Genomic DNA, 57,671 nt, shown 5'->3' with positions numbered 1-57,671 from the left:
CGAGCTTCGAAGACCTCGTGCAATACAACGACGGCTTCCGCACCAATCTCATCGGCACACCGCAGCAGATTGCCGAGCGCATCGTCGAACTGAAATCGGTCGGCGTGGATCTTGTGCTGACCGGCTTTCTCCATTTCATCGAAGAGGTGGAGTATTTCGGCAAGCGGGTCCTGCCGTTGGTGCGTGAACTCGAACTCAAACAGCAGGCCAAGGCCGCCTGATCATGACGAACGCACAGCCGTCGACGCTGCCGGACTGGCTGCGCCATCAGGCGCAGCAACGGCCGCAGGCCATCGCATTGCGGCACAAGCGGCTGGGCGCATGGCACGCGTCGTCGTGGCAAGGCGTCGCCACGGCGGTCGAGCAGCTAGCCGCCGGCCTCGCGCAACATGGCTTTGCAGCGGGTGACGCATTGCTGCTCGTCAGTCATCCGCGCGAGGAGGCGCTGCTGCTGTCGCTAGCCGCACAGTGGAACGGTGGCGTTGCGATACCGCTCGACCCGCATCTCGCCGACGACGCATTGCGCTCGGTGCTTACGCATATCGCCCCGCGTTTCGTGTTCGCCGAAGACGACAGCCAGATCGATCGCCTGCTGGCATATGAAGGATTGCGCGTGATCGATGCCAACCCACGCAATCTGGCGTCGCATCCGCATGCCGCCGTGACTGACTATCGCGCGTTGTCGATCCACAACGCGGGCAGCTTTGCTTCCGCTGCTCGTCCCCACGACGACGCATTCGCCTTCGTGCGCCTCGATGCCGATGGCCAACTCGTCGAACAACGTTTCCCGCATGCGACGCTGGTACGTGAAGCACAGCAACTCGTCGCCACCGAAAAACTGACCGCAGACGACGAAGCGTTTGCGGCACGCGCATTCGCCGCCGCATCCCAGGCGCGTTACCTGATTGCACCGTGGGTGCTGAGCGGCTTTCGCCTGAATTTTCCGGAGTCGCTCGCGACGCGCGACAACGATCGCCGCGAACTCGCGCCCACGCTCGTAGCAGGCACACGCGAAACCTACGCGCGGGTGGCACAGCTCGTCGACGACCGTTTGCCCGGTGCACGCTCATGGCGGCGCCGTCTGATCAACCGTGCGCAGCGCAAACAGGGCGGCCCGCTTGCTCGTGCGCTGACCTGGTGGCTCATCACCCGTCCGTTACGCGAAGTGATCGGTTTTTCGCGCACGCATGCCGCGCTCGTCATCGGGCCGCCGCTCGACGAAAAAACCGCTGCGCTATTCGAAGCAATACGCGTCGATGTGCGCGCCTGGCCCGATACCGGTGACTGGCGGCGTGTCGAACCTAAACGTCAGGCCGTGGCGCAGCAGCGCTACGCAACAGACGGCGCGTCAAAACAACCGGCCTATTGACGCATGACTCAACGTCCAATGACTTCATCCTCAAACGCTTTGCTCTCGCTCGACCATATCTCGCTGTCGTTCAAAGGCGTGAAAGCGGTCACCGATATCAGCTTCGCCGTGCACACGGGTGAGATCTGCGCACTGATCGGCCCGAACGGCGCGGGAAAAAGCTCGCTACTCAACGTGATCAACGGCGTCTATCAACCGCAGCAAGGCAGCGTGAATTTCGACGGCCGCATCTATCGGCGCATGAATCCGTATCACGCGGCGCACAGCGGCATTGCCCGCACGTTTCAGAACATCGCGCTGTTTCGGCGCATGAGCGTGCTGGACAACGTGCTTACCGGCCGCAATCTGCATCGGCGCAGCACATGGTTTGAGCAGACTTTGAGCATTGGCCGCGCGCGCCGCGATGAAACGGTGCAACGCCGCTATGCCGAAGTCGTGATCGAAGCACTCGATTTGCAGCGCTACCGGCATACCACCGTCGGCACCCTGCCGTACGGCGTGCAGAAGCGCGTCGAACTCGCCCGCGCGCTCGCCGCCGAGCCGCGCCTCTTACTGCTCGACGAACCGATGGCCGGCATGAATGCAGACGAAAAACGTGCAATGGCCGGTTATGTGCTCGACGCCAACACACAGTTCGGCGTGACTGTCGTGCTGATCGAGCACGACATCGGCGTGGTGATGGACCTGTCGGATCACGTGGTGGTGCTCGACTACGGCAAGAAGATCGCCGACGGCGCTCCCGCCGACGTGCGCAGCAACCCGGACGTACTGGCCGCTTATCTCGGCACCCGTCACTGAGAGATCGAACAACATGGGATTTTTCCTCGAAGTACTCGTCGGCGGACTGCTGGCGGGCGTGATGTACTCGATGGTCGCGATCGGCTTCGTGCTGATCTACAAAGCGTCCGGCGTGTTCAATTTCGCACAGGGTTCGATGGTGCTGTTCGGCGCGCTCACGTATGTGAGCCTCGTCGAGCGGCATGTGCACCCCGTGCTCGCATTTGCCATCACGCTAGCGGCGCTGGTGCTGATTGCGTTGTTGATCGGCCGGCTCGTATTGAGGCCGCTGGTGAATCGCCCGCCCATCGTTCTGTTCATGGCGACGCTCGGCTTGAGCTTCATTCTTGAAGGCGCGGCGCAATTATTCTGGGGCGCCCAGGTGCACGGCCTGGATCTCGGCATCGACGACAAACCGCTGAACGTGGCCGGCGTCATGATCAGCCAGTTCGACGTCTTTGCCGCGGCGACCGCCGGCGTGCTGGTGATCGGCCTGTCGCTGCTGACCCAGCGCACGCGGCTCGGGCTGTCGCTGCGCGCAGTCGCGGACGATCCGCTCGCCGCGCTCGCCATCGGCATACGGCTGCCGCGCGTGTGGGCGATCGTATGGGCTCTCGCCGGCTTTGTCAGCCTCGTGGCGGGGCTCCTGTGGGGCGCTCGGCTCGGTGTGCAGTTCTCGCTCTCGCTGGTGGTGCTGAAGGCGCTGCCGGTGCTGATCATCGGCGGGTTTTCGTCGATCGGCGGGGCGATTGTCGGCGGCCTGCTGATTGGCGCGTCGGAGAAGCTTGCCGAAGTTTATGTCGGCAGCCTGTTAGGTGGCGGGATCGAAAACTGGTTTCCCTATCTGCTCGCGATGCTATTCCTGCTCGCGCGGCCTGTGGGTCTGTTCGGCGAACCCGCCGTTGAACGCGTGTGAGGCTCGCTATGTCATCTCCTCACACCACGCTGAATACGCCACGGCGGTTCAAACCGTACACGCTGCAACTGCCGGGGCTCAGGTTATGGCTCGCGGCGATTCTCGCTCTGATTGCGTTCATCGCCGTGCCGCTCCTCGGCAACGACTACTGGCTCAATGCCATTCTGATTCCGTTCCTCGTGTTGTCGCTCGCGGGACTCGGGCTGAACCTCGTTACGGGCTACGCGGGCCAGTTCTCGCTCGGCTCCGCGGCGTTCATGTCGGTCGGCGCCTATGCCACCTATAACCTCATGGTACGAGTGCCGGGCTTGCCGCTGGTCGTCGATCTATTGCTCGGGGGATTGATCACTGCCGCGGTAGGCGCCGTGTTCGGTTTGCCGAGTCTGCGCATCAAAGGCTTCTACCTGATCGTCTCGACGCTGGCTGCGCAGTTCTTTGTCGAATGGATCTTTACGCGAGTCAGCTGGTTTTCCAACGAAGACACCTCGGGCGTACTCAGCGCGCCACGCCTCACGGTATTCGGCTGGAAAATCGACACGCCGGCCGCACGCTATCTGCTCGTACTCGGTGTCACCACCGTCCTGTTCATTCTCGCGACTCGCCTCGTACGCAGCGAACTCGGCCGACGCTGGATGGCCGTGCGCGACATGGACACGGCCGCGCGCGTGATCGGCATCCCGACCGGCCGCACCAAGTTGCTCGCATTCGCGCTCAGTTCATTCGTGATCGGGATTGCCGGCGCGCTGTGGGCATTTGCCTATCTGGGCACCGTCGAGCCGCACGGCTTCGATCTCAATCTGTCGTTTCAGGTGCTGTTCATCATCATCATTGGTGGCATGGGGAGCATCGGCGGGAATTTTCTCGGCGCGGCCTTCATCGTGCTGCTGCCCATTCTTCTCTCGAATGCCGCAGGCGCGCTAGCCAGCGTCGGCATTGAAGCCGGCCAGTTGCAGAACCTGCAGAAGATTCTCTTCGGCACATTGATCATTGTTTTTCTCATCAAGGAACCGGACGGACTCGCAAGACTGGTTCAGACCGCGCGGAATCGTCTGCGTGACTGGCCGCTGCGCCCATGACTTCGTTTTCACGCATCGCTCTTTAATCCATCGTTTATCTATTCAAGGTCCATCCAGTATGAAATTCATCGACTCCTTCAAAAGGCGCGGGACGGTCTCACGCGTCGCCGCTGCCGCGAGCCTGATGCTTGCCCTCAGCGCCGCATTTGCGCCCACCGCGCAGGCCGCGGGCGAAGAATACTTCCCGCTGCAAAGCTACCGCGTCGGGCCGTATGCGGCGGGTGGCAGTGGTTTCTTCGGCGGCTTTATCGACTATATGAACCTCATCAATAAGCGCGATGGCGGCGTCAATGGGGTCAAGCTGACATGGAGCGAATGCGAAACCGAATACGTCGTGGAAAAAGGCGTGGAATGCTACGAGCGGCTCAAGAGCGGCCTGAACGGCGCGCCGGCTGCAGCGACCAATCCGCTCTCGGTCGGGATCGCCTATGCGACGCTCGATCGTTCGACCGTCGACAAAATCCCGCTGGTCACGATCAATCACGGCCGCACGGATTCCACGGACGGCGCGGTGTTTCCGTACGTGTTTCCGCTTCAACTCAACCCGTATAGCGAAGTCTCGGCGATCGTCAATTACATCGGCCAGCAGTCAGGCGGGTTGAATCAGCTAAAAGGCAAGAAGATCGTGGTGCTTTACCATGGTTCTCCTTATGGCCGCGAGACGATTCCCGTGCTCGATGCGCTCTCCAAGAAGTACGGCTTTGAACTCACGCAGATCGAAGTCCCGCACCCGGGTAACGAGCAGGGCTCGCAGTGGCTCACTATCCACCGGATCAATCCGGATTGGGTGATTCTGCGTGGCTGGGGCGTGATGAATCCGGTTGCGTTGAAGTCGGCGCAGAAGGTCGGCTTCCCGGCGAATCACATCATCGGCAACATCTGGAGTAATTCGGAGGAAGATGCGCGTCCGGCAGGCGACGCCGCGAAGGGTTTCATTTCGATCACCACGCATCCGTCCGGAACCGACTTTCCGGTACTTCAGGCGATCAATCAATATGTGATCAAACCCGGCAACGGCAATCTGAAGGACCCGGCGCGCTTCGGTACGGTGTATTACAACCTGGGCGTCGTCAACGGCATTCTCAACGTCGAAGCGTTGCGCGTGGCTCAGGCCAAGTTCGGCGACAAACCGCTTACGGGCGAACAGGTGCGCTGGGGGTTCGAGCATTTGAATCTCGACGACGCGCGCCTTAAACAACTCGGCGCGTATGGTCTGGTTCAACCGCTGAAACTCTCGTGCTCCGATCACGAAGGCGGCGGCGCCGTCCGCTTCCAGCAATGGGACGGCCAGCAATGGAAGGTGATTAGCGGCTGGGTTCAGGCGGATCGCGCACTGTTACGCCCGATCATCGAGAAATCGGCGAACGCGTATGCCAAGGAAAAAGGCATTACGCCGCGCGATTGCAGCAAGGACCTCTGAGCATGAGCGCCGCCCCGATCCTGCAGGTCGATGACATCGCCGTGACCTATAGCCAGCTCATTCCGGCATTGCGCGGCGTTTCGCTGACGGTGCCGTCCGGCGCCATCGTCGCTCTGCTGGGCGGCAATGGCGCGGGCAAAACCACCACGCTGAAGGCGATCTCGAACCTGATTCGCGCGGAACGGGGCGAACTTACGTCGGGCCGCATCGCATATCGCGGCGACGCGATTACCGATGTGGACCCGTGGACGCTCGCCGAGCGCGGCCTCGTTCAGGTGCTGGAGGGACGGCGCTGCTTTGCGCATTTGTCCGTCGAACAGAATCTTCGGCTCGGCGCGTTTGTGCGGCGGCCTGCGCGCGCTGATCTCGAGGCGGATCTCGAACGTATCTACGGCACCTTCCCGCGGCTCAAGGAGCGTCGTAAGGCGCTCGCAGGTTATACGTCCGGTGGCGAACAGCAGATGGTCGCGATCGGCCGCGCGTTGATGGCGCGGCCCTCGCTGGTCTTGCTCGACGAACCGTCGATGGGGCTCGCCCCGCAAGTCGTGGAAGAGATCTTCGAGACGGTGGCGGCACTCAATCGCGACGACGGCGTCAGCTTTCTGCTAGCGGAGCAGAATGCAGCGATCGCGCTGCAGTATGCGCAGTCCGGCTATGTGCTCGAAGGCGGCCGCGTGGTGGCGCATGGGAAGGCAGAGGCGCTGCTGGAACTGGATACGTTGCGCGACGCCTATCTTGGGCGTGGCCAATCCGCCACGGGCAGTACGCGCAGAGGGTCACGTCACCCTGCCCCGTAACTAGTCGGCCAACGCTGCGGAAATCGGTAGCATGCCGGTCGACAAGATCTCTCAAGCCTTATCCGCGGAATGCGCAGCAAGCCTTTTTTCGAGGTGCGGGATATCTTCACTCCGGACCGGTTTGCCCAGAAGAAAACCCTGAGCATGCGTGCATCCGCAGACACGCACGAAATTCAACTGCTCCTGCGTCTCAATGCCTTCCGCCGTGGTGGGCATGCCGATTTCCCGTGCCAAAGCCACAATCCCGCGAACCACGGCCGCGGATTCGCGCCGATGCACAGACTCTTTGACGAACGAACTGTCGATCTTGAGCTTGTCGAATGAGAAGCGCACAAGCGTCGACATGGTCGAGAATCCGGTGCCGAAATCGTCGAGCGCGAGGCCGATTCCCAATGCACGAAGCTTCTCGACGTTGTGCCGGGTGACGATATCGTCGCTCAACAACACCGTTTCGGTGACTTCGATATTCAGGCGCGCAGGCGGCAATCCCGTCGTGGCGAGGATCGCAGCAACCGTCGACGCGAACGATTCTTCCCGCAACTGCACCGGCGAAACATTCACGGCGACACTCACCGCATCACGCCACGTGACAGCTTCCGTGCAGGATTGCAGCAGCGCCCACTCGCCGAGTGCGAGGATAAGACCCGTACGTTCGGCCGTGGGAATGAATGATGACGGGGAAAGCTCACCGCGCGTCGGGTGCGTCCAGCGAAGCAGTGCCTCGCGGCCGGAAATCGTATCGTCGGCGAGATCGACGATCGGCTGGTACTCCATGCGCAGATCGCTGTAAGACTGCATTGCGCCTTCCAGATCGCTTCGCAGAAGGCTCAAACTTTCGTCGGATGCGTGCCTGACGGCATCGAAGATAGAGAAGGCACTTTTGCCACTGCGTTTGACGGCGTACAACGCGCGGTCGGCGCAGATCAGCAATTGCGGTCCTGTCTTTGCGTGCTCCGGATAGAGCGAGACGCCCACGCTCGCACCGATATGCACCAACGCTTCGCTGAGTGTGAAAGGACGCGCCAGCGTTTTGACGATACGGTCTGCCAGCAAATGGACGTCGCGGGTCAACGCCGTGCCGTCGGTAATGGCAACAAACTCGTCGCCGGCGAGGCGTCCAACCAGATCGCCGGCCGGCAGTACTTCACGCAATCGAATCGCGGCTTCCTGAAGGATCTGATCGCCGGCGGCGTGACCCAGGCTGTCATTGATCGCCTTGAAGCCGTCAAGGTCGATCAGTAGAACCGCGAATCGATGATTCAGCCGTAACGAGCCTGCCGCAGTGCGTTCCAGCAGAAGCTCGGTAATGCGAGCGCGGTTAGGCAGACCGGTGAGACTGTCCTGGTGAGCCAGCCGATGACTGCTTTCGCGCGCCAGCAGTAACGCAACGGTGTCGCGATTGCTGCGTAATGCCACGGTAAAGAAACCCGCCGCGCAAAACGGCGCCTGAAACAGCAGCACGAGCTTGCCGGAGCCAGGAGAAAGCGCCGCTCCCCAGCCCAACAGCCCGAGAATGAACGAAATCTGGAGAAGCACCAGGCGGGGTGTGCCTGCGTTGCGCCCGGCTAATCCGCCGATTACACCCACCGCGCAAACGTTGCCGAGCAGAAAAAGTGTCTGATTTCCGCTGGTATTGCACAAAAAGGTGCCAAAGCCGAACAGGACCGCCCAGAGAAGACTGGCAAAGAGAAAGGCTGAGGTAGGGGTTGGCAGGTTGCGGGCACTGCGCTCACAGCACAGCCAGATCAACGCGAGACGCGTCATCAGCAACGCGACTACCGCGCCGCCCCACCACGCGTACAGGGCTCTTGGATAAAGGTAGTAAGCGGTTGCGCAGACACTGATTTCGCAGATCGACGCAAAGACAATCGACGCGGTTCGCGTGAACAGGTTGGCAAGCAATATTTGCCGATTGTCGGCGCTCAGGTTCTGAGCGGAGGACACCACCCATTTGAAAAATGGAGACCTTGGTTCGCTGAAAGCCATGACCTGCGCATTTTTAATGGTTAATGGGTCGAATCGGACACGCCTCGCAATTATTACGTAAACACCCGGTGTCCGTTACAACGCAATTGCGCTGGCTTATTAGACACCCTAATTAGACAACCTTATTTGACAACCTTATTTGACAACACTACGCCTGCGCAACAGGCAATGCGGCGCCGCGTCTCGTCCGAAGACGTGAGTATCCTTGAGGATTGCTTCACGCTCCGGCGAAAGATGCAGTCATTCAGGCTATTTCCACAGGCACCCGTTTTGCCAGGGCGCACATCAGCTCGTACCCGATCGTCCCGGAAGCGTGCGCGACGTCATCGATCTTGACCTGTTCGCCCCACAGTTCGACCTTTGAGCCGATCTGCGCATGCGGGCACGGTGTCAGATCGACAGTGAGCATGTCCATCGAAACACGGCCCACCACTTGCGTCATGACGCCGTCGATAGCGATTGGCGTACCCGTCGATGCGTGCCTGGGGTATCCGTCCGCGTATCCGCATGCGACCACGCCAATGCGCATCTCGCGGTTTGCGGCGAAGGCACGGCCGTACCCAACCGTTTCCTCCGCCGACAAAGACTGCACACCGATCACTTCGCTCCTGAGCGTCATCGAAGCGCGCAAGCCCACGTCGTTTATGTGACGCGACTGACCGGTGGGCGAACCGCCGTACAACACGACACCTGGCCGCACCCAGTCACGATGCGCCTGGGGATGCCACAGAACGGCCGCTGAATTCGCGAGGCTTCGTTGACCCGGTATGTCTTGAGTCACCGCATCGAAGCGATCCATCTGCCATGCCACGTCACCATCATCAGCATTCGCGAAATGGCTCATCAACGTGATGTCCGCTATAGCCGGAATCGATCTGGCCTGCTCCCAAGCGGTACGGTATGCGTCGGGCCGGAATCCGAGGCGGTTCATCCCGGAGTTCATCTTCAGATGCACGTTGACGCGCTCATGCGACGGCGACAGGCGCAACAGATCGAGTTGCTCACGGCAATGCACGGCCATGGAAAGATCGAACTGCTGGGCGATTTGCACATCACCTGGCTTGAACACGCCTTCGAGAAGAAGGATCGGCTTGGTCCAACCCAACTCACGCACACGGACTGCTTCGTCGAGATCGAGCAGCGCAATACCGTCGGCATTCGCGAGTGCGGGGAAGACGCGATCGATTCCGTGTCCGTATGCGTTGGCTTTGACCACGGCCCAAGCACGCGATCGAGATGCCCGCTGCTTGACGATGGAGAGGTTGTGGCTGACTGCGGCGGGGTGAATCTGTGCAACGATCGGACGTGGCATAGGAGGCGTTGAGGGCTAGTTTGGAAAGGGGATGGATGCCCGTTGGTAAAGACCGGCGTTATGGTCTATGGACAGCTTTTTCCACTATCGTATCTAGCTCAAGCCAGTTTTTGTTACTGTATTGTTTGCATTTTTGGGTTTATCTACGCGACGGTCTTGTCGCCCGTAAAGTCCATCCCGTCGTACCTCCAAAGGCCGAGTACGAATTGCCCCCCTTGGCTTGAGTCTCGGCGCAGCATTTTGCGGCGTTTGGGTCTGGACAGCGGAGAACCTCAAGGACGTAGAGAAGGCTCGTTCTACGTTCGATGAGAAAGCCCTGCGCGGCGATTAGGCATTCACTGTGCAATGCACGTTCTCTCGGAGAACTGATAGACGCTTACCAGGTTACCACGTCGATTACGGCCGAGGCAGAGCGCGAATATGCCGGTGCCGTCTTCGAGCATGGCTTGTCCGTGCCGCAGTTGGCACTACAATCCGAAACGGCACTGAACTGGATCACCGCGGCGATGTCCACGGATGCCTTTGCGTTTCGCGTGCCGCGATCGGTCGCTCCAGATCATTCACGGCAACGTGACGAGTTGCCCAAATTCGCCGTTCTGAAAAGCTCTGATGCGATCTTCAAGTTGCTCATTGGAATTCATGACGAACGGCCCGTGTTTGGCAATCGGTTCATTCAAGGCTGGGCCGGAAAGCATGACAAAGTGGCTGCCTTCGTCAGAGACGAGCCGAATGGCGACGCCGCCCTCCGTAGCGCCCTCATCCAAAGCAACACCGACTGCCTCGCCGGCCTGCAGATGTCGCACCTCGCCTCCGACCTCGATCCGCAGCGTTCCCGAGACGGCGTAAATCAACCCGCTCCAGCCGCGCAATAGCTCATGGATGAATGCAGATGAACGTGAAAGGAAGGCATCGAGCAGCGTGAATGGTTCAGGTAGCTGTGCAGAGTGAGCGGCGCCCACACCATTGCTGCTGCCCGACACCACACGCACGCGAACACCGGGAGCTTTGAACTCCGGGATATCATGCGGCTCCGCATGAACGGCATAGGGCGCGTTGAATTTCTTGCTGGCCGGCAGATTCACGAAGATCTGCAGCGCGTGAACATGCTGCTCCTCGCCTTCAGGCTGTTCGGTATGCACTGCTCCGCGGCCGGCGGCAAACCAGCGCAATGCGCCCGGATTGATGGGGCCATGATTGCCCAGCGAATCGTAATTGACATGCGCCCCTATCGCGTCCTCGAACACGTAGGTCACCGCCGAAATTCCAGCATGCGGATGCGCAGAAAAGGTCAGACCAGTCATATGAAAATGATCGAGCATGACGACGGGATCGATCAATCCGTCGAACGATCGCTCATCGAAGCGCTTTGCCCAAAAAGCTTCGCCGATGGTCACGTCGTGACCGGCAACGACATGCGACACGCGCACAAACTTGTCCATGGTGATATTCCGTCTTACCGTGGCATTCAGCCCCGAAGCTATCCAGGCCTGCATGTCTGGATAGCTTCGTGATTGTTCGGACGAGGACGCAGTTAGCCCTCGCCGGATCCGGATGGTGCCTCACTTGCGCGAAGCGTTCTTGAGCTGCCACACCAGGTTGGCAAACGGCATGTCGAGATCGGCATACACCTGCTGAGCCTTCGGATCATCATTGCCGTGCAGCATTTCCACACCAGCCGTGGCGTAGTCGGTCACCGGAATACCGGCACCTGCCAGGCGCTGCAGCCCCACCGTGCGCTTGGCATCGCTAAACGTACCCGATGCGTCGAGCACCACGCGGGGGTCGTAGCCCGCAGCCTTGAGCGACAGAGCCGGGAACGTGGCACACACTTCCAGCGAAACACCGGCGATCAGAATCTGTTTGCGGCCGGTCTTCTCGATGGCGGCGCGCACATTCGGATCGTCCCAGGCGTTGATCGAGGTCCGGCTGATCACCGGGACACCCGGAAGCGCGGCAGTCAGTTCAGGGATCGTGGGACCCCACATGCCGTCGGGCATCGTCGCGGTGACAATGACCGGGATGCCGAGCGTCTTCGCGGCTTTGGCGAGCGCCACGACGTTATGCTTGAGCTCACCAGTATCGATGTCACGCACGCCGGTGAACAGGCCAACCTGGTGGTCAACCAGCACGAGCACCGTGTTGTCCCGCGACAGCAACGAGTACGGTGCGCCCGACGGAGCGACTGCGTTCGTCGCGGGCGCTGCGCTGGCCGTCTGGATCGTGGCGGCAGAGGTGGCGACGATCGCCAGGGGAAGAACGACAGCTTTCAGGAGATTAAGGATTTTCATGGTCTTGATTAACGTTGGCATTTTGGATGCGGCAACGACGTAGAACCGTCCTGCCGGACCGTCCGGTGCACATCTGCGCCGGGTTGAGATGAATCATATTTGCGCAACGACAATCGATAAATATGGTATTTCTCAACCTGTCGTTTCCCAGAGGAAACGATCTATAGACCAACCCAACGAAAACCGGACGTCGGATGAACCCCGTCTCTTCTGACCTGAACGACCTCTATCTCTTTGCTCAGGTGATCGAGCACCACGGTTTTACCGCGGCAGGAGAGGCGCTTGGCGTAAGCAAATCCCATATCTCCCGCCGGATCACCGATCTGGAAGCCAAGCTCGGCGTCCGGCTGCTTCACCGAACCTCACGCCGGCTTAGCCTGACCGACGCCGGCGAAGAGCTGTACGCGCATTGCCGGGCCATGATTGCTGAAGCGCAGGCCGGCGAGGAAGCGGTTCGACGGCGGACCGCCGAGCCCTCTGGCCTGGTGCGGGCCAGCATGTCCGTCGCGATTACAGACATCGTGCTGGCCAGGTTGCTGCCCCGCTTCATGTTGCGCTACCCGAAGGTCCGGCTGGCAATCGAAGCCAGTAATCGACAGGTCGACCTTCTCGAAGAACATGTCGACGTGGTGATACGCGGCCTCGGTTTTGACGTGGAGCTTTCCAGCCTGGTCCAGGCGCCGCTGGGCACGGTGCGCTGGGGGTTGGTGGCGAGCCCCGTGTATCTGGCGGAGACCGGGACGATTGGTAAGCCGGATGCGCTGCCTCGCGACGATCTGTTGATCTACGAGTCGATCAGCAGGCCAGTGAGCGTATTGCGCCTGATCGACGCGAACGGCGACGCTTCCACACAGACGATTCAGCCCCGCCTGCAGAGCGACAATATCGCGGCGCTGAAGGAAGCCGCGCTGGCAGGAATGGGCATCGCAAGCCTGCCTCTCTATGCCTGCACGCGCGAAATCGAAAGGGGGACTTTGAGCCTGGTACTGCCGGAATTTCGCTCGCGGGAGGGGCGATTGGCCGTGCTGTTTCCGACGCGCCGCGGAATGATGCCTGCGGTACGCGCCTTCGTCGATTTCCTGAAGAACGAATTGCCGCCTCTCCTGGGTTAGTGCCGACGTGGTTCCTTCACTGTATAAAGCGATTTTGCATTCTTCATCACCCAGTCTTATGCAACCGCCGCGGCCAACGTGCCAATACCGCCAAAAAGCATAAAGCCCGGCTTCCGTTGTTTTTTCAAAATAAATGACTTAGACTATGCCGAAATAAGTCATAAATAACATTATATTGCTCGCGCCAAAACCTCAATACATCAACACACCAGCACGCCGCCCTTCAGGCATTAACAGATTACTAACTCAGAAAAATCGATATCTTTAATAAGTGTGAAATTAACATTTCGGGCGATTATTGCATGAGGACACTCGCGGCTGTCTCCCCGGCAGTCGCCACGAGGCTGGCCGGCAGCACCCTCTTCGCAAGCATTTCGGAAGCAAAGATTAAATAAAAAGTAATACATTCGTAATTTAATCGCGCATCGCAGGAGATCGATGCGACGCCGCGGCGTAAATCGGTTTCAAAACGAAGGACAGCGCCGTTCGCGTTGAGCAGGCTCAGATATATCCGTTGGAATAAACCCTGGTCCGTCGCCGGAATGAAAGCTCATTCATCCGTTGCGGACTCACGTTGTTGATATTCATTCGCGCAGCGTCAATGGCGGGTTAAACCGAACCCGCCGATTCGTTGCGCGCACGGCGACCGGCGTCAAAAGCGCCTCAGGGTCGCCACGCGTCGTATCGACTATCGTCCGACACGACCTCTCCCGCCGGCCACCCCTCCGGCCCGCATCACCGCCTCAATTGCCCCGCGCGGCCAGCCTCACGGCGATGGCCGGGCAAGTGCGCGCTTTCCGGCGGGGCTTCGACAGTCGAATGAGTCTTTTGGACACTCTGCGAAAGTTACTATGGAAAATTTGATCAGAAAGCTCGACTTGATTTCCCTACGCTTGTTCGTCGCTGTCTGCCAGGAAAAAAATATCGCGCGTGCCGCCGAGCGCGAATTCATCACGCCGTCCGCAGTCAGCCGGCGAGTTGCCGAAATCGAAGCGCTGGTCGGCTTGCCGCTCATCCAGCGCCACGCGCGCGGTATCAGCGTGACACCGGCGGGCGACGCCGTGCGCCGCAGTGCGCTCGCGATTGCCAGTAACATCGAAGTACTGAGCGCGGAGTTGTCGCAGTTCTATTCGGGCGCCAAGGGCAAGGTGCGGGTGGTCGCCAATCTTTCTTCCATTGTCCAGTTCCTGCCGGAGGACATCGCTGCATTCGGGCGCCTGTTTCCCGATGTCGATATCGAACTCGAAGAACAGAGCAGCGCGGAAGCCGTCCGCGCGATGGCCGAGCGCGCGGCCGACTTCGGCATCTGCAACGCGGTCTGCGGCATCGAGCAGTTCGAAAGTCTGCCCTACCGCACCGACCGGCTGTTCGTCATGCTGCCGAAGCACCATCGCCTCGCCGAAGCCAGTCACTTGCGCCTCGCGGAACTGCTCGCGGAAAATTTCGTCGGTTTGCAACGCGAAAGCGCGCTGATGCAATTACTGGAACGGGAAAGCGCCGCGCTCGGCGGCGCGCTGAACACGAGAATCCGCGTGCATAGTCTGGATGCCCAGTGCCGCATGGTTCACGTCGGCCTCGGCATCACCATCGTGCCTCAACACGTCGGCGAGCTTTACGTCGATACGCTCGACGTCGTGCTGCGCCCGCTCGTCGAACCCTGGGCGTCGCGCCAGCTCTTTCTGATTTCCTACGGACGAGAACAATTGAGCGCCACGGCGGCCACGCTCGCAAACTTTCTGATTCAACGCGAGCGGCCGGATTGAGCCCGCACCGCCATTAGACGGCTCATACACGGCAATAGCCGGACCCCGCCAGCGTTTCGCTCTCGAATCGAGAGGCTTGCCATGCTCAGACGTCACTTCGATCGGGCAAGCGTTCTCGTATATTGTCTGCGCCAGGCAGGCATGCGAAAGACCCGTCTCGACAGCACGACTCAATGCGTGGCGACACCCGCCTGCGCAAGCCCACCCGCACATCTCCGCGACCGTGGGCGAGCCCTCCTTTCAATTCGACAAGGCTAAATTACATGAGCATGAAAATCGCCGTTTTACCGGGCGACGGTATTGGTCCCGAAATCGTCAAGCAAGCCGTCAAGGTGCTCGAGGCGCTGGACCAACCCTTCACGCTGGAAGAAGCACCCGTAGGCGGTGCCGGCTACGCGGCGCATGGCCATCCGTTGCCCGAACGGACACTCGCACTGGCCCGCTCGGCCGACGCCATCCTGCTCGGCGCCGTGGGCGACTGGCAATATGACAAGCTCGAACGCCCGCTGCGCCCCGAGCAGGCGATCCTCGGTCTGCGCAAACACCTGGCGCTGTTCGCCAACCTGCGTCCGGCCAGGTTGTACCCGGAACTGGCCGGCGCGTCGTCGCTCAAACCGGAAATCGTTTCGGGGCTGGACATTCTGCTCATCCGCGACCTGACCGGCGACGTGTATTTCGGTCAGCCACGCGGGGTGCGCGTGGCGCCAGATGGTCCTTTCGAGGGCAGCCGCGAGGGCTTCGACACGATGCGCTACAGCGAGCCGGAAATCGCGCGCGTCGCGCACGTCGCTTTCCAGGCGGCGCGCAGACGCAGCAAGCGTCTGTGCAATGTGGACAAGTCCAACGTGCTCGAAACGTCGCAATTCTGGCGCGACATCGTGATCAAGACGAGCGCGGCGTATCCGGACGTCGAGCTGTCGCACACGTATGTCGACAACGCGGCGATGCAACTGGTGAGGGCGCCGAAATCGTTCGACGTGATCGTCACCGGCAATCTGTTCGGCGACATCCTGTCGGACGAGGCGGCGATGCTGACGGGTTCGATCGGCATGTTGCCGTCGGCGTCGCTGGATGCGAACGGCAAGGGCTTGTACGAGCCGTCGCATGGTTCCGCGCCTGACATCGCGGGCCAAGACATTGCGAATCCGCTGGCGACCATCCTGTCGGCGGCGATGATGCTGCGCTATTCATTGAACCTGCCGGCCGGCGCCGATCGCATCGAGGCAGCGGTGGAGCGTGTCCTGGCGCAGGGCCTGCGCACCGCGGACATCTGGGAAGCCGGCACTCGCAAGGTCGGCACGAACGAAATGGGCGATGCGGTCGTCGCCGCGCTCGCCGCCTAAGCCGTCACAATCGTCAACCCTTCGAAGCGCCGAATCCGGCGCTCGTACCCATGCGAGAGTGCGAGCGCCGGATAGAGAACATCAGCGCGCGGTGCGCTGCGCGATCTGTTGAGCCGACGGAACCTGAATGTTGCGTGCGAGGCGCAGTCCACCGAGCAGCCGGATGAACCAGAAGCCGGGGTCGATCCGATACCAGGCCAAACCGAACGAGGCGGAGCGCGGAAACGCGTGGTGATTGTGATGCCATGACTCGCCGAAGATGAACGGCGCGAGCCACGCCAGGTTTCGACTGCCGTCCGATGTCTCAAAGCGGCGCTTGCCGAGCAGATGGCAGAACGAGTTTAGTGACCACATGCCGTGAGCCAGCACGAACATGCGGACCATGCCGCCCCACAAAAATCCCGTGAGCAAGCCCCACCACGAGTGCTCGTACAGGGCGCAGCCGAGTGCCGGAATCACGAGTCCGAGCACAACCCATTTCCGGTAGTGACGGTTCACGAACACCATGCGGTCGTCACGCATGAGGTCCGGTGCGTACTGGCTCACATTGGGAAAAGGATGCGCGATCATCCATGTCAGATGCGCATGGAGCAGCCCCTTCAACTTGCCGCGCAACCCGGGTCCCGCGAGGTTCGGCGAATGCAGGTCGCCCTCGCGGTCGGAGCACTCGTGATGTCGTCGATGAATCGCGATCCACGCGAATACGCTCCCCTGCCCCGCCATCGATCCGCAGATAGCGATCAGGCTGCGCACGATCGGCCCCGTCTCGTAGGACTTATGAGCGAACAGCCGGTGAAAGCCCGCCGACACGCACAAGCCGGTGACGGCCCACATCACGAACAGCGCAACGATTTCCGGCGCGCCGATCGGACGGAAAAACAGCAGCAGCAACGCGCAGAGCGTACCGAGAGCGGGCCCCACGCCGAACAGCAGGAAATGCCGCCGCTGCAATTTATGCAGGTGCGGGCTGTCGATCACCCGCCGTGTTCCCGCTTCCGCTGGCGACTCGCCGAGGACGACGGAATCGTTATCCGCTTCTAGATTGACCGACATGACTATCCTTATGACGGGTGACGCGACGCCACCACGCAATTAATCAAAAGAGCGCTTCCGACGACGCCGTTACCAGATCGAGATGTTCTCGGCAGCGAGCGCGGCCTGAACGGCAGGGCGCCGTTCCATTCGTTTGGCGTGCTCGCACCAATGGCCGAACTGGCTCATGTCCAGCTTCAGCTGATTGCCCCACTTGAAGAAAATCAGCAAGGTCGGATCGACGATCGAATAGCAGTCGCCCAATGCCCATTCCTGCCCCGCGAGCCGGTCGTTGATCTCCGCGTAGGCGATCAGCAGGTTTTCCGTGCCCTTTTCCTTCACGCCCGGTCTCGCGTGCTCCTCGTTTGTAAAGCGTTCGGGACGCACGTGCTGCCCCACCGGGCCGGCCAGAATGGTGCTCAACCAATTGGTCCATTCGATGGCCCGCGACACGCCCATCGCGGAGTCCGGCACCAGCCTGCACTCGGGGTTCGTGAGCGCGAGGTAATACAGAATGGCGGCCGATTCCGTGAGAATTTCCGAGCCGGTGTCCAGGACCGGAATCTTGCCTTTCGGATTGATGCGCTTGAATTCGGGCGATTGGGTCGCGCCGTCCTTGACCGACACGGTGATGGCCTCGAACGGCTTGCCGATCTCGGTCAGAATCACATGCGACGCGAACGACATGTGGCCGGGGCAGTAATAGAGTTTGGGATGTTTCATCGCAGGTACGGTCTTGCTGGACGAGCCGTGATGACGGCTCGTCGAAGATTCATCGGCACGCCCCGAACGGTGTCGCGATTGGCGACGTCGTTCGGGGCGCGGTTTTCCACGCTCGCCGTGGCGCCCGTCAATCGACGCGACTGTCCGGACGCGGCAGACCGATCGTGTCCCGCAAGGTGCCGCCTTCGTAACGTGTGCGGAACAGTCCGCGCCTTTGCAGTTCCGGCACGACCATGCTGGTGAAGTCGTCGTAGCCGTCCGGGGCCGAATGAAACACCATCATGAAACCGTCGCAGGCTTCCGTTAGCAGCCATTCCTCCATCTGATCCGCGACTTCCGACGGCGTGCCGATCATTTCCCCGATGCCCGATCCGGCCGCCCGTTTGGCCAGCTCGCGCACGGTCAAGCCTTCGCGTTGCGCAAGCGCGATCCACTCTCTCTGATGACCTTTGCTTTGCTCGGTTTCCGGAATGTCCGGAAGCGGCTTGTCGAGATCGAAGCCGCTGACGTCCACGCCGAGCTTGAGCGAAAGATTGGGGAGATTGCTATCGACGTGCACGAGGTCGTCCATGACCTGCTTCTTGCGATAAGCCTCTTCACGCGTCGCCGCAACGTACACCTGATTGGCCGGCAAGATCTTCAGATGATCGGGATTTCGCCCCGCCGCGATGGCGCGCGTCTTGACGTCCTTGTAGAAGCTGCGCGCGGTCTCGATCGTCCTGGCATTGCCGAACACCAGGTCGGCCGACTCGGCCGCCATCTGACGTGCGGCATCCGACGCACCCGCCAAGGCGATGACCGGCCAGCCTTGTACCGGTCGCGCAATGTTCAACGGCCCCTTCACGGAAAAATACTTGCCTTTGTGATTCAGCGGTTTGATCTTCTCCGGATCGAAGAAGATGCCGCTTTCCTTGTCCATCAGCAGCGCGTCGTCGGCCCAGCCGTCCCACAGGCCGGTCACCACCTTGAAGAATTCGCCGGCCCGCTCATAGCGCTCCGCATGCAGCCGCGCGGATTCAAGTCCGAAGTTGTAGGCCGCTTCGGTATTGACGGTCGTCACGATGTTCCATCCGGCGCGCCCGCTGCTCAAATGATCCAGCGAAGCAAACCGGCGCGCGGTGAGATAAGGCTCTTCGTAACTCGTCGTGCCGGTCGCGATCAGGCCGATGTTCGTCGTGCACGCGGCAAGCGCCGACAGCAAGGTCAGCGGTTCGAACGAGGTGATCGTACCGCTGCGCTTCAACGCGTTCGTCGGCATGTTCATCACCGCGAGATGGTCCGCCAGAAACACCGCGTCGAAACAGGCGTCTTCCAGTTTCCGGACCAGATCCTTGATGATCGGAAAATCGAAATTCGCCTGCGGTGCCGCGTTCGGGTGCCGCCACCATGCGGTATGCAAGCTGATTGGGCGCATGAATGCACCGAGACAGAGTTTCTTGTTCACGAAGATATCCTTCTATTCTGAATAACCGATCACGGGCCTCGCCATCGCGCCACGGCATCGACATGCCGACTGCGGGGACGAGGAGCCGGAATCAGGCAAAAGGGAAACTACGAGATCAGCCCGCCATCCACGACCAGCACCTGGCCGGTGATGTACGACGCGTCGTCGGAGGCCAGAAAGGCGACGGTTCTGGCGACCTCGTCGGGCGTTCCTAAACGGCGCATCGGAATGCTGTCCGCGGCGGCGTCGAGCCGCCGCTCGCCCAGCGATTGCGTCATGTCCGTCACGATGTAGCCGGGCGCCACGGCGTTGACGCGAACGCCTCGCGACGCGCACTCGGCAGCCAGCGCGCGAGTCAAGCCGATCAGACCCGCCTTGCTGGCGCAGTAGTTCGTTTGTCCCGGCACGCCGATCATCCCCGCGACGGAAGCGATATTGACGATCGCGCCGCGCCGCTGTTCGAGGAAATGCGGTATGACGGACTTGCAGCTATAGAACGAACTGTCGAGGTTGGCGCCCAGCACGTAACGCCAATCGTCGGCGCTCAATGCGGTGACACCGCGGTCCTTTTTCACGCCGGCGTTATTGACCAGTACATCCAGCCCGCCGAAATGCGCGAGACACTGAGCCACTGCCGCGCTGATCGCATCGCTGTCCCGCGCATCCGCCTTGATTGCCAGGACCTTCGTTTCGTCGAACTCGAGCACCAGCTCCGCTGCCGCTTGCGCATTGCTCAGGTATGTGAAACAGACGCGATAACCGCGACGCACCAATTCGCGGACCACCGCCGCGCCGATTCCCCGCGAGCCGCCGGTGACGAAAGCGACGGGCCGTTCGACGGTGCGCGCGCCGTCGCTTTCTTGATGGATTTCGTTTTGCGTATTCAAAGCTCGAGCATCCCAGGATGAGTGTCACGCGCCACGCACGATAAGCGGCGCGTGCTGCATTCAGGCAGTTAGAGGCAACGGCGTCCGCGCTTGCCCGGCGTAATCTTCAGATTCAGAAACGGCGCTCTGGTGTGCATGGCCGTGCAAAACCTTGCCGGGATTCAAAATGTTCCTGGGGTCCAGCGTGCGCTTGATGGCCCGCATCATCTCGACGGCCCCGAGGCCCGCTTCCTGCACCAGAAAGTCCATCTTGTGCATGCCGATCCCGTGTTCGCCCGTGCAGGTGCCGTCGAGGCGTATCGCTCGCGCGACCAGCTTTCTGTTCAACGATTCCGCCGTGGCGCGCTCTTCGGACGACTCCGGATCGATCAGGTAACCGAAGTGGAAGTTGCCGTCGCCCACGTGCCCGACCAGGAAGTACGGCAAACCCGTGGCATTCGCTTCTTCGACGGATTCCAGCAGGCACTGCGCCAAACGGCTGATGGGCACACAGGCGTCGGTACTGACCGCCCGGCAACCCGGCTTCGTCTGAATCGCCGCGAAATACACGTGATGACGCGCGCTCCAGAGACGCGACCGATCCTCGGTACTGGTCGCCCATTCGAACGAACCGCCGCCGAATTCGTCGGCAATCGAGCGGACGGTTTCGGCCTGCTCCGTCACGCCATGCGTCGTGCCGTGAAACTCCATGAGCAGCATCGGCTCTTCAGGCAAACGCAGTCCGCTGTAGGCGTTGACCATGCGGACACTGTTGGCGTCGATCAGCTCCATCCGCGCGATCGGGATGCCCGCCTGAACGATCTGGATCGCCGTGCGCACCGCGTGTTCGATCGACGGAAACGAACACACCGCCGCGCACTCGGCTTCCGGCAACGGGTGGACGCGCAGCGTGATTTCCGTCATGACGCCGAGCGTGCCTTCGCTGCCGACCATGAGTCGCGTCAGGTCGTAACCGGCACTGCTTTTCTTGGCGCGCGTGCCGGTACGAATGATTTCGCCCGACGCCGTCACCACTTGCAGCGCCAGCACGTTCTCGCGCATCGTCCCGTAACGCACCGCATTCGTGCCGCTGGCGCGCGTCGCGCACATGCCGCCGATCGATGCATCGGCGCCGGGGTCGACCGGGAAGAACAATCCGGTGCCTTTGAGCGCCTGATTGAGTTGCTTGCGCGTGACGCCCGGCTGCACGGTCACCGTCAGATCGTCGGTGTCGATGGCGAGCACCTGGTTCATGCCGCTGACGTCGAGACTAACGCCGCCCTGCACTGCGAGCAGATGGCCTTCGACCGACGAGCCCGCGCCGAACGGAATCACCGGCACCTCGAAACGCGACGCCAGCGCGAGGACGTCGGCCACATCGCGCGTGTTCAGCGCGAACACGACCGCGTCGGGCGCCGTTACGTCGACAAACGGCGACTCGTCGCGGCCGTGTTGTTCGCGAACGGCCATCGCGGTCGACACCTGCGTGCCGAATCGCGCGACCAGTTCTTCCAGCATCTGCGCCGGCAGAGGGCGCTTGCGCGTCCGTGCTTCGTGCGAACCGAATTCACCCAATGATTCGGAATCTTGATTATTATTCATTCGTTGACACCTTCCTTGTCTATCGAGGTTGGCGGCAATGCTGCCGCTGCGCGCCCAGCCCGGCGATCTCCGTCTCCACGATGTCGCCCGGCCGAAGATAGGGCTTTTCGGGCCGGCTGATCGCCATGCCGCCCGGGCTGCCCGTCAAGATCACGTCGCCGGGTTCCAGCACCATGAAGCGGCTCAGGTAATGCACCAGCTCCGCGACGTCGAACACCATATCGCCCGTGTTGTCGTCCTGCATGAGCTGCCCGTTGACACGACAGGTCAGTTGCAGCTCGTTCGGATCGCGGATTTCGTCCGCCGTGACCAGATACGGACCGAGCGGCGCGAACGACGGGAACGACTTGCCCTTGAACCATTGCCCGCCGCGCTCCAACAGCCAGCTGCGCTCCGAGATGTCGTTTGCCGTGCAATATCCGGCGATGTACTGGTTCGCCTCGGCCGGCGACGCCAGATACTGCACCCGTCGGCCGATCACGACGCCCAGTTCGACTTCCCAATCGGTCTTGAGCGCGCCCGGCGGAATCAACAGATCGTCGTACGGGCCGGCGAGCGCATTGCAAGCCTTCGTCGAGACGATCGGTTCCTCCGGCACCGCCATGCCGACTTCGGCAGCATGGCGGCGGTAGTTCAGACCAATGGAAATGATCTGTTGCGGACGCACCGGCGGCCCGATGCGCCGACCGCTCAGATCGACGGCGGGCAGCAGGTGAGCTTCCTGCTCGACCTTGCGCGTCAGGATCCCGATTGCCTCAGGATCGAGGTTGTCCCCGGCCCAGTCGTCCACCCAACCCGACACATCGCGAACCACGCCGTCCGGGCCGACCGCGCATGGCAGCTCGCTCCCCGGCTGCCCCACTCGAAGCAAACGCATAGTCGGCCCCTATACCTTGATCGCCCGGCGATCTTCGAAGAAGCGCTCCAGAAAGGCCTCTTCCCGTGCATCGATACGACGGAGATGACGCCCCTCGTAGCTATAAGGCGCCATCGTCGTCGATGCGACCGCGTAGACGGTTTCGTCGTCCTTGATCTCGTAGTCGATCGTCACCGAGGCCGCGCGAATCTCCGACACCCACATATGAATATCGACCGGCGAATGCTGGTGCACCAACGGGCTCCTGTAGGAAATCGCATGACTCACGACAACCGAGCCGCCGCTAAAAAAAGCATCGCCGTTCTGCGCCCCCAGCCTCCAGATCAGATCCACGCGCGCCTCTTCGAGCAGCCGAAGAAACGACACGTTGTTGACCACGCCGTAGACATCCATATCGGACCAACGAATAGGACATGGGTAAACATGCACCGCCATCACTCACTCTCCAGTCTCGGTTCGAATGGCCATCCGCTTTACTGCGCCCCGGCGTTGACCTGGCGGCAGAACTCGGTGGCGTAGTCGTCGTACGCGATCGGCGCGCGCAACAGTTCCGGCGTCAGCGCGAAACCCTCGAGCAGCATCGGCACGTGGTCGCGCAGCGCGACGCAGAGCGCATCCAGCACCGCCGGCAACGCCAGAACCTGCTCGCTGCTGATGACGCCATGCGCCAGATACCAGCCCGTGTTGCGTTGCAGTTCGCTCAGCCCGAACAGCGCACCGAGCAGGTTCAGCGCAGCGCCGACCTCCGCGTTCTCCGCCTCGGCGGCAGCCTTGTGCAGGCACTGCAAAGCGTTGCGGATGCCGTGCAGCCGCGCCATCTCGATGCCGCTGTTGATGACGTCGTTCCACGCACCGAAATAGCCCTTGTCCTCGGACGCTTCCTTCTGTTCGCGTGCCGCCGTCCACAGCTTGTGCTCTCGGAAAAGGAGCAACTCAACCAGCCGCGCGCAATCGGTCAGATCGCTGCCGGCATGCTGATGCGGCGCCGGGACACGCTCGCTCCACGGCTGGGCCAGCATCTGGGCGGCCGTCGCGGCGAGCAGCACCTGGTTGTCGCCCTCGGCGGTGACGACGCCGGGCAGCAGCGTGCCAAAGTCGATGATGCGATTGATGCTGAAAATGCCCTGGGCGCCGCAACGCTCGCGGCACAGGTTGACGACCCCGTCCATCTCCCAGGTCGCGACCGCCTTCACGATGTTGATGAGGTTGAGCACCTTCGCCGACGGACGCTCGATCTGCCCCACGTATTCGCGCTTCACGTAGTTGGCAAAGAGCGTCAACGCGTAGGCCTTGGCCAGCGCGGTAAACGTCGACAGTTGATGGCTGCGGAATTCGATGATCGCCACGTCGTCGTTGCCGGGCGCGTTGGTCAGACGCTGCTGCGCGTAGCGCAACGCGATATAGACGCTTGCGCGGCCCAACGCGGTCGCCGCACTGGATACGCACAGACGCCCCGGAATGATGCGCGACAGCGCGCGGTGAAAACGGGTACGCGGATTCGCGATCACAGGTTTGAACTTGCCTTCCGCGGTGATCTCGGCGACGTCGCCCAGCAGGATGTTGCGCGCGGGAATGCGCACGTGGTCGAACCAGGTCAGTCCGTTATCGAGCCCCTGGACCGGCTTTTCCGGGCAAGACACCGCGCGGATCCCTTCGCACAGGCCTTGTTCCGTTGAGAGACGGACGAGGAAGGGGAACACGCCGTAGTCGGCGCCGTCCACCTTGAGCCGCGCCATCACGACAGCGATCTTCGGAATGTCGCCGAAACCGCTATACGACATGAACTTTTGCGCGAGCGGATCCGGCGTGTTCAACACGAACGTCTGCGAAGCGTGGTCGTAGACCGCCTCGGTGCGAAGCGCGGCCAGGTTGTTGCCGTAGCCGAGTTCCGTTGCCATATACGGGCTGAACGACGCCAGCGAATTCATCTCGTCCACGTAATCGGCGATATCGTCGCGATCCTGGCCGTGGTCGTAGACCGTCCCCACGCTCAGGTTGTAATGCACCATCACCAGGGAAAAGCACGACACGTCCAGCAGCCCGCACCACTCGGCCAACGCATAGAGACGCAACGGGTTGCGCAGAATGTCGAGCGGCTTTTCGAGCTTGCGATGCAGCGCCCGGCTGCGCTCGTAGGACAGACGGCCGGCCTGGCTCAGCGTCAGATTGGAGCGATGCGCAAAGATCGGATCGAACAGGAGCTCCCGGACGTCCTGGTGCACGCTCTCGTAATTTCCATCGAAGACGATTCCGAGCAGTTCTTCACGCGTGGTTAGAGAAGCCTGATCCACTCTCAAGGCTGATACCGTTGACATAAGGTCCCCTGGCTGTGTTCGTAATGAGTGCGCGTTACGCACCGAAAATAAGCGACGCGTTCTGTCCGCCGAAGCCGAACGAATTGGAAAGGGCAACTCGCCTGTCCAGCTTTCGTGGCGCTCCATGGATGAGATCCAGATCGATCTTCGGATCGGGCGTCTTGAGATTGGCCGTAGGTGGCGCGCTGCCTTGTTCCGCCGCGAGCGCCGCATAGGCCGCCTCGATGGCCCCGGCCGCACCGAGCAGGTGGCCGGTCACACCCTTCGTCGAACTGACCGGCACACGCGCACCGAACAGTTCGCGAATCGCCGTCGATTCCACGACGTCGTTGCCTTGCGTCGAGGTGCCGTGGGCATTGACGTAACCGATGGCGGACGGCTCGAGCCCCGCATCGCGCAACGCGGCTTTCATGGCCAGCGTCGCGCCGAGACCCTCGGGGTGTGGCGAGGTCAGATGGTGGGCGTCCGCCGACGCGCCGTAGCCCAGCACCCGGCTACGAACACGCGCGCCACGACTGCGGGCGTGCTCTTCCGATTCCAGCACGACAATGCCGGCCCCCTCGCCGATCACGAAGCCGTCGCGGGTGGCGTCGAACGGGCGCGACGCGATACGTGCGTCCGTGTTGCGCGACAGTGCCCGCATGCGCGCAAAAGCCGACACATAAAAACGCGTGATCGGCGCTTCCGTGCCTCCCGCAATCACGACATCCGCCGCGCCGCTGCGCAGCAACTCCTTGCCCAGGCCGATCGCCGATGCGCCGGACGCGCACGCGGAACAAGGCGCGAAGCACGGTCCCCGTGCGCCGATCGCAATCGCGACCTGACCGGCGGCCATGTTGAGCAGACCCATCGGCAACGTGAGCGCCGACACGTCGTCCGCGCCTTCGCTCAGCAGCATCGCGTGCTGCTCTTCGAGGGTCATCGTTCCGCCCGCGCCCGAACCGATGATGACGGCGACGCGGCTGCTGTCTCTCCATTGCTTCGGTTCGAGGCCGGCGTCGCGCAACGCTTCGCGCGTCGCCAGCAACGCGAACTGCGCGAAGCGGTCCCATTGCCACGGGTTGGGCACACCCAGATCCGCGGCCGGGAACTCGGGAACGCGACAGGAAATCTCGACGGGCAGGTCTTTGAGTGCGGCGTCGACGGTCGCCGTCGACTCGCCGGACAGCACGCGCCGCCAGTTATCGGCGACGCCCACGCCGGCGGGTGTCACAAGACCGATGCCGGTAACGGCAGCCGGAAACGGAGCCATCACGCGCCGCCGTTGGCCACGGCCAGGATGTCCGAAATCTTTTCGATTTCATAGACCTTGGCGTCGCTGATCTTCAGACCCAGTTTGCGCTCCAGCAGAACGACCAGATCGACGGTGGAGAGCGAATCGAAGCCGAGTGCTTCCAGCGTCGCATCGGGAACGATGTGCGCCTGTTCGATCTTGAATCGTTCGGAGATGACCTTTCCCAGCGAATCGATGGACACGTTCATGACTTATTCTCCTAATCAGGATTGTTCGGTTAGTGAGGTTTGTGAGGCTTGTGCTTCAGATACTTCGGATTCCGACCATTCGATACCACGCACTTCGAGCTTCGGCCATGTCATCACGGTCGAGCCCCACGACAGGCCGGCGCCGAATGCGCTGATCAGAATGCGGTCTTTCGCGGCGAGCTTGCCGCCGGCAGCCAACTCCGTGAGCAGGAGTGGAATCGACGCCGTCACCGTGTTGCCAACTTTGCCGATATTGACGGCGATCCTGTCGCTCGGAAAACCCAGCTCGTAGCCGATCGTGTTGAGAATCCGCACGTTGGCCTGGTGTCCGACGAACCACGCGACGTCGTCGTATCCCAAGCCCGCTTTCCCGAGTACACAGCGAGCCGATTCCGTCATGCGGGCGACCGCGTGACCGTAGACCTTCGTCCCGTCCATTTTCAAATACCAGTCTTCGATCGCGAGCTCGCCGTGGCCGAGACCATTCGACGATCGCTGACGGGAGCCGCCCGCATCGATCGACAGCAGATCCGGTAGTTCGCCGTCGCTTCCCAGGTCGAACGGACCGAACGCGCCGTCCTCGTCGGCGTGGCCGCTGCGCAAGACCACCGCGCCGGCGCCGTCGCCGAAGATCGGCCGGGTATTCCGGTCATTGGGATTGACCATGGTCGAGAATGCTTCGGCGCCGATAAACAGCACGTGGCGCGCAATGCCTGAAGCAATCAGACCGGACGCCGTGGCGAGGCCGTAAACGAAACCGCTGCACGCTGAATTGATGTCATAGGCCGCCACCTTGCCCAAGCCCAGGCGCGTTGCCACCTCTGGCGCCACCGCCGGGCAGATCCGGTCGGGCGACGCCGTTGCCACGACAACCGCGTCGATCGGCGGATTGCCGGCCGACGCCAGCGCCCGGGTGCCGGCCTCGATCGCCAGATCACGCGTCGACAGCCCGCCGGTCACCATGCGGCGTTCGACGATGCCAGTCATCCTTTCGATCCAGTCCGACAGGCGCCGCTTATCGCCAAAGATCTCTTCATTGCTGACGATTCGTGGCGGAATGCATCCGCCAATGCCACATAGCACAGCGTTCATTTACTGTTCTCGATAAATACGGCGGTGGTTAGGGAATACTCAAAGCATTCGTGTGGACGAACGCCGTCCACTAATTGTTAATTAGTCACCCTTATCATTTAACGTGGACTTAACAAATTTAGAGGTGGTCGGACGCCCCGTTTTTTCTAATGTGTAAAGCGGAAATCCGTTAGATCGCACACTCGATTTCCGACGCTGGGAAGTCTAACGGAGGATAAAAAATTCAGACATGTCAAAACGAGATGCCACGCATCGCCAATCGTCATCCGCACGCACGGCGAACTTGATATCGTGACGACCATGTTGATTTGCAATGCTATGCATCATCCGAACGCATAGTGGATTGGCGGTTGATAGCGGCTTTTCCGCCGGCCTTAACTACTCGTTAACTACTCAATATGCATAGGCCGCCCCAGCGGCGTCCGCGCAAATCACCAGAGTCAGCTACGCGAACAGCGTGACCAGCAACTGCACCAGGAGAAAGCACAATGGCCAGGGGTTACATTATTGGCAGCATTACCGTTACCGATCCGGAAGGCTTCAAACATTATGTTGCCGCCGCCACGGAGGCGATCAAGTACCACGGCGCCAAATCGCTGGTGCGCGGCGGACGCTGCGAAATTCTCGAAGGCGACGGGCTGACGCGCAATGTCATTCTGGAATTCGAGTCATATGCGGACGCACGTTCGTACTATTACTCGCCGGAGTATCAGGCGGCCATGAAGCACCGCCTCGGCAGCGCGGTGGCCAACATCATCGTCGTCGAGGGCGTCTGACATGGCTAAGGGTTACTGGATCGGCCACGTCGACGTACATGACCTCGAGCGCTACAAGTCGTACATCACGGCGAACGCGGAAGTGTTCTCCAGATATGGAGGCCGCTTCGTCGTGCGCGGCGGCGAGCGCCTCGTGAAAGAGGGAAACAGCCGGGCGCGCACCGTCGTGATCGAGTTCCAGGACTATGCGACAGCCGTCGCCTGCTACGAGTCGACCGAATATGAGCTCGTCAAGGCCAAGCGCGACTGCTGTTCGACAGCGGATATTCTGATCATCGAAGGCTACGACGGTCCGCAACCCGGCATGAGCAGTCCGGCGTGATGTCTGGCGGGAAGCGCGACGTAAAGCGTGACGTGAAGCGCGGCACGTCGATAGCCGCTGTTCGAGCCGAATCGTTAAGCCGGCATTTTTTGTTTTTTATATTTCCACCATGACTGACGGTCTGCCCAATCCACAACGTTTCTTTGCTTTCTTCACTATCGCGATCGCCATCATCATCGCGGTTCTGGACAGTTCGATTGTCAACGTGGCGTTGCCCGCCATCGGCCGCGACCTGTCGGTGTCTCCCGCGCAGGCAATCTGGGTCGTCAACGCCTACCAGTTGGCGATTACCGTTTCACTGCTGCCGCTGGCGTGCCTCGGCGACATCATGGGCTACAAGCGAATCTACTGGTCCGGCCTGGCCGTTTTCACGCTCGCGTCGTTTGCCTGCGCCAATGCGCACACGTTGCCGGTCCTCGCCGCCGCCCGGGTGGTTCAAGGTCTGGGCGCGGCGGGCATCATGAGCGTCAACATCGCCCTGGTGCGCTTCATCTATCCGAAGGCGCAGCTCGGTGTCGGTGTCGGCTACGCGTCGCTGATCGTCGCTGTGTCGTCGGCCGCCGGGCCGAGCGTCGCCTCGGCCATCCTCTCCGTCGCGCACTGGCAGTGGCTGTTCCTCGTGAACGTGCCGCTCGGCCTGCTCGCGCTCATAGTCGGCGCGCGGACCTTGCCCATCACGCCCGCATCGGGCAAGCGGCTCGACAAGCTCAGCACGGTACTCAACGCGATCACATTCGGCTTGCTGATTTCCGGTCTCGCCGCATTCAGCGAAGCACGCGGAGCGGAACGCGGCGTCGCGATGATCACGGCCGCGTTGCTGGTCGGCGCATTCTTCGTCTGGCGGGAGAGCCGTCTTGCCGAGCCGCTGTTGCCAATCGATCTTTTGCGCCTGCCGGTGTTCTCGCTCTCGATGATTACGTCGATCTGCTCGTTCGCGGCGCAGACCATGGCCTTCATCGCGTTGCCCTTCTACTTCGAAACGACGCTCGGCCGTCCCGCAACGCAGACCGGCTTGCTCATGACCCCGTGGCCGCTGATGACCGCGTTGATCGCGCCGATCGCGGGGCGGCTCTCCGATCGTATGTCGCCGGAACGGATCAGCAGCGTCGGCCTCGTCTTCCTCGGCTGCGGGCTCGCTTCGCTGTGTTGGCTCGGCAGCGATCCGTCGCTGTTCGACATTGCGTGGCGGCTCGCCATCGGCGGGCTCGGCTTCGGTCTGTTCCAATCGCCCAATAATCGCGTGATCATGGGCAGCGCGCCGAGAGAGCGCAGCGGCGGCGCATCCGGCTTGCAATCGATGGGCCGCCTGCTAGGCCAGTCGCTTGGCGCCGTGGTGGTGGCGCTGGTGTTCGGCCTTGCGCACCAGCGCCAGGCGCAAGTCATCACGGCGATTGGCGCGGCGTTGGCATTGATCGCGGCAAACGCCAGCGCGTTGCGCCGGGTCAAGTCGCGTAGTCCGAACGTCGCCACAAGTCCCGTCGTGTCCGATCGGTAACACGCCCACTTCCCCCAGCCTGGATACCGCCAAACCATGTCTCTATGCGACGCCGTAGACCACGACGGACCCACGACGATTTCCGACCCGCGGGCCTTGCGCAACGCGCTGGGCAATTTCGCCACGGGCATCACCATCGTCACCGCGCGCAACGCCGACGGCAGCGCGATTGGCCTGACCGTCAATTCATTTAACTCCGTTTCGCTGGAGCCGCCGCTCATCATCTGGAGCCTGTCGCAGACCAGTTCGAGATTCGACGCGTTTCAACGCGCTGCGCACTACGCCGTGCACGTTCTCGCGTCCGATCAGATCGAACTGGCGCAGCGCTTCGCCACTAGCGGCGTGGACAAGTTCCTCGGGCTGCGTACGTCCTCGGGACTCGGCGGCGTTCCGCTGCTGGAAAACTGCTGTGCCTGGTTTGAGTGCCGCAACGAGTCGCGCCTGGAAGCCGGCGATCATCGGCTGTTCATCGGTGCAGTGGAGCGCTTCGCGACTGCGCAGCGCAAGCCTCTGATTTACCACGGCGGGTGTTATCGGGAGTTGGGCGCGCAAGACTGACCGGCCGCTTTGCGCCGGTCTCGACGTCATTAAAACAAATCAGGCTGACGGGCGTTCCCGGCGGCACTGATGTGCCCGAAGAAAATACCAAATAAATCGCGGGTACCCCTGGAGCAAGGTCGTCTACTGTGGATGATCGAACGATACGGACGACGCATAGCGGCGGCGTCCGCATCTTCGAGGTCAGCGCAGCGTCCGGAAACTCACGCGAACTTCTTCCATGAAGCCGGTCCGACGGAGACGCCGGGAATCGCCGCGCACAGTTTTTATGCGAATAGCATAAAGCAACCGTCATCGGACATCGGAACATCTCCGAAGCGGCCGTTCGTGGCCGCGACCTCAACACGGCGGACGTTGACCACCTGCGGAAAGGTCCGCGACTCCGCGGCATCAAGCTTCCACCATCAGGTCATTAATGCAAATTTCAGAGACGCTCATAGGCGCCGTTGCCTGCGCACGTGAGCGTTGCCTTCGCAGCACGGTTTCGTCGATCCAGCACATGTGTCGGTGACAGGGCACGCGGAGGAAAAACGACTGGCTCACTATGGGTCTGTTGTCCGCTACGGGCAGCAGCCAACCTTAAGGAGCCGAAATGAAAGCCGCTTTTGACCGCTTGAGAAAAAACCAACCCTCACCATCGCTTCCTGCCTTTGTGACGTCGCGCATCGAACAATATTATCGGGAGCGGGTAACGGATACGTGGGGAGGCGGGCACATCATGCGCGGTCGCATCCCGGGAGCGGATGCACTGCATCTGTCGAGCAACGATTATCTCGCGATCGCGCGCCACCCCGACATCATCCGCAGTATGGGCCGAACCTTGCGTTCCGACGGCAACGGGCTGTTGATGTCAGGCATCTTCCTGCACGGTGATTGCCCGCAGTTGAGGTTCGAGAACCGGATGTCGACGTTCATGCGCGCAGAGGCAGGGGTGCTGTGCCAATCCGGCTATGCGGCGAACATCGGGCTGATCCAGTCGATCGCTTCGGCACAAACGCCCGTCTACGTGGACATGATGGCGCACATGTCCTTGTGGGAAGGTATCCGCTGTGCAGGCGCGCTCCCGGTACCGTTCAGACACAACGACGCGGCGCATCTCGAGCAGCAGATCGTGCGGTATGGGCAAGGGGTCGTGCTGGTCGACTCGATTTACAGCACGAACGGTAGCGTATGCCCGCTCGTCGTGTTCGCAGATATATGCAACAGGCATGAGTGCGTGTTCGTGGTCGACGAGTCGCATTCGCTCGGCACGCATGGTCCGCGTGGAGCGGGACTTGTTGTCGAGCTTGGACTGGAATCCCGTGTTGCATTCCGTACAGCAAGTCTTGCTAAGGCTTTTGTCGGTCGGGCCGGCTTTATCACCTGTCCAGCCAGTTTCCAGGAGTACTTCAAGTTCGAGTCGAATCCTGCGATCTTCAGTTCCACGCTGCTGCCACATGAGATCAGTGGGCTGGACGCGACGCTGTCGGTAATCGAAGGTGCCGGCCGAAGGCGCACAAGACTTGCGTCGAATGCCGCCTGGCTGCGGGAGCGATTGAGGGAGCTGGGGTATAACCTGAATGACAGTGAAAGCCAGATCATCGCGCTCGAAGCGGGTACGGAACAGCGCACGATCGTGTTACGCGATGCATTGGAGTCACGGGGCATTTTCGGCTCCGTGTTTTGTGCACCGGCCACGGCGCGAAATCGTGCGCTGATCCGGTTGTCGATCCACGCCGCGTTGACCGACGCTCAGATCGAAAGGATTGTGAGCGTCTGTCGTGACATTCGCGGCGAGGTTGAGCTTGACCGGTGGCCCTCCACCCGGCGCCTCGCGGACCGGCTGTCGTCCCGCAAACACAGCCACGAGCAAGGTACAGCAGACAGTGCGTTAGCGGTCTGATAGCGGCATGACATGGAGTTCACATGAGTGAACTCCATGTCTTCTGTATTTCGCGGTCCAGCCAATCAAGGTAACGGTCGTAGCTCAGCACCTGGCTCAGATCATGCCCGGGCGGGTTGGGAATCACGGCATAAACGTAAGTCTGTTGCCCTGTGAACCTGGTTGCCGGGTGCATATAGCTCTCCCATGCGATGCCGTCCGCAGGGAAGTATCCGCTGGTTTGCCAGAAGTACGGCAGACTCCCGCCACTGTCCAGGGCGTCGAAAAAGCCCACCGGTGCGCCTTGTACGCTGGCTATCTCACGCACACCCTGCAGCGTTTCGTTCGTGTGGACAATCAGCAGATAGGACTTGCCGGTACCGTCGAGCATGAGTAGCCCGTTTGGCGAGTATGAAAGGTAATGTTCAACAATACCGAGCGAATCAAAAAGCTCCCTTACCCGCGCGACCAACGCTTCGTCACGCAAAAACGTATATTCCGATGTCACCAGCGTGTCGAGGATGGACTGACACCTGTTATCGAAGTAGGCATGCTGCATATCGCGTACCGCGCGATTCAAGGCGCTGATGGCCGATGCGTCCTGCTTGCGAATGAAGCGATGAATGATGCCCTCGTTGAAGCTTTGCACCGCGATGTGCTCGTTCGCCTTTCCGGTCAGCATGATCTTGCGTACAGCAGGGTCAGTAATGCCGCGGCAGAATTCAAGACCATTCAACCCTGGCATGTCGTAATCCACGACGACAACCGATGTTGCCTGAAACCGGTCGTTGTCGAACACCTGATTGCGGACGGTGTCGACGCTCATCGCGATGACCTGCTGAGCCTCATCCTCATCGGTCCGGTCCCGGTACGGCGTGAAGATTTGCTCCTCAGGTGCACCGGGACGATGGCGTTCATTCACGAACCGCAGGGCTTCTCTTGACGAACTGAAGAGCCGGAAGGCAAGGCTCGGTTCGAGTTGCAGACACAGATTCGACAGGAATGCCGCGCTGTCGTCGACGAACGTGACCGTTGTCGGAAAATAGAATGGTTTGATCGTATCCATCGTCATGGCCTGGGAAAGGTCAACACAAATTCGGTATACATGAACTCGATAGACGTACAGTCGATGGAGCCGCCCATCACACGCATGACGTCACGACAGAATGCGAGTCCGATGCCGGTGCCGACGGAGGCGTCATCAGTTTCAGCTGATGACGTATAGAAGCGCGTGAAGATGTGGGGAAGTACATGGGACGCGATGCCGACGCCGGTATCGCGAAAGAGAAGCTGGTTCGCGCGTGGTCCAGACGCAAGCCGGATCGAGATCAGAGCGCTGTCGACATCTGCCATCCCGCGGAACGCATTCTTGAGCAGATTGAAGAGCACATGCACCACCAGCATGTCCGAGCCTTCGAACGTGAAGTCATTGATGAGATCCGTGAGCACCCGTTGTTGCTCCCCTCCGCGAAATGGATAGCGGTCGAGCGCGGTCTCCACACATTGCCTGATGGAGCACTGTGCAATCTTTTGGGAATGCCCGCCGGTGAACCGCGCGTTTGCGAGCAGCATGTCGATAATGGTATTGGAATGAACAGCCTCCTGTTCAATGCGGGAGAGTACTCCGTCCATGGAATGAAGGTGAGCGACGCGGATCTTGGGAACACTTAGGCCGCCGTCTTTGGCGATGCCGTACGTTTCGAGCAGCAAAGGCAGGTAGCTTCCGAGGCCCGCCGCGCCGGCGCGGATTGCGAGCAGCGGCGTGCGCAGTTCGTGGGCAATGCTACCGGCAGTTGCCAGCATGGCCCGCTCCTGCTCGACCCGGATACGCTCCGTGTCATAGTTGGCGACAACACCGATCGCTATGGCAAACGAAAAAATCGCCAGATGAACAAGATACGTCGAATTCATGCTGACAACGTCGGTCGTTGCCCAATAGGCGAGATACGCGAGCGCAATGCCGATGAGAAAATTGAGCATCAGCATGAGCCAGTCGAGCAGCAACACCATGACGAAAGCGGCAATCAGCGCGCTTTCGATCCAGACGTTTGAGCCATTGTTTTTCAACAGCATGAACGTGAAAAAGAACGGCAGTGAGTAAAAGATCGTCGCGTACCAGTAGTACGGCAAGAGCTTTTTCGCCCACGACGGCCAGCGCTCGGAAAACAGGATGGGGATGAACAACGCGGAGCCGACTAGCCGCAGCGGCAGGTTCTCGTAAGGCTGCGGAAAGAGATCGTTCCAGACATAGTAATAGAGCGGGAAGCCGACGATCGCAACGATCGAGAACGGGCGCATCCGGCGGCTCACGTATTGCAGGTTTCGCAACGCAGGAGCGAACAGTTGGGCAAGGAGTAGGCGGATCGGCACCAACGTGCGGGCGCCCCGCGGAGGTATTCTCGTTGCGTCCATTATTTCCAGAATGAAGGATTCACCGGGTTTCTCAGGCGAGGCTCCGGCGTTGAAACTGTTGATGCTTCAAGCGGCATCGTCTGGATTATCCCGCACGCGCATTTGCGCACCCCAATTTACCAGCCTGTCAAAGTTATTTGCCATGGTCCCGGCACAAATCTTGACCTAAGGTGACGGCGATGTCACGGCAAATAATTTCCTTCAACTGATTGCAGACTGTTATCCGCGTACCCAACGTGTATGGCAGACCCGCCAGATTTGCGCCCGCGATAACTGGCCAATGCTCGCGAGCATGCAGGCTAAACCGAATTGTCGAGCATCATCCATTCCCGTGCCTTTTGCGTTTTCCAGATAGTCTATTCGGCTTGTTATGCGATTTGCATAAAACCGTGTTGAGCGCCTCATCTGACGCGTTAGTTAACGGCATCGGGGTATTAATCCTTATGCAAGGGGAAAAAATCTAAAAGTATCCAATAGGGATAACCCACCCACTGTTCGTCCAATACCTCAACGACAACATGATTGCGGAGGACCGCGACGGCCAATTGATCATCCGCTCCTTCGGGCTGAAAGGGATGCGGGATCTGCTGAAGCCGACAGAATAGGTCCCGCAACGCGCACGCGCGCGCCTCCCACAATTTACTTGACATCTAAACTATCTACGCCTAAATTACCCTCCAGAGCAAGGTTCACATGGAGAGTCAACATGCGCATCGTATGTATCGGCGGCGGCCCGGCCGGCTTGTACTTCGGCCTGTTAATGAAGGGCCGGAACCCGGCATATGACGTCACGGTGGTGGAGCGCAACCGGCCCTATGACACCTTTGGCTGGGGCGTCGTTTTCTCCGACCAGACGCTCGGCAACCTGCGCGCCGCCGACGCCCCCAGCGCGGACGCGATTCTCGACGCCTTCAACCACTGGGACGACATCGAGATCAATTTCCGCGGCAGGCAGGTGCGCTCGTCGGGCCATGGCTTTTGCGGCATCGGCCGCAAACGTCTGCTGAATATCCTCCAGGCGCGCTGCGAAGAACTGGGCGTCAAACTGGTTTTCGAAACCCAGGTCACGGACGACACCACCTACGAAGCCGACCTGATCATCGCCTGTGACGGCGCAAACAGCGCCATCCGTCAGAAGTACACCACCACCTACAAGCCCGCGATCGACATGCGCGATTGCCGCTTCGTCTGGCTCGGCACCAAAAAGCTCTTCGACGCCTTTACATTCGCCTTCGAAGAAACCGAGTTCGGCTGGTTCCAGGCCCACGCCTACCGCTTCGACGATCAGACCTCGACGTTCATCGTGGAAACACCGGAGCGCGTATGGCGCGCCGCCGGTCTCGACGAAATGAGCAAGGAAGACAGCATCGCGTTCTGCGAGAAGCTGTTCGCCAAGTATCTGGACGGCAACCCGTTGCTGTCGAACGCCGCGCATTTGCGCGGGTCGTCGCAGTGGATTCGTTTCCCGCGCGTCGTCAATGAGGAATGGGTGCATTGGCGCGACAACGCCGATGGCACGCAAACGCCGATCGTGCTGATGGGCGACGCGGCGCACACCGCGCACTTCTCGATCGGCTCGGGCACCAAGCTCGCGCTCGAAGATTCGATCGAACTCGCCAACAGCATCGGCGCGCATCCAGGTGATTTGCCCGCTGCGTTGCAGCACTACACGGATGTCCGCAGTATCGACGTATTGCGCATCCAGAACGCCGCACGCAATTCGACGGAGTGGTTCGAGCATGTCGATCGCTATACGTCGTTCGAGCCGGAACAGTTTGCGTATTCGCTGCTCACACGCTCACAGCGCATCTCGCATGAGAACTTGCGGGAGCGTGACGCAACCTATCTCTCGACGTTCGAAGATTGGCTCGCACATCGCTCAGGCATTGACCGCGCGCCTGAAAAGCACTCCGTTCCGCCGATGTTCACGCCCTTCACGTTGCGCGGCGTCACGCTGAAAAACCGCGTAGTCGTCTCGCCTATGGCGCAATACTCTGCCGTCGACGGGATCGCCGGTGACTATCACCTGATGCATCTCGGTGCCCGCGCCATGGGCGGAGCCGGGCTGGTGATGACGGAAATGACCTGCGTGTCGCCCGAAGCGCGCATCACGCCCGCTTGTCCCGGCATGTACGCGCCCGAGCATCTCACGGCGTGGAAGCGCATCGTGGATCTCGTGCATGCTCAGTCGGACGCGAAGATCGGCATTCAGCTGGGGCACTCCGGCGCCAAAGGTTCGACGCGCGTTGCGTGGGAAGGCATCGATCAGCCGCTTGATGAAGGCAACTGGCGGCTCGTGTCCGCTTCGCCGCAGCAATATTTAAGCGGCGTCAGTCAGACCTCGCATGAAGCCACACGAGACGAACTTAAAGAAATCGAAGCGCAATTCGTACGTGCCACGCAAATGTCCGCCGAGGCAGGCTTCGATTGGCTCGAACTGCACTGCGCGCACGGCTACTTTCTGTCGAGCTTCCTGTCCCCGTTGACCAATCAACGCACGGACGAATATGGCGGCTCGCTCGAAAATCGCCTGCGCTACCCGTTACAGGTCTTTAAGGCGATCCGCGCGGTCTGGCCTCAAGACAAGCCGATTTCCGTGCGTATTTCCGCTAACGATTGGGTCGAAGGCGGCACCACGCCCGACGACGCCGTGCAAATCGCTCGTGCCTTCAAGGCCGCAGGCGCCGACATGATCGACGTCTCGTCGGGCCAGGTCAGCAAGCAGGAAAAGCCCGTGTTTGGCCGCATGTTCCAGACACCTTTCGCCGACCGCGTGCGCAACGAAGCCGGCATCGCAACGATCGCCGTCGGCGCGATCTCGGAAGCCGATCACGTGAACAGCATCATCGCGGCGGGCCGCGCCGATCTCTGCGCGATTGCGCGGCCGCATCTGGCCAATCCGTCTTGGACGTTGAATGAAGCCGCAAAAATCGGCTATCTGGACGTGACGTGGCCGAAGCCATACACGGCAGCCAAGTCGCAACTCGAGCGCAATCTCGAACGTGAACGTGCACAAGCCGCCGCGAATGCAGGCTTGTCGCCGCAAGAACGCGCGCAACGCGCTGAAGGAACCACGTGAATACGCCCAACACGACCCTCGCAGGACAGCACGCTGTCGTAACAGGCGGCGGCAGTGGCATCGGCGCGGCAGTGGCCGAAGCGCTGCTGCGTGCCGGTGCGCGCGTCACCTTGATGGGACGCAACGCACAACGCCTCGATGCGCAGCGGGAAAACTTCAACGGACTCGGCGAGGTCGCCTGCATCAGCGTCGACGTCACAAGCGAAGAGTCGGTCGTTAAAGCATTCGCACAAGCTGGCGCAATTGATATCCTCGTCAACAACGCCGGCCAGGCGCAAGCCGCGCCCTTCACTCACACCGACATGGCGCTCTGGCAGCGCATGCTCGATGTGAACCTCACCGGGGTCTTCCTCGGTACGCGCGCCGTGTTGCCCGGCATGCTCGAGCGCGGCCACGGCCGCATCGTCAACGTCGCGAGCACGGCGGGGCAAATCGGCTACGCCTACGTCGCCGCTTACTGCGCCGCGAAACATGGCGTGATTGGCCTAACGCGTTCACTCGCACTGGAAGTCGCGATCAAAGGCGTCACCGTCAACGCCGTATGCCCCGGCTACACGGAAACCGAACTGCTGCACGCATCGCTTGAACAGATCACCAGCAAGACCTCGCGCACCGAACAGCAGGCGCGCGAAACCTTGCTTCGCACGAATCCGCAGCGTCGTTTCGTGAGCCCGGAGCAGGTTGCCAATGCCGTGCTTTGGCTCTGCCAACCCGGCTCGGACGCAATCACGGGGCAATCCATTTCCATCTCCGGTGGAGAAGTAATGTGACCAAGTTATCGAACCTCAAAAAGACTACGACGGCTGACGCAAAGCCGCCGCGCAAAGGCGTCGCCAAACCAGCGGAGAACGTCGTGGATCTGGAAATGAGTACCGGCGCCGATAGTCACATGGGCCTGCGTTTGTGGCTGCGCATGTTGACCACGACCAATCTCGTGCAAGCCGAACTGCGCAAGCGCCTGCGCAACGAATTCGACACCACGTTGCCGCGTTTCGATCTGATGGCGCAACTCGAACGTCATCCGGAAGGCCTGAAGATGACCGAACTGTCGCGCCGTTTGATGGTGACGGGTGGCAACGTGACCGGCATTACGGACCAGCTTGAAAAAGAAGGTCTGGTTTCGCGTGGCACCGATCCCAACGATCGCCGCTCGATCAGCGTGTGCCTCACGCCCGCGGGCCGCAAGGCGTTCGACAAGATGGCCATCGCGCATGAGCAATGGGTCGTCGAACTGTTCGGTGGCCTGAGCCTCGACGAAAAATCGCGCACCCATCAGCGCCTCGGCAAACTCAAACAACATCTGCTCGACAGTCTGAAAGACTGATCCGCACCGAACTGGAGACACTCATGACACGATCCAACGCCGATGCCCTACTGGCCGGCAATCGCCTGACGCTCGCCGGTTACGAGGCACGGCACTTCGGCTGGTCGGTCGCCGACAAGGTCGCGACGATCACGCTGAACCGGCCCGAACGTAAAAACCCACTGACGTTCGAATCGTATGCGGAGTTGCGCGATCTGTTCCGGCAACTCGCGTACGCAACCGACGTGAAGGCGGTCGTGATTCACGGCGCAGGCGAGAACTTCTGCTCCGGCGGCGACGTGCACGACATCATCGCGCCGCTGATCGATCTGCCGATGCCGGAACTGCTGCTGTTCACGCGCATGACTGGCGATCTGGTCAAAGCGATGCGCCACTGCCCGCAACCCATCATTGCCGCGGTCGACGGCGTCTGCGCAGGCGCCGGTGCGATCCTGGCAATGTCGTCCGATATGCGGCTCGGCACCGCGCGCAGCAAGCTCGCGTTTCTGTTCTCTCGCGTCGGCCTTGCTGGTTGCGATATGGGCGCTTGCGCGATCCTGCCGCGCATCATCGGCCAAGGCCGCGCCGCCGAATTGCTGTTCACCGGCCGCTCAGCCAGTGGTGACGAAGGCCACGCATGGGGTTTCTATAACCGCCTGAGCGAACCGGCAGCGCTCATCGCAGACGCACAGAAGCTCGCCGCCGATCTCGTCGCCGGTCCGACCTTCGCGCATGGGATCACGAAGAAGATGCTGCACCAGGAATGGAGCATGAGCATCGACGAAGCGATCGAATCGGAAGCGCAAGCACAGGCAATTTGCATGAGCACACGCGATTTCGAACGTGCTTATAGCGCGTTTGCCGCGAAGTCCCGCCCTGTCTTCGAGGGAGATTGAATTGAGCACCAACAGCGATCTGGATCTGCACAGCGCACTGGCCTGGCCGTTTTTCGAGCCACGCCATCGCGAACTGGCCGCGGGTATCGAAGCATGGTGCCGCGCGAATCTCTCGCACGTAGAGCATGACGACGTCGACGCAACCTGCCGCCGCCTGGTCCGCGAGCTCGGTTCGGCGGGTTGGCTGAAATACGGTGTCGGCGGCGTTGCCTATGGCGGGAATGGCGACACGATCGACACACGCGCTGTGTGCCTGCTGCGCGAGACGCTCGCCAAGCATTCCGGTCTCGCTGATTTCGCTTTGGCGATGCAAGGACTCGGCTCCGGCGCGATCTCGCTCGGTGGCACGCATGAGCAAAAGACACGCTACTTGCCGCGTGTGGCGAACGGTACCGCGATCGCCGCCTTCGCCTTGTCGGAGCCGCAAGCGGGATCGGACGTCGCTGCAATGTCCCTCTCAGCGCGCGAAGACGGCGACTTCTACGTACTCGACGGCGACAAGACGTGGATCTCGAACGGCGGTATCGCCGACTTCTACGTGGTGTTCGCCAGAACCGGCGAAGCACCTGGCGCACGCGGCATCACCGCCTTCATCGTCGATGCCGACACGCCGGGTCTGGAAATCGCCGAACGCATCGACGTGATCGCGCCGCATCCGCTAGCGCGTTTGCACTTTGCCGGCGCACGCGTGCCGCGCAGCCAGATGCTCGGCGCACCCGGCGAAGGCTTCAAACTCGCGATGCGTACGCTGGATATTTTCCGCACCTCGGTGGCGGCCGCATCGTTGGGCTTCGCACGTCATGCAATGGCCGAAGGTCTTTCACGCGCATCGTCGCGCAAGATGTTCGGACAGACGCTCGGCGATTTTCAGCTGACGCAAGCAAAGCTCGCACAGATGGCATTGACGATCGACAGCAGCGCATTGCTGGTCTATCGCGCGGCCTGGCTGCGCGATCAGGGCGAACAGATCACGCGTGAAGCCGCGATGGCCAAGTGGCACGCAAGCGAAGGCGCGCAACAGGTGATCGACGCCGCCGTGCAACTCTATGGCGGCATGGGCGTGCAAAGCGGCACCGCCGTCGAGATGCTGTACCGCGAAATTCGTGCGTTGCGCATCTATGAAGGCGCGACTGAGGTGCAGCAGCTGATTGTCGGCCGCGACCTTCTGAAAACGCACGCCGCGGAAGCCATCAAGGACGCGGCGAAATGAACACGACCTTCGAACGACCTGTCCGTATCCGCTTTCAGCACTGCGATCCGGCCGGCATCGTGTTCTTTCCGCAATATCTGGTGATGACCAACGCGTTGGTCGAAGACTGGTTCAACGAAGGCATGCAGATCGACTATGCGCAGATGATCGCGCAACGCCGGGTCGGCTTGCCGATCGTCAAACTCGATTGCGAGTTTTCGCGGCCGAGCCAGATGGGCGAAACGATCACGCTGTCACTCAGCGTCACGAAGGTCGGGCGCCGCTCGATCAGCATCGAGATCGTCGGCCGGCACGGCGACGAAATCCGCTTCAGCGCGAAACAGGTGCTGGTGACGACATCGCTCGAAAGCGGCACATCCATCGACATTCCCGCAGACATCGCGAGCGCGCTCGCGGCGTTTGTCCCACAGCCTGAATCCATCGAGGCGCATCGCTCATGAAAAAAGCTCTCCTTCCCGCCGGTTGGATCAAGCCGCGCGGCTACGCGAACGGCGTTGCAGCAACCGGCACGCAAGTGTTCATCGCCGGCCAGATCGGCTGGGACGAACAGGCACGTTTTCAGACCACCGACTTCGCACAGCAGGCGATTCAGGCGCTCAAGAACATTCTCGCCGTCCTGCACGAAGCGGGCGGCAAGCCCGAGCATCTGGTCCGCCTGACGTGGTACGTCACGGACAAGCGTGAATACCTCGCCTCACTGAAAGATATCGGCCGTGCGTTTCGCGAGTTGATCGGCGACTACGACATCGCGATGAGTGCGGTACAGGTCGTCGCGCTGATCGAAGACGAAGCCAAGGTCGAGATCGAAGCCACGGCCGTGATTCCCCAGTAAGCACACGAAACACGCAACAGCTAGCCACCAAGCCAACCGAAGCGCATTCAGCCGGCTCAACGCCCGGGAGACCATGATGGAACCGTCAGCACACGTCGATACCTTCGCGCGCGACAATCTTCCGCCGCAGGATCAATGGCCTGTCTTTCTGCTCGACAACCCGGACGTGGCTTACCCGGCGCGCTTCAATTGCGCGACGGAATTGCTCGACAGAACGATCGAAGCGGGACATCGCGACCGTCCGGCGATCTGGTCGGACGTGGATGGGAAACCCCAGGCGACCACTTATGGTGAGCTGCTTGCCTTGGTAAATCGCAGCGCGCATGTGCTGGTCGATGAAATGGGTTTGCAGCCGGGTAACCGCGTGCTGCTGCGCGGACCGAACACCTTGCACATGGCGGTGACGGCGCTCGCCGCGCTGAAGGTTGGCCTCGTCGTGGTGCCCACCATGCCGCTACTGCGTGCGAAAGAACTCAAGCAGATCATCGAGAAGGCGCAAGTCAGCGCCGCACTATGCGACGCGCGCCTGACCGCTGAACTCGCGCGCTGCAACGATCCCAAGGACGAGTTCTACTGCGCGGGTTTGAAACAAACGCGCCTGTTTCATGATGATTCCGCCGATTCGCTCGACAGCCTCGCGATCAACAAACCGGATCACTTCACCGCCTGCGATACCGCTGCTGACGACGTCTGCCTGATCGCCTTCACCAGCGGCACGACGGGCGCGCCGAAGGGCTGCATGCACTTTCATCGCGACGTCCTCGCGATGTGCGATCTGTTTCCGCGTCATGTTCTGAAACCCTCAGCGAGCGATGTGTTTTGCGGCACGCCGCCGCTCGCCTTCACATTCGGCCTCGGTGGTTTGCTGTGCTTTCCGCTGCGAGTGGGCGCGTCGACGGTGCTGATCGAGAAGCTCACGCCCGAGACCTTGCTGCAAACCGTCGAGCGCTTTCACGCGACGATCATGTTCACCGCGCCGACGTTCTATCGGCAGATGGCTCCGCTCGTTGCGCATCACGACATCTCAAGTTTGAAGAAAACGGTCTCGGCGGGCGAGGCGTTGCCGGATTCGACGCGCCGCCTATGGCACGACGCAAGCGGCATCGAGATGATCGACGGGATCGGCGGCACGGAGCTGATCCATATTTTCATCTCGGCGCAAGGCGATGCGATTCGCCCGCATGCCATCGGCCGCGCGGTGCCGGGTTACGTCGTGCAGGCCGTGGACGACGCTATGCAACCCGTCCCGGCCGGCACAATCGGCAAACTCGCGGTGCGCGGGCCGACGGGCTGCCGCTATCTCGCAGACGAGCGGCAAGCGAAGTTCGTTCGCGATGGCTGGAATCTTCCCGGCGACTCGGTCTATCTCGACGAAGACGGCTACGTGTTCTATCAGGCCCGCGCCGACGACATGATCGTCTCCGCCGGCTACAACATCTCCGGCCCGGAAGTGGAAAGCGTGTTGATGCAACACGACGCGGTGGCCGAATGCGGCGTGATCGGCGTGCCCGACGAGACGCGCGGACAGATCGTCAAGGCCTTCGTGGTGCTGAACCCAGGTTATCCGCCTGACGACAAAATGGTCGCGCAACTGCAGGATTTCGTGAAAAATAGCGTGGCGCCGTATAAATACCCACGCGTCATCGCGTTCATCGAGGCACTGCCGCGCACCGAAACCGGCAAGATCAAACGCTTCGAATTGCGCACGCTCGGGTAGCCCTTCATGTAGTCCCACTTTCCTCGGCAACTATATTGCATGGGATCGGAGTAAGCGTTGCAGCGCTAACTCCGATCGACATTGGAGACACACCGCATGGCCGCCTCTTTCGTCAAAGGGGCAAGCAAATAGAGCCCCGCCTCGGCTCAACACCCCTATGATGTGACGCTTCACCGGCCAACCTCCCTCGCCCCATGCTGACCGTCCATCATCTGAACAACTCCCGCTCGCAACGCGTGTTGTGGCTGCTTGAAGAACTCGGCGTGCCCTACGAGATCAAGCGCTACGAGCGCGACCCGAACACGATGCTGGCGCCGCCCGAGTTGCGCGCAGTGCATCCGCTGGGCAAGTCACCCGTCATCACGGACGACGGCCAGACCCTCGCCGAATCCGGCGCAATCATCGAATATCTGGTGGACAAGTACGGTCAAGGCCGCTTCGCGCCCGCAGCGGGCACGCCCGAGCGGCTGCGCTACACCTACTGGATGCACTATGCGGAAGGCTCGGCCATGCCGCCGCTGCTGCTGAAACTGATCGCCCTGCGCATCGCCAGCGCGCCGATGCCGTTCTTCGCCAAGCCGATCGCCCGCAAGATCGCGTCGACGCTGCAATCGAGCTTCATCGATCCGCAGTTGAAGCTACACCTCGGCTTCATCAACAAGGAATTGAGCGCGACCGGCTGGTTCGTCGGCAACGATTTCACGGCGGCCGACGTTCAGATGAGCTTTCCGCTCGAAGCCGCCACCGCGCGCGGCGGCATGGAAGGGCAGATTCCGGCCGTCGTCGATTTCCTGAAACGCATTCACGCGCGGCCGGCCTATCAGCGGGCGCTGGAGCGCGGCGGCAAGTACGAACTGCTGGGCGGCGATTGACGGCCAACGCCGCCCAGGAATTCGTAGTTGTGGCTTAAAACTCGCGGGTGCTAGACTAAAAATCCCCATTGCCATCAACGGGTTGCCGACCGGGCTTCGAATTCGTGCCGAGCGGCGGAACGTCCGGCATTCGCTTGCATCCGCTGGCGCCCGCTCGAGCCCGCTTGAGCTTGATAGACCACGGCAAAGGAGCCCCTGCATGACCCATTCCATCCACGGCAACAAACGCTGGCTGGCGCTGATCGTTCTGTGCCTCGGCGTGCTCATGATCGTGCTCGATACGACGATCGTGAACGTTGCCTTGCCGTCGATCGCCGCAGATCTCGGCTTTAGCGAAACCTCGCTGGTGTGGGTGGTCAATGCGTACATGCTTACCTTCGGCGGCTGCCTCCTGCTTGGCGGACGGCTGGGCGATCTCTACGGCCACCGCAAGCTGTTCCTCGGCGGCATCACGCTGTTTACGCTGGCGTCGCTCGCGTGCGGCCTGGCGAATTCGCAAATCCTGCTGGTGTGTGCGCGTGCCGTGCAGGGTTTGGGCGGCGCAGTCGTCTCCGCGGTTTCGCTGTCGCTGATCATGAATCTGTTTACCGAAGCGGGCGAACGGGCGAAAGCGATGGGTATATATGGGTTCGTCTGCGCAGGCGGCGGCAGCATCGGCGTATTGCTTGGCGGTCTGCTGACCAACCTGCTGAGCTGGCACTGGATCTTTCTCGTTAACCTGCCGATTGGCATCGCCGTCTACGCACTGTGCGTGGCACTCCTGCCGTCGGCACGCGGTCATGCTCATGGCGAACGGCTCGATGTGGCCGGTGCCGTAACGGTCACCGCATCGCTGATGCTGGCCGTGTACGCGGTCGTGAACGGCAATGAAGCCGGCTGGACCTCGGCGCAGACGCTTGGCCTGCTGTTCGCCGCGCTCGCGCTACTGGCCGTGTTCCTCGTGATCGAAGCGCGCGTGCAACATCCGTTGATGCCGCTCGGTCTGTTCCGCCTGCGCAATGTCGCGACTGCCAATGTGGTCGGCGTACTGTGGGCGGCTGCGATGTTCGCGTGGTTCTTCATCTCCGCGTTGTATCTGCAGCGCGTGCTCGGCTACCGGCCCTTGCAGGTCGGACTCGCATTTTTGCCGGCCAATCTGATCATGGCGTTCTTTTCGTTGGGACTGTCGGCGCGCGTGGTGATGCGCTTCGGCCTGCGTCTTCCGCTTGCTGTCGGGTTGCTGGTCGCGGCGATTGGCCTCGCGCTGTTTGCACGCGCGCCCGTCAACGGCAGCTTCGTGCTCGACGTGCTGCCCGGCATGATCCTGCTCGGCTTCGGCGCGGGCATCGCATTCAATCCCCTGCTGCTGGCCGCCATGAGCGACGTCGATCCAAGCGATTCGGGCCTCGCGTCCGGGATCGTCAATACGTCGTTCATGATGGGTGGCGCGCTCGGTCTCGCGGTGCTCGCAAGTCTCGCGGCAGCGCGCAGTGACGCAATGCAAGCGTCTGAAAACGCGGTAGCAGCGCTCAATAGCGGCTATCACGTGGCGTTTCTGTTCGGTGCGATCTTCGCGGCGGCGGCGGGTGTATTGGGTGGTTTGCTGCTGCGCCCGGGACAACCCGGCGGCGCGAACGCGAACGCGAACGCGCACGAGGATGCACACGGTGACGGCGGGTCCACTGCAGCACAATCGCATGGCGCGGGTAACGCGGCAGCGACCGAAAACTACTGACCTATCCACCCTGAAACAAGCTCGATCGCGGTCAATCAGGCGCTCACCGCAAAACCGCAAGCGCGATCAAATGCGCCGCGTCGCGCCTGGCTATGCTGGCTTCATGCTGACATGAGAGCCGAAATGAACCCCGTCGGAAAAGCGCTCTGGTTTATCGAAAGCCACTTTGCCCGTGAGTTGACGCTCGACGACATCGCCAACTGTGGATGCGTGTCGCGCTTTCACCTGGCGCGAGCTTTCGAAGCGGCCACGGGGCTTTCGGTCATGCGCTATGTTCGCGCACGCCGCTTGAGCGAAGCGGCACGGCGCCTCGCCGACGGCGCACCCGATATTCTGACCGTCGCCATCGACGCCGGTTACGGTTCTCACGAAGCATTCACGCGTGCGTTTCGCGAGCAGTTCGGACTGACGCCCGAAGCGCTGCGCGCGCGTGGTCACCTCGACAACATTGCTATCGTGGAGCCGATCAAAATGGACGAAACCCTTCTCACGCATCTCGAACCGCCGCGTTTCGAAGACGGCAAACCGTTTCTCGTCGCGGGCCTGAGCGAGCGCTATACAAGCGAAACCTGCGCCGCGATTCCTTCGCAGTGGCAGCGCTTTGGTGAATACTTCGGCAGAGTGCCCGGCCAGCTCGGCAACGTGGCGTATGGCGTCTGCTACAACGCCGACGACACCGGCAATATCGACTATCTGTGCGGCGTCGAAGTCGGCGACTTTTCGGCATTGCCTGCCGAACTGAGCCGCTTGCGCATTTCCCCGCAGCGCTACGCAGTGTTCAGCCACCGCGAGCATATCTCGACCATACGGCGCACCTGGAACACGATCTGGAATCAGTGGCTGCCGGCATCGGGACATATTCCCGCCGATGCGCCCAACTTCGAGCGCTACGACGAAAAGTTCGATCCGGTCAGCGGCATGGGTGGACTCGAGATCTGGTTGCCGCTGAAGGCTTGATCCGAGGGTTGGGCGGCTCGTTAAAGAAACTAGCCGCTCACTTTAAGCAGCACCGGATCGTTGCGATACAGATCGGGAAACATACGCTTCAGTCCACTCACCTTCGGCAGATCGTTGATCACGATGTACGGGTAGTCAGGATGCAGCGCGAGGAAATTCTGGTGATAGTTTTCTGCCGGATAGAAGCCCTTGAAGTCCTCCACGCGCGTGACGATCGGCCCTGAAAATACGTGCGCCTTGTCGAGCTGCGCAATATACGATTGCGCGACGCTACGCTGCTCAGGGTTGGCCGGAAAGATCGCCGAGCGGTATTGCGTGCCGTGATCGGGGCCCTGGTAGTTCAGCTCGGTGGGGTCATGTGCGACCGAGAAGAAAATCTGCAGCAAACGTCCGTACGTTATCTGCGTCGGGTCATAGGTGACCTGCACCGACTCCGCGTGCCCAGTATCGCCCTCGCTGACGGTTTCATATTGCGCGGTGCCAGCCGCGCCGCCCGTGTATCCCGAGGCGACCTGCTTCACGCCGCGCACGTGTTCGAACACGCCCTGAACGCCCCAGAAGCAACCGCCCGCGAACACAGCGGTTTCGCTATGCGCCGCGCCGACGCTCTCGTCATGGGCAGGCGGCGGAATCTTCGTCATTGATTCGGCTGAGTTCGCGATACGTTGCGCCGCGAAGACGCCCGCCGCAATGGCGACGCAACCCGCGAGCCGGAAAAACGACGAACGCCTGCGCTGGGAAACCTTGCTAGTAGAGGTTGCTTGCATGATGTCAGTCTTTCAATGAGTGGTTGAGTCACGCCGTCAGGCTCAGCTTAGCCAAACGTAAAGGCATACGCTTGCACGCCCGGATCCAGAAACTCGATCGAGAACGTGTGATCCGCAACGTCGCCGGTTTGCCGCACGAGTTGGTAAAGACGCTGCTCGGTAACGGTGCCGGTACCGTCGGCGGCGACGTCTGTTCCGTGCGCCGCGCCCGGTGCGGCGCCATCCACGCTTACGCGGAAGCGAACTGGCTTGCCGTCCTTGCCCGGGCCGAGCACCAGATGCAGATCACGCGCATGGAAGCGATAGATAATGCGTCCGGAGGCCGCCGCGAGCGTCGCGTGTTCGGCGCCCACATTCCACGCACCGGCCAGCCCCCAATCGTTGACGGCTGGCTGCAACGGCGCCGAATAGGTATGAACCTTGTCCTCCGCTGCGCCGCCGGGCGACGTGAAATTCTCGGCGCGCTCGTATCCGATGTAGGTTTCCGGCGACTGCATATCGGCGCTGTCGGCCGCTGCCTGCACACCTTGCGCGCTCGTGCCGGGGATGCCGATTGCGACCTTCGACGCATTTGCGTGCCCTGCCTCAGTCAGCAATTCCTGAATCACCTTTTCCGATTCCGCATAGTCGCCTTCGCCGAAATGGTGATAGCGAATCTGTCCTTTACCATCGACGAAATAATGGGCCGGCCAGTACTGATTGTTCAACGCGCGCCAGATCGCGTAGTTGTTGTCGATCGCGACGGGGTAGTCGACGCCGAGATCGTGGACAGCCTTCTTCACGTTGTCGACATTGCGTTCGAACGCGAATTCCGGTGCATGCACGCCGATGACGACGAGCCCCTGGTCCTTGTACTTCTGCGCCCATGCTTTCACATACGGCAGCGAACGCAGGCAGTTGATGCACGAGTACGTCCAGAAATCGACCAGCACGACTTTGCCGCGCAGGTCCTGAACCGTCAGTGGCGGCGAGTTCAGCCACTGGACGGCGCCGTTCAAGGTCGGCAGCACACCTTCGACGGGCAAGGCAGCCGCGCCGCCCGATGCGCCTTGCGAAGCACGCATCATCGCGCCGGCGTCGGTTACATCGGCGGAGGGGTTGGCCGTCATCACGGCGTCGCTGCCCGATGCGTTAGCCGGTGCATTGGTCTTGTTCTCCGCCGCCACCGGATTGGCCGGCGTCGCGCCGGGCGACAGTTTGTCGACCAGTTTCTGTTCGATACCACCGGTAGCAATGGTCGATACACGCGCCAGCACGCCGGTGTCGAGCCCGAACGCAATCGCCACCACGCCGCCCAGCATCGCCGCGCCGATCCCGCGGCGGATCCATTCGCCCGCGCCCAGCGAGCGCTTCATCGCCGTAAACACCCGGCCGCCGATCAGCAGCGCCACGGCGAGCGAGGTCGCCGCGCCGGCCGCATAGGCAACCAGCAACAGCGTGGTGCCGACGCTCGCGCCCCGCAATGCCGCGCCGGTCAGCACCAGGCCGAGAATCGGGCCGGCGCACGGCGCCCACAGCAAGCCGGTCGCGATGCCCAGCAGAAAGGACGATCCCGCGCGAACCTGCTGACCGTCGCCCTGCGCGAAATTCGACAGGCGATTGCCGGCGCTCACCAGCGGACGCATCAGATGATCGGCGAAACGCGGCAGCAACAGCGTCAGTCCGAAGATGGCGAGCAAGGCGATTGCAAGCCAGCGGCCATACTGGTTAGCCTGCGTGACCCAACCGCCGCCCACGGCGGCGAGGGTCGCGACGATGGCGAAAGTCAGCGCCATGCCGGCCAGCAATGGCAGCCCGCTGCGCACGAAAGGCTGATCGGCGCGCGCGAAGACAAAGGGCAGCACCGGCAGGATGCACGGACTGAGGATTGTCAGAGCGCCGCCAAGATAGGCAAGAACGATGAGTAGCATGTCGGTTCCGGGCGATGTTGTAAGTCGGTTAGGATGGTTACGCGGCTTGGGTACGCGGTGAATCAGCGGAAAGCGCGCGGAAAGTGCCCACATCCTAGGGCGCGAGGGGTGTCAAAGTCCTCACGAAAAGTTAAATTAAATGTGATAACTCGCCGCCCGGAAATTTTGCACAATGGCGCAACGGCCCGTTTTTGCGGGCGCCCTGTCTTTCCACCGCCCTGAACCACGCCCCGAACCACACCCCGAACCACACCCTTACCCGCGGCTAAAGCCCTCCATGGACCCATTGAAGCGCATCCTGATCGTTGAAGACGACGTCGACATCGCCAACGTGCTGAGCCTTCATCTGCGCGACGAGCGCTACGAAGTCGTGCACAGCGCCGACGGCAGCGAAGGTCTGCGCCTGCTCGAGCAAGGCGGCTGGGATGCGCTGATCCTCGACCTGATGCTGCCCGGCGTCGACGGTCTGGAAATCTGCCGGCGCGCCCGCGCGATGACGCGCTACACGCCGATCATCATCACCAGCGCGCGTTCGAGCGAAGTACACCGGATCCTCGGCCTCGAACTCGGTGCCGACGACTACCTGGCCAAGCCATTCTCGGTGCTCGAACTGGTGGCGCGCGTCAAAGCCTTGCTGCGGCGCGTCGAAGCGATGGCGAAAGACTCGCGCATCGACGCGGGCAGTCTGCAGCTCGCCGGCCTCACGATCGATCCGCTGACGCGCGAAGCGACAGTGGACGGCAAGCCGATTGAACTGACGCCGCGTGAATTCGACCTGCTGTATTACTTCGCGCAGCATCCCGGCAAAGTGTTCTCGCGGATGGACCTGCTCAATGCCGTGTGGGGCTATCAACACGAGGGCTACGAACACACCGTCAACACCCACATCAACCGCCTGCGCGCGAAGATCGAGACCGACCCCGCCCAGCCCGAGCGCATCCTGACCGTCTGGGGACGCGGCTACAAGCTGGCTATGCCCGGCAATCCAGGCGACGGGCCCACGCCCGCCGGCGCACCTCAGGACGCGCCGTGAACCTGACACTAACCCAGCGGCTCTCGATCGTCTTCTCGGCATTGCTGCTGGCGTGCTGCGGCGCGTCGGCGTGGCTGCAAATCCGTTCGAGCGACCTGCACGAAAAGGAAGTCGTGCAGCGCCTGTCGAAGGATCTCGCCAACCATATCGCGCATCGCACCACGCTGATGGACGCGAACGGCCTGCGGCCCGACGCGGTGCGCCAACTGTTCGGCCAGTTGATGATGGTGAATCCGAGCGTCGAGGTGTATCTGCTCGACAACCAGGGGCGCATCGAGGGCGACGACGCCCCCGTGGGCCACGTCAAGCGCGCTCAGGTGGATCTCGCGCCGATCCGGCAATTCATCGCCGGGGATGCGTTGCCGATTCTCGGCGACGACCCGCGCAGCGTCGACGGGAAAAAAGTGTTTAGCGCAGCGCCTCTGCAACTGAACGGGCAGCCGCCCTCCGGTTATATCTACGTGGTCCTGCTCGGCGAGGAACACGACGCGCTCGCGGCACGCGTGGCCGCCAGCTCGGTGCTGCGGACCACCCTCTGGTCGATGGCGCTGGTCGCGCTGCTGGGATTGCTTGCGGGGTTGACGGCATTCGGCCTGATCACGCGGCCGCTACGCCGACTCACCGACGCCATGCGCCGTTTCGATGCCGACGGCGAGCCGGACACCCAGCCGGCCGTGCCACGCTCGTCGCCTGCCGGACGGCGCGACGAAATCGGCGTACTCGAAGCGACGTTCGCGCAGATGGCCAACCGCATCGGCGAGCAGTGGCGCGCGCTAACGCGCCAGGATCAGCAGCGGCGCGAACTGATCGCCAATATTTCGCACGACCTGCGCACGCCGCTGACCTCGCTGCACGGCTACCTCGAGACGCTGTCGCTGAAGTCCGAGACGCTCGGCGAAACGGAGCGCAAACGCTATCTGGCGATTGCGCTTGCACAGAGCGTCAAGGTCGGGCGGCTCGCGCAGGCGCTATTCGAACTGGCCCGGCTCGAACACGGGAACGTACAACCCGCACTCGAGCCGTTCTCGCTGGTCGATCTGGTCCAGGACGTCTTCCAGAAATTCGAGTTGCCGGCCGAGGCGCGGCACATCCAGTTGCGCGCCGATTTTCCCCCTCGCTTGCCGGCGGTCTACGCCGACCTGGGGATGATCGAGCGCGTGCTGACGAACCTGCTCGACAACGCGATTCGCCACACACCCGCCGGCGGGTCGATCGACGTCGATCTCGCGCACAAGGACGGCAAGGTATCGGTCACGGTCAGCGACACCGGTCCCGGCATTCCAGCGGAGCAGCGCGAAGGGCTGTTCGAACGTCCGTTCAGTTCAGGTGGCGCGCATCGCGGCGGCGGACTCGGTCTGCTGATCGTGCAACGCATGCTGCAGTTGCATCACAGCCAGATACGCCTGCTCGAACGTGAGGGAACGGGCACGGCATTCTGTTTCGAGCTGCCGACCACGGAAAAGCCGGCTGTCGCCGGCATCCCGCTCTGACTTTTTTGTTCTACGCTATAGATGCGACCCGCAGCGCGTCCCGATGTCTTTCCCGCATCCCGGCTATTCGAGAGCGTCTCTGAATTTGCTGCGCCCGCAGACGGTCCTTCGGCGCGATATGGTGCACTACGGTGTAAGCGGCCGAAGGGTAGTCTCTAGTCAGACCAATTGCCACTCAACACCCAGGCAGCCCAGGGGACGTCACGCCGACCACGGCACGGGTACCTCGGTGCACTCACCTATGGAGACTGATGATGTCGATTCGACTAGGAGAAAACGCTCCCGATTTCACTGCCGAAACCACCGAAGGGACGATCCATTTTCACGAATGGATCGGAGACCATTGGGCGATCCTGTTTTCTCATCCGAAGGATTTCACCCCGGTTTGCACGACGGAACTCGGCTACCTGGCGGGTCTCAAGCCAGAATTCGATAAGCGCAACACGAAAATTATCGGGCTCAGCATCGATCCCGTCAGCGATCACACGGAGTGGGTCAAGGACATCGCAGAGACGCAGGGCCACGCGGTCAACTACCCGCTGATCGGCGACTCGGACCTGACGGTCGCGAAGCTCTACGACATGATTCATCCCGAAGCGAGCGGCGGCGGCCCGCGCACCGCGGTGGACAACGCGACCGTACGCTCGGTATTTCTCATCGGGCCGGACAAGAAGGTCAAAGCCATGCTCGTCTATCCGATGAGTGCAGGCCGCAATTTCGACGAAGTGCTGCGGCTGCTCGATGCCCTGCAACTCAACGCGAAACATACGGTGGCAACGCCGGTGAACTGGAAACCGGGTGAAGACGTGATCATTCCAACATCCGTTTCCAACGATGCCGCGATGCAAAAATATCCGGACGGTTTCAAAACCGTGAAGCCTTACCTGCGATACGTTACGCAACCGAAGTAAAGCACTCATTGATTGGAACGGCGGGCGCCGGATAGTATGAAGTCCGGCGACCAATGCGAGTCCGGGTGCGCTCACGTACCCGGACCGCTGAACGGGGCGCGTCCAATTCGACTAACTGTAGGACAGTTTGGCGACGCTCCATGGGCCGCGATCCTTAACCGCTCGCAAAAGCGGGCCGCGGGGTGAAATCGTGTTGATCTTCCGGCAGCTATTCGATCAGCAATCCTCAACCTACACGTATCTTCTTGCCGATAGCGCGACGCGAGAGGCCGTGCTGGTCGATCCGGTATTCGAACAGGTGCGCCGGGATACCGCCCTGATCGAAGAACTTGGATTGCATCTGCTTTACACCGTCGACACTCACGTCCACGCCGATCACGTAACCGGTGCATGGATGCTGAATCGCCGTACGGGTAGCAGGATTGCGATCTCGGCTGCGAGCGGCGCCGAAGGCGCGGACCGCTATCTGAGCCATGGCGACAAGGTCGAATTCGGCGCGAGGTATCTGGGCGTACGCGCGACACCGGGTCATACCGATGGATGCATCACCCTCGTACTCGACAACGAGACCATGGCGTTTACCGGCGACTGCCTGTTGATCAGAGGCACTGGCCGCACGGATTTCCAGCGCGGTGACGCGCACGCCATGTTTCGCGCGGTCCACAACCACATCTTTACGCTACCCGCCGCGTGCCTGCTTTACCCGGCCCACGACTATCGCGGGTTGACGGTCACCAGTGTGAATGAAGAGCGGCGCTTCAATCCGCGTCTTGGCGGTGAATTGTGTGAAGACGATTTCGCCGGATACATGATGAACCTGCGTTTGCCACATCCCAAGCAGATCGACGTGGCCGTGCCTGCGAACCTGAAATGCGGCTTGGCGGCGAGCTACCCCGCGCAGATGGCGGAGCCCGATTGGGCGCCACTGACATGCAGCTTTGCAGGCATCTGGGAAATCAATGCCCAGTGGCTCGAGGAAAATCTGCGTGCGGTCGAGATCGTCGACGTGCGCGAGCCCGAAGAGTTCAACGGGCCGCTGGGGCGCATCCCCGTTGCCACGCTCATTCCATTGGGCGAGCTCGCCGGACGCGTCGCTGAACTCACGAAGGAACGCCCGATCGTGACCGTCTGCCGGGCAGGCGGACGGTCGGCACAAGCCACGGTCATGCTGCGGCAGGCTGGATTCGAGCAGGTTGCCAACCTGCCCGGCGGCATGCTCCGCTGGCGTGCAGAAGGCCGCGTCGTTGAAAACGCCAGCATGTAGCGGAGTCGTCAATCATCGGCTGATGGCGAGCCATCGGCCACGCCGGGTCCGATTTAGCGCTTCATGCCTGCGCCTGCTTCCATTGACGATAACGCCGCGTCAGCCTGCGCGTGCGCAGTTGATCGAGTATCAACGTCAAGACCGCGGAATACTGCGCAGGTGCCGTACGCCCAGCGCCGAGCATACGCAAACGGCGTTTGACGAGCGCCATGCGCGCGAGTCCCGCAAGTGCACGGTCGCGCCACTCGACCGGCTGAATGTGCGCCCCCAGATCGGCACCCGCCTGCCAGCGTGCCGGCAGATCGGGCATCACGGCAAGCGCCGTGGCCATGCCGACGACGGCGACACCACTGTTCAGCACCTGCTCGGCCACAGCGCGGCGCCGGATGCCGCCAGTCGTCATGACCGGCATCGTGGCGACGCCGGCCAGATCCTTGGCGAATTCGAGGAAATAGGCTTCGCGCGCGAGGGTGCGCCCGTCGGCCGTGTCGCCCTGCATCGCGGGGCTTTCGTAGCTGCCCCCGGATAGCTCGACCAAGTCGACCGGCAGGTCATTCAGCCACAGTACGACTTGCCGGGCATCGTCTTCCGAAAAGCCACCGCGCTGAAAGTCCGCGGAGTTCAGTTTGACGGCCACGCAAAAACCCGCTGAAACCCTTGCGCGTACCGCCCGCACCACATCCAGCAGGAGACGGGCACGGTTGGCAAGATCGCCGCCCCAACGGTCGGCGCGGCGATTGGCCAGCGGCGAAAGGAACTGCGAGATCAAATAGCCATGTGCGGCGTGAATTTCCACGCCTGTGAACCCCGCCTGCTCAGCGGCGTGCGCCGTCGCCGCAAAGCGGCCGATGGTCTCGCTGATCTCGTCCTCGCTCATGGCGCTCGGCTGCGCGAACAGCTTGCTGTGTTTGCCGAGCGCCATCGGCACAGCCGAAGGCGCCCACGCCGTGCCGCCCATTGCCGCCAGCACCTGCCGGCCCGGATGATTGATCTGCATCCACACCTGGGCACCACGGCTGCGGGCCGCTTGTGCCCACTGCATGAAGGGTGCGAGAGGCGTATCGGCCTCGAGCACGATCCCGCCTGGCCCGGTCAGCGCCCGGCCGTCGATCATCACGTTGCCCGTGACGATAAGACCTGCGCCACCCTCGGCCCACGAACGGTATAGGCGATGGATGGTCTCGCCAGGCAGTTGCCCCGCGTCGGCAAGATTCTCTTCCATCGCCGCTTTGGCGAGACGGTTGGGCAGCCAGCTGCCGTTGGGCAACTGTACGGGTGTGAACAGCGATGTAGTCATGGCGGAGTCAGCATCCAGAATGAGCGATGCCGCTATACTAAGATTCAAGTCAACTTGAAGGTCAAGCGTTATGAGAATCGGCGAACTCGCGGAAAAAACCGGCCTCGCACCGTCTGCCATCCGCTTTTACGAGCAGAGCGGCTTGCTGCCCGAACCGGAGCGCAGTCCCAACGGTTATCGCGTCTACTCCGAGCAGGCCATTGGGCGCTTGCGCATGGTTCAGTTGGCGCAGAATCTGGGTTTTCCGCTCGACAGATTGCGTGAGGCCTTCACCGGTGACGAGGTTTATCCGAAAGAGGATTTGCTGAGCAAACTCGATACGCGGCTCGACGAGATCGAGCAGCTCATGACCGCCCTGCGTACGCAGCGAAAAACGCTACGCACGCTTCGCACCACGCTCAGCGAAGCGTGGGATGCAGGAAAGTGTGTCGATGGCGTGGAATTGGCCAATCAGCTCCTGGCACAGCAGCACGAACCGGTGCGCCGGTCAAAGACCCGGCACGAATGAAGCAGACCGCGCGCGCACCACGATCAAAGCTTATTTGTTGAACGGCGCCTTTTCCGGTTCAGCTGCGTACTTGTCGCGGATCGCGTTTACGCAGTGAGTAAAGCGCGTGCGGAAACCCACGGGATCGGTGCTCGCCGGCGTAAGTCCGTCCGAAGTCACGCTCCATCCGTCGGACGTACGGATGACATCAAGATCGAAAGAAGGACCCGGCTCGTCCTCGAGAATCACCGTTTCGCGCACATCCCGGCCCCCGGCGCGGATGATCGCCATGCACCCCTGGCGGAGCCCGCCCGAAGCATGCGTGTTGCCACTGCCCGGAACGGGGTTTTCCGGCGCTGCGCCGTACATCCGCATTGATTCGAATTGGGGCGGCGTGCCGGTGGTAACGAATGCGGCGTCGGCCTCGGATATCCCGTCACTACAGCCGGTTACCAAGGTGGAGATCGCAGCCAACATGACGCCGGCGGAAGCGCGTCGAAGACTCGATGTGGCGTAGCGTGGCATGGTTGGTCTTGGAATTTGTAATACGTAGCGGTAAGCGTTATTTTAGGGCAAGTCGGCATTCGCCGGACCACGCAATGCTTAAGGAAACCTTATGCAATACAAACTATTACGTGAGTTTCTCACCGTTGCATAAATCGTTAGTGCGTTATGGAATCGAAAGCGCCAGTTCATCCAGGCGACTCAATTCCACTGCACATTCATCTCCGATTACCAAATGTTTCGCAACAACCAAAAGGACGAGAGATGAAGACGATCAGGAGATGGAAGCGTACTCAAAGCGCGATTGGCGCGAGCGTTGCCTTGCTGGCCGGAATGTACTCGCTGGGTGCAGCGGCGGGCGATGAACACGATCACGAGCATGAGTCAGTGAAACATGTGCTGCTGATCAGCT

53 protein-coding genes (2 of these 53 only partly in view) are annotated in these 57,671 nt (G+C 61.4%); 32 read left to right on the top strand and 21 right to left on the bottom strand.

The genetic code is table 11. The features are described from left to right. The 7 genes in view from sfnG to KHO33_RS11190 are tightly spaced (at most 58 nt apart) and all read left to right on the top strand, a layout consistent with a single transcriptional unit that may run on beyond the window. Positions 1 to 221: the end of a dimethylsulfone monooxygenase SfnG gene (gene sfnG, locus KHO33_RS11220; RefSeq protein ID WP_054033655.1), read on the top strand. The gene continues 883 nt to the left of window position 1, outside the view; 221 of the gene's 1,104 nt are visible here — the last part of the coding sequence; the start codon falls outside the window, past its left edge; its stop codon occupies positions 219 to 221. Between the two features lie 2 nt (positions 222 to 223). Then, positions 224 to 1,369, top strand: coding sequence for an AMP-binding protein (locus KHO33_RS11215; protein WP_200565083.1), 1,146 nt, complete (start codon positions 224 to 226; stop codon positions 1,367 to 1,369). A gap of 18 nt (positions 1,370 to 1,387) precedes the next feature. Beyond that, on the top strand, positions 1,388 to 2,167 hold the full coding sequence (locus KHO33_RS11210) for an ABC transporter ATP-binding protein (RefSeq protein WP_054033660.1): 780 nt from the start codon (positions 1,388 to 1,390) through the stop codon (positions 2,165 to 2,167). A 13-nt stretch (positions 2,168 to 2,180) separates the two neighbouring features. After that, the gene (locus KHO33_RS11205) at positions 2,181 to 3,062 is read left to right on the top strand and encodes a branched-chain amino acid ABC transporter permease (RefSeq protein WP_054033662.1); all 882 of its coding nucleotides are present in this window, start codon (positions 2,181 to 2,183) and stop codon (positions 3,060 to 3,062) included. Positions 3,063 to 3,070: 8 nt separating this feature from the next. Then, entirely contained in the window at positions 3,071 to 4,138 is a 1,068-nt protein-coding gene (locus KHO33_RS11200) for a branched-chain amino acid ABC transporter permease (RefSeq protein ID WP_054033664.1), read from the top strand. 58 nt (positions 4,139 to 4,196) lie between these two features. Further along, on the top strand, positions 4,197 to 5,558 hold the full coding sequence (locus KHO33_RS11195; RefSeq protein WP_128575973.1) for an ABC transporter substrate-binding protein: 1,362 nt from the start codon (positions 4,197 to 4,199) through the stop codon (positions 5,556 to 5,558). A 2-nt stretch (positions 5,559 to 5,560) separates the two neighbouring features. After that, positions 5,561 to 6,355: an ABC transporter ATP-binding protein gene (locus KHO33_RS11190; RefSeq protein WP_200565084.1), complete on the top strand. Its 795-nt coding sequence runs from the start codon at positions 5,561 to 5,563 to the stop codon at positions 6,353 to 6,355. A 51-nt stretch (positions 6,356 to 6,406) separates the two neighbouring features. Here the strand turns inward: KHO33_RS11190 and KHO33_RS11185 are convergent, their stop codons facing one another. The 4 genes from KHO33_RS11185 to KHO33_RS11170 all read right to left on the bottom strand — a co-directional run bounded on the left by KHO33_RS11185 (position 6,407) and on the right by KHO33_RS11170 (position 11,941). Next, positions 6,407 to 8,341, bottom strand: coding sequence for a putative bifunctional diguanylate cyclase/phosphodiesterase (locus tag KHO33_RS11185; RefSeq protein WP_200565085.1), 1,935 nt, complete (start codon positions 8,339 to 8,341; stop codon positions 6,407 to 6,409). A 244-nt stretch (positions 8,342 to 8,585) separates the two neighbouring features. Further along, positions 8,586 to 9,653 carry an alanine racemase gene (gene alr / locus KHO33_RS11180; RefSeq protein ID WP_054033668.1) on the bottom strand — a complete coding sequence of 356 codons (1,068 nt, stop codon included), beginning with the start codon at positions 9,651 to 9,653 and terminating at the stop codon, positions 8,586 to 8,588. 560 nt (positions 9,654 to 10,213) lie between these two features. Then, positions 10,214 to 11,092: a pirin family protein gene (locus tag KHO33_RS11175; RefSeq protein ID WP_200565086.1), complete on the bottom strand. Its 879-nt coding sequence runs from the start codon at positions 11,090 to 11,092 to the stop codon at positions 10,214 to 10,216. 120 nt (positions 11,093 to 11,212) lie between these two features. After that, positions 11,213 to 11,941, bottom strand: a complete 729-nt coding sequence (locus tag KHO33_RS11170) for an isochorismatase family protein (protein WP_054033672.1) — start codon at positions 11,939 to 11,941, stop codon at positions 11,213 to 11,215. 194 nt (positions 11,942 to 12,135) lie between these two features. Between KHO33_RS11170 and KHO33_RS11165 the strand changes: the two genes are divergently transcribed. The 3 genes from KHO33_RS11165 to leuB all read left to right on the top strand — a co-directional run bounded on the left by KHO33_RS11165 (position 12,136) and on the right by leuB (position 16,159). Further along, on the top strand, positions 12,136 to 13,053 hold the full coding sequence (locus tag KHO33_RS11165; protein ID WP_200565087.1) for a LysR substrate-binding domain-containing protein: 918 nt from the start codon (positions 12,136 to 12,138) through the stop codon (positions 13,051 to 13,053). An 851-nt stretch (positions 13,054 to 13,904) separates the two neighbouring features. Further along, positions 13,905 to 14,816, top strand: a complete 912-nt coding sequence (locus KHO33_RS11160; protein ID WP_054033676.1) for a LysR family transcriptional regulator — start codon at positions 13,905 to 13,907, stop codon at positions 14,814 to 14,816. 269 nt (positions 14,817 to 15,085) lie between these two features. After that, positions 15,086 to 16,159, top strand: a complete 1,074-nt coding sequence (leuB, locus tag KHO33_RS11155; protein WP_200565125.1) for a 3-isopropylmalate dehydrogenase — start codon at positions 15,086 to 15,088, stop codon at positions 16,157 to 16,159. Positions 16,160 to 16,240: 81 nt separating this feature from the next. On the opposite strand, the gene KHO33_RS11150 is transcribed toward leuB, so the two are convergent. From KHO33_RS11150 to KHO33_RS11100, 11 genes are all read right to left on the bottom strand, one after another. After that, complete coding sequence (locus tag KHO33_RS11150) at positions 16,241 to 17,212, bottom strand: acyl-CoA desaturase (protein WP_054033678.1); 972 nt, start codon at positions 17,210 to 17,212, stop codon at positions 16,241 to 16,243. A gap of 69 nt (positions 17,213 to 17,281) precedes the next feature. Then, positions 17,282 to 17,914 carry a glutathione S-transferase family protein gene (locus KHO33_RS11145; RefSeq protein ID WP_054033680.1) on the bottom strand — a complete coding sequence of 211 codons (633 nt, stop codon included), beginning with the start codon at positions 17,912 to 17,914 and terminating at the stop codon, positions 17,282 to 17,284. A gap of 127 nt (positions 17,915 to 18,041) precedes the next feature. Continuing rightward, the gene (locus tag KHO33_RS11140; protein WP_054033681.1) at positions 18,042 to 19,358 is read right to left on the bottom strand and encodes an LLM class flavin-dependent oxidoreductase; all 1,317 of its coding nucleotides are present in this window, start codon (positions 19,356 to 19,358) and stop codon (positions 18,042 to 18,044) included. 107 nt (positions 19,359 to 19,465) lie between these two features. Continuing rightward, positions 19,466 to 20,245: a 3-oxoacyl-ACP reductase family protein gene (locus KHO33_RS11135; RefSeq protein WP_200565088.1), complete on the bottom strand. Its 780-nt coding sequence runs from the start codon at positions 20,243 to 20,245 to the stop codon at positions 19,466 to 19,468. A gap of 60 nt (positions 20,246 to 20,305) precedes the next feature. Then, entirely contained in the window at positions 20,306 to 21,742 is a 1,437-nt protein-coding gene (locus KHO33_RS11130; RefSeq protein ID WP_234475236.1) for an FAD-binding oxidoreductase, read from the bottom strand. A gap of 103 nt (positions 21,743 to 21,845) precedes the next feature. Continuing rightward, positions 21,846 to 22,703: a fumarylacetoacetate hydrolase family protein gene (locus tag KHO33_RS11125; protein ID WP_200565090.1), complete on the bottom strand. Its 858-nt coding sequence runs from the start codon at positions 22,701 to 22,703 to the stop codon at positions 21,846 to 21,848. Between the two features lie 9 nt (positions 22,704 to 22,712). Next, the gene (locus KHO33_RS11120) at positions 22,713 to 23,138 is read right to left on the bottom strand and encodes an acyl-CoA thioesterase (protein ID WP_054033683.1); all 426 of its coding nucleotides are present in this window, start codon (positions 23,136 to 23,138) and stop codon (positions 22,713 to 22,715) included. A gap of 38 nt (positions 23,139 to 23,176) precedes the next feature. Beyond that, positions 23,177 to 25,018: an acyl-CoA dehydrogenase family protein gene (locus KHO33_RS11115; RefSeq protein ID WP_200565091.1), complete on the bottom strand. Its 1,842-nt coding sequence runs from the start codon at positions 25,016 to 25,018 to the stop codon at positions 23,177 to 23,179. Positions 25,019 to 25,052: 34 nt separating this feature from the next. Continuing rightward, a complete protein-coding gene (locus KHO33_RS11110; RefSeq protein ID WP_054033685.1) occupies positions 25,053 to 26,270 on the bottom strand; it encodes a beta-ketoacyl-[acyl-carrier-protein] synthase family protein in 1,218 nt (405 codons plus the stop codon). After that, positions 26,270 to 26,500: an acyl carrier protein gene (locus tag KHO33_RS11105; protein ID WP_054033687.1), complete on the bottom strand. Its 231-nt coding sequence runs from the start codon at positions 26,498 to 26,500 to the stop codon at positions 26,270 to 26,272. The genes KHO33_RS11110 and KHO33_RS11105 overlap by 1 nt, the downstream gene beginning before the upstream one ends. A 15-nt stretch (positions 26,501 to 26,515) precedes the next feature. Further along, positions 26,516 to 27,592: a beta-ketoacyl-ACP synthase III gene (locus tag KHO33_RS11100; RefSeq protein ID WP_200565092.1), complete on the bottom strand. Its 1,077-nt coding sequence runs from the start codon at positions 27,590 to 27,592 to the stop codon at positions 26,516 to 26,518. 488 nt (positions 27,593 to 28,080) lie between these two features. Here KHO33_RS11100 and KHO33_RS11095 point away from each other — a divergent pair, with 488 nt between their 5' ends. From KHO33_RS11095 to cqsA, 5 genes are all read left to right on the top strand, one after another. Beyond that, positions 28,081 to 28,368: a DUF1330 domain-containing protein gene (locus KHO33_RS11095; RefSeq protein WP_054033689.1), complete on the top strand. Its 288-nt coding sequence runs from the start codon at positions 28,081 to 28,083 to the stop codon at positions 28,366 to 28,368. 1 nt (position 28,369) lies between these two features. Then, the gene (locus tag KHO33_RS11090; protein ID WP_054033691.1) at positions 28,370 to 28,690 is read left to right on the top strand and encodes a DUF1330 domain-containing protein; all 321 of its coding nucleotides are present in this window, start codon (positions 28,370 to 28,372) and stop codon (positions 28,688 to 28,690) included. A gap of 109 nt (positions 28,691 to 28,799) precedes the next feature. Continuing rightward, positions 28,800 to 30,185, top strand: coding sequence for an MFS transporter (locus tag KHO33_RS11085; protein WP_054033692.1), 1,386 nt, complete (start codon positions 28,800 to 28,802; stop codon positions 30,183 to 30,185). A 36-nt stretch (positions 30,186 to 30,221) separates the two neighbouring features. Further along, entirely contained in the window at positions 30,222 to 30,743 is a 522-nt protein-coding gene (locus KHO33_RS11080) for a flavin reductase family protein (protein WP_054033694.1), read from the top strand. Between the two features lie 592 nt (positions 30,744 to 31,335). Next, positions 31,336 to 32,625, top strand: a complete 1,290-nt coding sequence (cqsA, locus tag KHO33_RS11075; protein WP_054033696.1) for an alpha-hydroxyketone-type quorum-sensing autoinducer synthase — start codon at positions 31,336 to 31,338, stop codon at positions 32,623 to 32,625. Between the two features lie 19 nt (positions 32,626 to 32,644). Here the strand turns inward: cqsA and KHO33_RS11070 are convergent, their stop codons facing one another. Next, a complete protein-coding gene (locus KHO33_RS11070; RefSeq protein ID WP_054033699.1) occupies positions 32,645 to 33,670 on the bottom strand; it encodes a response regulator in 1,026 nt (341 codons plus the stop codon). Between the two features lie 2 nt (positions 33,671 to 33,672). After that, entirely contained in the window at positions 33,673 to 34,974 is a 1,302-nt protein-coding gene (locus KHO33_RS11065; protein WP_236062633.1) for a sensor histidine kinase, read from the bottom strand. Positions 34,975 to 35,722: 748 nt separating this feature from the next. Between KHO33_RS11065 and KHO33_RS11060 the strand changes: the two genes are divergently transcribed. The 11 genes from KHO33_RS11060 (at position 35,723) to KHO33_RS11010 (ending at position 47,596) form a co-directional block, all read left to right on the top strand. Further along, positions 35,723 to 38,095, top strand: a complete 2,373-nt coding sequence (locus KHO33_RS11060) for a bifunctional salicylyl-CoA 5-hydroxylase/oxidoreductase (RefSeq protein ID WP_200565093.1) — start codon at positions 35,723 to 35,725, stop codon at positions 38,093 to 38,095. Next, on the top strand, positions 38,092 to 38,865 hold the full coding sequence (locus KHO33_RS11055) for an SDR family NAD(P)-dependent oxidoreductase (RefSeq protein WP_054033706.1): 774 nt from the start codon (positions 38,092 to 38,094) through the stop codon (positions 38,863 to 38,865). Before KHO33_RS11060 ends, KHO33_RS11055 begins: the two co-directional genes overlap by 4 nt. Continuing rightward, positions 38,862 to 39,419 carry a MarR family winged helix-turn-helix transcriptional regulator gene (locus KHO33_RS11050; RefSeq protein WP_054033708.1) on the top strand — a complete coding sequence of 186 codons (558 nt, stop codon included), beginning with the start codon at positions 38,862 to 38,864 and terminating at the stop codon, positions 39,417 to 39,419. The genes KHO33_RS11055 and KHO33_RS11050 overlap by 4 nt, the downstream gene beginning before the upstream one ends. A 23-nt stretch (positions 39,420 to 39,442) precedes the next feature. Then, entirely contained in the window at positions 39,443 to 40,294 is an 852-nt protein-coding gene (locus tag KHO33_RS11045) for an enoyl-CoA hydratase family protein (RefSeq protein WP_200565094.1), read from the top strand. A gap of 1 nt (position 40,295) precedes the next feature. Then, entirely contained in the window at positions 40,296 to 41,504 is a 1,209-nt protein-coding gene (locus tag KHO33_RS11040) for an acyl-CoA dehydrogenase family protein (protein WP_054033710.1), read from the top strand. Next, positions 41,501 to 41,944, top strand: a complete 444-nt coding sequence (locus KHO33_RS11035; RefSeq protein ID WP_200565095.1) for an acyl-CoA thioesterase — start codon at positions 41,501 to 41,503, stop codon at positions 41,942 to 41,944. The genes KHO33_RS11040 and KHO33_RS11035 overlap by 4 nt, the downstream gene beginning before the upstream one ends. Continuing rightward, entirely contained in the window at positions 41,941 to 42,336 is a 396-nt protein-coding gene (locus KHO33_RS11030; protein WP_054033712.1) for a RidA family protein, read from the top strand. Before KHO33_RS11035 ends, KHO33_RS11030 begins: the two co-directional genes overlap by 4 nt. 76 nt (positions 42,337 to 42,412) lie before the next feature. Next, on the top strand, positions 42,413 to 44,053 hold the full coding sequence (locus KHO33_RS11025; protein WP_200565126.1) for an AMP-binding protein: 1,641 nt from the start codon (positions 42,413 to 42,415) through the stop codon (positions 44,051 to 44,053). 194 nt (positions 44,054 to 44,247) lie between these two features. Beyond that, a complete protein-coding gene (locus tag KHO33_RS11020; protein ID WP_054033714.1) occupies positions 44,248 to 44,925 on the top strand; it encodes a glutathione S-transferase in 678 nt (225 codons plus the stop codon). A gap of 199 nt (positions 44,926 to 45,124) precedes the next feature. After that, complete coding sequence (locus KHO33_RS11015; protein ID WP_054033716.1) at positions 45,125 to 46,639, top strand: DHA2 family efflux MFS transporter permease subunit; 1,515 nt, start codon at positions 45,125 to 45,127, stop codon at positions 46,637 to 46,639. 123 nt (positions 46,640 to 46,762) lie between these two features. Continuing rightward, on the top strand, positions 46,763 to 47,596 hold the full coding sequence (locus tag KHO33_RS11010) for an AraC family transcriptional regulator (RefSeq protein ID WP_200565096.1): 834 nt from the start codon (positions 46,763 to 46,765) through the stop codon (positions 47,594 to 47,596). Between the two features lie 29 nt (positions 47,597 to 47,625). On the opposite strand, the gene msrA is transcribed toward KHO33_RS11010, so the two are convergent. Together msrA and KHO33_RS11000 are read right to left on the bottom strand one after the other, a co-directional pair. Further along, on the bottom strand, positions 47,626 to 48,363 hold the full coding sequence (gene msrA / locus KHO33_RS11005) for a peptide-methionine (S)-S-oxide reductase MsrA (RefSeq protein ID WP_054033718.1): 738 nt from the start codon (positions 48,361 to 48,363) through the stop codon (positions 47,626 to 47,628). A 47-nt stretch (positions 48,364 to 48,410) separates the two neighbouring features. Then, positions 48,411 to 50,273, bottom strand: coding sequence for a cytochrome c biogenesis protein DipZ (locus tag KHO33_RS11000; RefSeq protein WP_200565097.1), 1,863 nt, complete (start codon positions 50,271 to 50,273; stop codon positions 48,411 to 48,413). 277 nt (positions 50,274 to 50,550) lie between these two features. Between KHO33_RS11000 and KHO33_RS10995 the strand changes: the two genes are divergently transcribed. From KHO33_RS10995 to KHO33_RS10980, 4 genes are all read left to right on the top strand, one after another. Then, complete coding sequence (locus tag KHO33_RS10995; RefSeq protein WP_054033720.1) at positions 50,551 to 51,306, top strand: response regulator transcription factor; 756 nt, start codon at positions 50,551 to 50,553, stop codon at positions 51,304 to 51,306. Beyond that, entirely contained in the window at positions 51,303 to 52,796 is a 1,494-nt protein-coding gene (locus KHO33_RS10990; RefSeq protein ID WP_054033722.1) for a sensor histidine kinase, read from the top strand. Before KHO33_RS10995 ends, KHO33_RS10990 begins: the two co-directional genes overlap by 4 nt. Before the next feature lie 254 nt (positions 52,797 to 53,050). Next, a complete protein-coding gene (locus KHO33_RS10985) occupies positions 53,051 to 53,707 on the top strand; it encodes a peroxiredoxin (RefSeq protein WP_054034230.1) in 657 nt (218 codons plus the stop codon). A gap of 193 nt (positions 53,708 to 53,900) precedes the next feature. Then, positions 53,901 to 54,971, top strand: a complete 1,071-nt coding sequence (locus tag KHO33_RS10980) for a rhodanese-like domain-containing protein (RefSeq protein WP_200565127.1) — start codon at positions 53,901 to 53,903, stop codon at positions 54,969 to 54,971. Positions 54,972 to 55,032: 61 nt separating this feature from the next. Here KHO33_RS10980 and KHO33_RS10975 read toward each other — a convergent pair whose 3' ends face one another. Further along, positions 55,033 to 56,268 carry an NADH:flavin oxidoreductase/NADH oxidase family protein gene (locus tag KHO33_RS10975; protein ID WP_200565098.1) on the bottom strand — a complete coding sequence of 412 codons (1,236 nt, stop codon included), beginning with the start codon at positions 56,266 to 56,268 and terminating at the stop codon, positions 55,033 to 55,035. Positions 56,269 to 56,338: 70 nt separating this feature from the next. On the opposite strand from KHO33_RS10975, the gene KHO33_RS10970 reads away from it, so the two are divergent. Next, positions 56,339 to 56,776 carry a MerR family transcriptional regulator gene (locus KHO33_RS10970; protein ID WP_054033724.1) on the top strand — a complete coding sequence of 146 codons (438 nt, stop codon included), beginning with the start codon at positions 56,339 to 56,341 and terminating at the stop codon, positions 56,774 to 56,776. Positions 56,777 to 56,806: 30 nt separating this feature from the next. Here KHO33_RS10970 and KHO33_RS10965 read toward each other — a convergent pair whose 3' ends face one another. Further along, positions 56,807 to 57,232, bottom strand: a complete 426-nt coding sequence (locus KHO33_RS10965) for a hypothetical protein (RefSeq protein ID WP_200565099.1) — start codon at positions 57,230 to 57,232, stop codon at positions 56,807 to 56,809. Positions 57,233 to 57,523: 291 nt separating this feature from the next. Between KHO33_RS10965 and KHO33_RS10960 the strand changes: the two genes are divergently transcribed. Further along, on the top strand, positions 57,524 to 57,671 hold the 5' portion of the coding sequence (locus KHO33_RS10960; RefSeq protein ID WP_054033729.1) for an alkaline phosphatase family protein. 1,520 nt of this gene lie beyond the right edge of the window; 148 of the gene's 1,668 nt are visible here — the first part of the coding sequence; the start codon lies at positions 57,524 to 57,526; its stop codon lies beyond the right edge, outside the window.

The organism is Paraburkholderia nemoris (assembly GCF_905221015.1).
Classification (GTDB): Bacteria; Pseudomonadota; Gammaproteobacteria; order Burkholderiales; family Burkholderiaceae; genus Paraburkholderia; species Paraburkholderia nemoris.
Note: the sequence above shows the minus strand (reverse complement) of the source record. Positions and strands in the feature narration are given on the sequence as shown.

Excerpts from the sequence above, each read along its gene's own strand:
- KHO33_RS10995 (WP_054033720.1), top strand. The coding sequence starts at position 50,551 with ATGGACCCATTGAAGCGCATCCTGATCGTTGAAGACGACGTCGACATC.
- alr (WP_054033668.1), bottom strand. The coding sequence starts at position 9,653 with ATGCCACGTCCGATCGTTGCACAGATTCACCCCGCCGCAGTCAGCCAC.
- KHO33_RS11120 (WP_054033683.1), bottom strand. The coding sequence starts at position 23,138 with ATGGCGGTGCATGTTTACCCATGTCCTATTCGTTGGTCCGATATGGAT.
- KHO33_RS11095 (WP_054033689.1), top strand. The coding sequence starts at position 28,081 with ATGGCCAGGGGTTACATTATTGGCAGCATTACCGTTACCGATCCGGAA.
- KHO33_RS11115 (WP_200565091.1), bottom strand. The coding sequence starts at position 25,018 with ATGTCAACGGTATCAGCCTTGAGAGTGGATCAGGCTTCTCTAACCACG.
- KHO33_RS11150 (WP_054033678.1), bottom strand. The coding sequence starts at position 17,212 with ATGTCGGTCAATCTAGAAGCGGATAACGATTCCGTCGTCCTCGGCGAG.
- KHO33_RS11145 (WP_054033680.1), bottom strand. The coding sequence starts at position 17,914 with ATGAAACATCCCAAACTCTATTACTGCCCCGGCCACATGTCGTTCGCG.
- cqsA (WP_054033696.1), top strand. The coding sequence starts at position 31,336 with ATGAAAGCCGCTTTTGACCGCTTGAGAAAAAACCAACCCTCACCATCG.
- KHO33_RS11030 (WP_054033712.1), top strand. The coding sequence starts at position 41,941 with ATGAAAAAAGCTCTCCTTCCCGCCGGTTGGATCAAGCCGCGCGGCTAC.
- KHO33_RS11195 (WP_128575973.1), top strand. The coding sequence starts at position 4,197 with ATGAAATTCATCGACTCCTTCAAAAGGCGCGGGACGGTCTCACGCGTC.
- KHO33_RS11035 (WP_200565095.1), top strand. The coding sequence starts at position 41,501 with ATGAACACGACCTTCGAACGACCTGTCCGTATCCGCTTTCAGCACTGC.
- KHO33_RS11105 (WP_054033687.1), bottom strand. The coding sequence starts at position 26,500 with ATGAACGTGTCCATCGATTCGCTGGGAAAGGTCATCTCCGAACGATTC.
- KHO33_RS10975 (WP_200565098.1), bottom strand. The coding sequence starts at position 56,268 with ATGACTACATCGCTGTTCACACCCGTACAGTTGCCCAACGGCAGCTGG.
- KHO33_RS11200 (WP_054033664.1), top strand. The coding sequence starts at position 3,071 with ATGTCATCTCCTCACACCACGCTGAATACGCCACGGCGGTTCAAACCG.
- KHO33_RS11090 (WP_054033691.1), top strand. The coding sequence starts at position 28,370 with ATGGCTAAGGGTTACTGGATCGGCCACGTCGACGTACATGACCTCGAG.
- leuB (WP_200565125.1), top strand. The coding sequence starts at position 15,086 with ATGAAAATCGCCGTTTTACCGGGCGACGGTATTGGTCCCGAAATCGTC.
- KHO33_RS10970 (WP_054033724.1), top strand. The coding sequence starts at position 56,339 with ATGAGAATCGGCGAACTCGCGGAAAAAACCGGCCTCGCACCGTCTGCC.
- KHO33_RS11045 (WP_200565094.1), top strand. The coding sequence starts at position 39,443 with ATGACACGATCCAACGCCGATGCCCTACTGGCCGGCAATCGCCTGACG.
- KHO33_RS11100 (WP_200565092.1), bottom strand. The coding sequence starts at position 27,592 with ATGAACGCTGTGCTATGTGGCATTGGCGGATGCATTCCGCCACGAATC.
- KHO33_RS11215 (WP_200565083.1), top strand. The coding sequence starts at position 224 with ATGACGAACGCACAGCCGTCGACGCTGCCGGACTGGCTGCGCCATCAG.
- KHO33_RS11085 (WP_054033692.1), top strand. The coding sequence starts at position 28,800 with ATGACTGACGGTCTGCCCAATCCACAACGTTTCTTTGCTTTCTTCACT.
- msrA (WP_054033718.1), bottom strand. The coding sequence starts at position 48,363 with ATGCAAGCAACCTCTACTAGCAAGGTTTCCCAGCGCAGGCGTTCGTCG.
- KHO33_RS11190 (WP_200565084.1), top strand. The coding sequence starts at position 5,561 with ATGAGCGCCGCCCCGATCCTGCAGGTCGATGACATCGCCGTGACCTAT.
- KHO33_RS11210 (WP_054033660.1), top strand. The coding sequence starts at position 1,388 with ATGACTTCATCCTCAAACGCTTTGCTCTCGCTCGACCATATCTCGCTG.
- KHO33_RS11010 (WP_200565096.1), top strand. The coding sequence starts at position 46,763 with ATGAACCCCGTCGGAAAAGCGCTCTGGTTTATCGAAAGCCACTTTGCC.
- KHO33_RS11205 (WP_054033662.1), top strand. The coding sequence starts at position 2,181 with ATGGGATTTTTCCTCGAAGTACTCGTCGGCGGACTGCTGGCGGGCGTG.
- KHO33_RS11020 (WP_054033714.1), top strand. The coding sequence starts at position 44,248 with ATGCTGACCGTCCATCATCTGAACAACTCCCGCTCGCAACGCGTGTTG.
- KHO33_RS11160 (WP_054033676.1), top strand. The coding sequence starts at position 13,905 with ATGGAAAATTTGATCAGAAAGCTCGACTTGATTTCCCTACGCTTGTTC.
- KHO33_RS11070 (WP_054033699.1), bottom strand. The coding sequence starts at position 33,670 with ATGGATACGATCAAACCATTCTATTTTCCGACAACGGTCACGTTCGTC.
- KHO33_RS10965 (WP_200565099.1), bottom strand. The coding sequence starts at position 57,232 with ATGTTGGCTGCGATCTCCACCTTGGTAACCGGCTGTAGTGACGGGATA.
- KHO33_RS11175 (WP_200565086.1), bottom strand. The coding sequence starts at position 11,092 with ATGGACAAGTTTGTGCGCGTGTCGCATGTCGTTGCCGGTCACGACGTG.
- KHO33_RS11165 (WP_200565087.1), top strand. The coding sequence starts at position 12,136 with ATGAACCCCGTCTCTTCTGACCTGAACGACCTCTATCTCTTTGCTCAG.
- KHO33_RS11125 (WP_200565090.1), bottom strand. The coding sequence starts at position 22,703 with ATGCGTTTGCTTCGAGTGGGGCAGCCGGGGAGCGAGCTGCCATGCGCG.
- KHO33_RS11015 (WP_054033716.1), top strand. The coding sequence starts at position 45,125 with ATGACCCATTCCATCCACGGCAACAAACGCTGGCTGGCGCTGATCGTT.
- KHO33_RS11170 (WP_054033672.1), bottom strand. The coding sequence starts at position 11,941 with ATGAAAATCCTTAATCTCCTGAAAGCTGTCGTTCTTCCCCTGGCGATC.
- KHO33_RS11000 (WP_200565097.1), bottom strand. The coding sequence starts at position 50,273 with ATGCTACTCATCGTTCTTGCCTATCTTGGCGGCGCTCTGACAATCCTC.
- KHO33_RS11185 (WP_200565085.1), bottom strand. The coding sequence starts at position 8,341 with ATGGCTTTCAGCGAACCAAGGTCTCCATTTTTCAAATGGGTGGTGTCC.
- KHO33_RS11110 (WP_054033685.1), bottom strand. The coding sequence starts at position 26,270 with ATGGCTCCGTTTCCGGCTGCCGTTACCGGCATCGGTCTTGTGACACCC.
- KHO33_RS11130 (WP_234475236.1), bottom strand. The coding sequence starts at position 21,742 with ATGCTGGAAGAACTGGTCGCGCGATTCGGCACGCAGGTGTCGACCGCG.
- KHO33_RS10985 (WP_054034230.1), top strand. The coding sequence starts at position 53,051 with ATGTCGATTCGACTAGGAGAAAACGCTCCCGATTTCACTGCCGAAACC.
- KHO33_RS11060 (WP_200565093.1), top strand. The coding sequence starts at position 35,723 with ATGCGCATCGTATGTATCGGCGGCGGCCCGGCCGGCTTGTACTTCGGC.
- KHO33_RS11080 (WP_054033694.1), top strand. The coding sequence starts at position 30,222 with ATGTCTCTATGCGACGCCGTAGACCACGACGGACCCACGACGATTTCC.
- KHO33_RS11025 (WP_200565126.1), top strand. The coding sequence starts at position 42,413 with ATGGAACCGTCAGCACACGTCGATACCTTCGCGCGCGACAATCTTCCG.